This window comes from Streptomyces sp. NPDC000075 (genome assembly GCF_040301925.1).
GTDB lineage: Bacteria > Actinomycetota > Actinomycetes > Streptomycetales > Streptomycetaceae > Streptomyces > Streptomyces polychromogenes.
Genome location: NZ_JBEPFL010000015.1, coordinates 1 through 56732, shown reverse-complemented (window position 1 = coordinate 56732; position 56732 = coordinate 1). Strand labels below are relative to the sequence as shown.

Here is a 56732-nt window from a genome sequence, read left to right as displayed (position 1 = left end):
GGCGGTGTCGACGATGACGATGTCGTACTGCTTGGTGCGCGCGTACTCGATCGAGTCCTTGGCCACCTGGACCGGGTCGCCGACGCCGTTGCCGGGGGCGGGGGCGTAGACGGCCACGCCGGCCCGCTCGGCGACGACGCTGAGCTGGTTGACGGCGTTGGGGCGCTGGAGGTCGCAGGCGACGAGCAGCGGGGAGTGGCCCTGGCCCTTGAGCCAGAGGCCGAGCTTTCCGGCGAGGGTGGTCTTACCGGCACCCTGGAGACCGGCCAGCATGATCACGGTCGGCGCGGTCTTGGCGAAGCGCAGGCGGCGGGTCTCACCGCCGAGGATGGAGACCAGCTCGTCGTTGACGATCTTGAGGACCTGCTGGCCGGGGTTGAGCGCCTTGCTGACCTCCTCGCCGCGGGCCCTTTCCTTGACGTTCGCGATGAAGGAACGGACGACGGGGAGCGCGACGTCGGCCTCGAGGAGGGCGATACGGATTTCCCGCGCCGCAGCGTCGATGTCCTGCTCGGAGAGGCGGCCTTTGCCCCGGAGGGACTTGAAGGTCGCGCTGAGGCGGTCGGAAAGCGTATCGAACACGGTGGTCGCGATTCCTCGGGTCGGGGGCGTGCTGGTCGCCCCCCAGGGTATCCGGCCCCGCCACTCCCCGGGGGCGGGGTCGCCGGGCGGCTACGTCAGGGCGGACTGGACCCGGGCGGCGACGGCGGCGGCCGCCGGGGGCGGGAGGGGTTTGCCGTCCGGGTCGACCACGTAGACCGTGTCCACCGCGTTCGCCCCCAGGGTGGAGACGTGGGCGCTGCGGACCCGGACCCCCGCCGACTCCAGCGCCCGCCCGATCCGGTGCAGCAGCCCCATCGCGTCGGGGGCGCGGACCTCCAGGACCGTGGCCAGGGGCGAGACGTCCGGGACCACCGTGACGCGCGGCGGCGGCGGGACGACCCCGCGCCGGCGCGGGTACGCCGCCTCGCGGGCGGCCAGCTTCGCCGGGACGTCCAGCGAGCCGTCCAGCGCCCGCACCAGATCCGTCCGCAGCCGGGCCGCCTGCGGCAGCGCCCCGAACTCCGCGGCCACCCGCCACCGCAGCACCAGCACCTCGCCCAGGTGCTCCGGCAGCTCCAGGAACCGCAGGTCCGCCGCCCGCACCGTCAGCCGGTGCAGGGCCAGCACCCCGGACACCGCCGGGAGCACCCCCGGCTGGTCGGGGACGGCCACGACCAGCTCGACGCCGACGGCCTCGTCCTCCTCCTGCCGGGCGTGCAGGGTGAGCACCGGCTCCCCGGTGCGCAGCGCCTCCAGCGCCAGGCGCTCCTGTTCGGCGGTGGGGAGGTCCGGCTCGGGGCCGGCCGGCGGGGCCCCGCTCAGCACGGCGGCGACCCGCCGCACGAGGTCGGCCACCAGGGAGCCCCGCCAGGTGCTCCAGGCGGCGGGCCCGGTCGCGAGGGCGTCGGCCTCGGTGAGGGCGTGCAGGACCTCCAGGGTGCCGGTCGACCCGACGGCCCGGGCCACGGCGGTGACGGTCGCCGGGTCGTCGAGGTCACGGCGGGTCGCGGTGTCCACGAGCAGCAGGTGGTGGCGTACGAGGGTGCCCAGGACGGCGGTGTCCTCGGCGTCGAAGCCCACCCGCGCGGCCATGTCGCGCGCGATGGTCTCGCCGACGACGGAGTGGTCGCCGGGCCAGCCCTTGCCGATGTCGTGCAGCAGGGCCGCCATCAGCAGCAGGTCGGGGCGGCCGACCCGGCGGGTCAGCGCCGAGGCGCGTACGGCCGTCTCGATCAGGTGCCGGTCCACCGTCCAGGTGTGGACGGGGTTGTGCTGGGGGCGGCAGCGCACCCGCTCCCAGTCGGGCAGCAGCCGGCTGATCAGCCCCTCGGCCTCCAGCGCCTCCCAGACCCCCACCATCGGCTCGCCCGCGCCCAGCAGGGTCAGCAGCTGTTCCCGCGCCTCGGCCGGCCAGGGCACGGGCAGCGGCCGGGCCTGTGCCGCGAGCCGGCGCACGGCGTGCAGCGAGGCCGGCAGCCCGGCCTGCGCGGCGGCCGCCCCGAACCGCAGGGGCAGGACGGGATCGCGGTCGGGCCGGGCGGCGAGCGCGAGGACGGCCTCCCCCTCGGACTCCACCACCCCTTCGGCCAGCGGCGCCCGCTCGGCGGCGCCCGCCGCACCCCGGGTGCCCAGCAGCCCGCGCAGCCGCGGCCGGGCGGACCGGGCCCGCAGGACCCGTCCGACCTCCCGCCAGGTGACGTCGCCGGCGTAGTCGACCACCCGGGCGGCCTCGTACACCTCGCGCAGCAGCGCGTCCGCGTCGAGCAGCCCCAGCCGGGCGGCGACCTGGGGCTGTTCCTGGAGGGAGAGCCGGTCGGTGGCCCGGCCGGTGACCAGGTGCAGGGCGTCCCGCGCGTCCAGCAGCCGGCGCCGGGCCCCGTCGAGCCCCTCGCGCGGGGCGTCGGCCAGCCAGGACGCGGCGACGGCCCGCAGGGCGGTGGCGTCGCGGATCCCGCCGCGCGCCTCCTTCAGGTCGGGTTCCAGCAGGAACCGCAGCTCCCCGGCCCGTTCGGCGCGCTCGCGGCACAGGGCGTGGAGCTGCGGCAGCCGTCTGGCGGCCTGGTTGCGCCAGTCGGCGAGCACCGAGGTGCGCAGTCCGGCGAGGAGTCCGGCGTCGCCCGCGACGAGCCGGGCGTCCAGCAGCCCGAGGTGGGCCTTGAGGTCCTCGGCGGCGACCTTGCGGGCCTCGCCGGGGGTGCGCACGGAGTGGTCGAGGGCGACCCCGGTGTCCCAGACGGGGTACCAGAGGCGGTCGGCGAGGGCGCCCAGGGCCTGGGGGCGTGCCTTGCCGTCGTGGAGGAGCAGCAGGTCGAGGTCGCTGCGCGGGGAGAGTTCCCCGCGTCCGTAGCCGCCGACGGCGACGAGGGCCGCGCCCCGTACGCCGGCCTCCTGCGCGGCGGTGGCGAACAGCCCGGTCAGCCACCGGTCGGTCAGGGCGGACAGGCCGGAACGCCGGGACGGCCCGGACCGCGACTCCTCCCCGAGGAGTCGCAGCCGGGCCTCGGCGTATCCGCCGGGTCCGGGGCCGGTGGGGTCTTCCGTGGTCTCTTCGACGCTCGTCACCCGTGGCTCCCGTCGTCCGCTAGAGGGCGTCCGCGCCGCGTTCGCCGGTGCGGACCCGGACCACCGAGTCCACGGGGACGCTCCACACCTTGCCGTCGCCGATCTTCTCGGTGCGGGCGGCGCTGACGATGACGTTGATGAGCTCCTCGGCGTCGTCGTCGTCCGCGAGGACCTCGATGCGGATCTTGGGTACGAGGTCCACGGTGTACTCGGCGCCCCGGTAGACCTCGGTGTGGCCGCGCTGGCGGCCGTATCCGCTGGCCTCGGAGACGGTCAGGCCCTGGATGCCGAAGGCGTGGAGGGCTTCCTTGATGTCGTCGAGCTTGTAGGGCTTGACGATGGCGGTGATCAGCTTCATGCGTCGACCTTCTTGTTGGCGGCGGCCGCGGGGGCGTGGGAGGCGGCGGGGCGTGCGGAGACACCGCCGCCGGCGCCGCTGAAGTCGTAGGCGGTCTCGGCGTGCTCGGCCTGGTCGATGCCGGAGACCTCCACGTCCTCGGCGACCCGCATCCCCATGGTCTTGTCGATGAGGAAGGCCATGATCGCCGATACGACGAGGGAGTAGGCCAGAACGGAGAACACGCCGACGGCCTGCTTGCCGAGCTGCTCGAAGCCGCCGCCGTAGAAGAGGCCCTTGGCGTCGGACTGGACGCCGCCGGTGGCGAAGAGGCCGATGAGGAGGGAGCCGGCGACGCCGCCGACGAGGTGGACGCCGACCACGTCGAGGGAGTCGTCGTAGCCGAACCTGTACTTCAGGCCGACGGCCATGGCGCACAGCACACCGGCGATGGCGCCGACGGCGATCGCGCCGAGCGGGCTGACGGAGCCGCCGGCGGGGGTGATGGCGACGAGGCCGGCGACCGCGCCGGAGGCGGCGCCGAGGGTGGTGAAGGAGCCGTGGCGCAGCTTCTCGTAGGCGAGCCAGGCGAGCATGGCGGCGGCGGTGGCGACCTGGGTGTTGACGAACATGACGGCGCCGACGCCGTCGTCGTTGCCGAGCCAGGATCCGGCGTTGAAGCCGAACCAGCCGAACCAGAGCAGGCCGGCGCCGAGCATCACGAGGGGGAGGCTGTGCGGGCGCATCGGGTCCTTCTTGAAGCCGACGCGCTTGCCGATCACGAGGATGACGCCGAGGGCGGCGGCGCCCGCGTTGATGTGGACGGCGGTGCCGCCGGCGAAGTCGATGACGCCGAGCTTGAACAGCCAGCCGCCGGCGCCCCACACCCAGTGGGCGACGGGGAAGTAGACGACGGTGACCCACAGGGCGGTGAAGAGCACCCAGGCGCTGAACTTGACGCGGTCGGCGAGGGCACCGCTGATCAGGGCGGGGGTGATGACCGCGAACATCAGCTGGAAGACGGCGAAGACGTAGACGGGGATGGTGTAGCCGTCCCAGAGCTCGGTGAGGCCGATGCCGCTGAGGCCGACGTAGTCGGAGTTCCAGCCGATGACCGAGCCGGCGTCGGTGCCGAAGGCGAGGCTGAAGCCGTAGAGCACCCACAGGATCGTGACGATCCCCAGGCTGACGAAGCTCATCATCAGCATGTTGAGGCTGCTCTTGACGCGGACCATGCCTCCGTAGAAGAAGGCGAGTCCCGGGGTCATCAGCATGACCAGGGCGGAGCAGATGAGCATGAACCCGGTGTTCGCGGCAGACAGGGTCGGGGTGTCTGCAGCGAGGGTCGTGATGGCTGATGCCATCGGCGTCTCCTCGTCGTCGGTACGTTCGCGTGCGGGCGACCGTGGGGTACCTGAGCGGCGGCGTAAGGGCTGGCCGGTTATTGGCCCTGAGGTTCGCGCAGGCCGGTTTCCGGCGGCGCCGCTCGGTGTTTCGCCCCGATGACGAAGAGGTCGGGCGTGTTACGCCTGAATGAACCGGTGAGGTGCGGGTCCGGTCCGTGTCAGGTGGGGGTCAGGCGGGGGCCGGGTGGACGTCAGGCGTCCGCCGGGGCCCCGGGGCGGCTCAGACGGCCTCGGCGGCCTCGGGGAGGCGGGAGGCGAGGAGGTCGGTCAGCCGGACCACCTCGGCGACGTCGCCGTATTCACGGGCGGCGATGTCGACGGTCTTGCGGAGCCGGGTGTTCACCCGTTCGGAGCGCACCTTTCGCGCCACGCCGAGGGCCTGGTCGACGAGGACGGTCGCCTGCTCGGGTTCGCGCTGGAGCAGGTGGACGGTGGCCATGCCGATGAGGTTGAGGGCGTAGGAGCGCTGGTGGACCTCGTCCTTGGCGAAGAGTTCGACGGCCCGTTCCATGACGGGTTCGGCGAGGGAGGCGTACGTGGGGCTGCGCCCGGCGACGTAGGCCAGGTCGCGGTAGGAGTGGGAGTTCTCGCCGTTGAGTTCGGCCTCGGAGAAGAAGCCGATCCAGTCGGGTTCCGGTTCGCCGCCGAGGCCGACGTCGCCGAAGGTGTCCTCGGCCATGCGGACGGCCCGCTTGCAGCGGCTGGGCTGGCCCATGTTGGCGTAGGCGCGGGCCTCCATGGCGTAGAGCATGGCCTGGGTGCGCGGTCCGGCGCAGTCCCGGCTGCCGTACTGGGCGAGGTGGATGAGTTCCAGGGCGTCCTCGGGGCGGCCGAGGTGGATCATCTGGCGGCTCATGTTGGAGAGGATGTACGAGCCCAGCGGCTTGTCCCCGGCCTCCTTCGCGGCGTGCAGCGCGAGGACGAAGTACTTCTGGGCGGTGGGGTGCAGGCCGATGTCGTAGCTCATCCAGCCGGCGAGTTCGGCGAGTTCGGCCGCCACCTTGAAGAGCCGCTTCATGACGGGGGCCGGGTGGCTCTCCTGGAGCAGGTCGGTGACCTCGTGGAGCTGGCCGACGACGGCCTTGCGGCGCAGTCCGCCGCCGCACTGGGCGTCCCACTGGCGGAACATCACCGTGGTGGCCTCGAGGAGGTCGAGCTCGGGTTCGGAGAGGCGGGGCGGCCGGTAGCCGGAGGGGGCGACGGCCGGCCCGCCCGCGTCGCGCGCCGCCGGGTCGGCGGCCGGGGCCGGGACGAGCCAGCGCTGCATGGGCTCGATGAGGGCGGGGCCGGCGGAGAGGGCGAGGGAGGTCCCGAGGAAGCCGCGGCGGGCCAGCATGAGGTCGCTGCGGGAGAACTCGCTGAGCAGTTCCACGGTCTGCGGACCCGCCCAGGGCAGGTCGACGCCGGAGACGGAGGGGGTCTGGTGGGCGCTGCGCAGGCCGAGCTGTTCGATGGCGACGACGGCGCCGAAGCGTTCGGAGAAGAGCTCCGAGAGGATCCGCGGCACGGGTTCGCGGGGCTGTTCGCCGTCGAGCCAGCGGCGGACGCGGGAGGTGTCGGTGCTGATGTGGTGGGCGCCCATCTGGCGGGCCCGGCGGTTGACCTGGCGGGCGAGCTCGCCCTTGGACCAGCCGCTCCGGACGAACCAGGAGGTCAGCTGTTCGTTGCGGTCGGCTGATTCCCCGCCCGTTCCGCTTGCGCCGCTGCCGCTCACTGGAACGCCCCCATCCGCATCGCCTCTTCACACGAAACCCTGGCCGGGGCGGCCCCTGCCGCCTGGGACCTTCACAGGTCCTCCACACATTGCCTCCGGCATACCCACGGATGGGCCCGCCTCCGGGGTTCGTGCACCGAAAGTAATCCTACGATCACCCCGTCAGCGAGGTCGATTCCAGAAACGCCACCATTCGCCACCCCTTCGAATGAACTCGCCACCGGCCAGGCGCGATTCACTTGACAGGAAGGCGAAACGGAACGGTTGGACGGGAGCACGCCCGGGGCGCGCGCGGCGGGGAGTGCGCCGGGCGGTCTCGGTGGAGGGCGCGCTCCACCCGGCCTCCGAGAGGTCTCGCCGACGTCGTAACCACCGGCGCGTCCGACCCGTTGGAGGGGGCATGGGCATGGGCTTCACGATCGGCGGCAGCCGCGGCACCAAGGAATTCCGTTCCGGCGTCCGGCGCCGCGGCCGCACCTCGGAGTGCACGACGGTGGCGGAGTACACCGGCCTCTGGGGCTGGGACGCGGTCCCCGGCGCCCGTGCCGCGGCTCCGGCCCGCGACTGCTCCTGCGGTCATACGAACTGCCTCACGCCGGGGGCGCATCCGCTGGCCTTCGCTCCCACCGTCCCCGGCGGCGCCACCCTGGACGAGGTCACGGAGCTCTGGGGCGAGTACCCGGGCGCGGCGATCCTGCTCCCGGTCGGCCGCGCCTTCGACGTCATCGAGGTCTCGGCGGAGGCGGGGCGGCGCGCGCTGGTCCGCATGGAGCGGATGGGCCTGCCGCTGGGTCCGGTGACGGCCACCCCGGACGGCCGGGCGCAGTTCTTCGTGGCCCCCGGCGCCGCGGCCGAGCTGCCCGACCTGCTGTACCGGATGGGCTGGGACGACGCGGACCTGGACCTGCGCGCCCTGGGCCACGGCGCCTTCCTGACCGCCCCGCCCTCCGACCACGCGGGCCTCGGCCCGGCCGTCTGGCTGCGCGGGCCCGCGCTGGACTGTGCGGGCGGGCCCCCGCAGGCCCGGCTGCTGCTGGGCACCCTCGCCTACACCTGCCACCGCTTCCGGCGCTGACCTCCCGCCCGCGCCCCCGCACACGGCAGTGCCCCCGCGCCCGGAACACCGGGACGCGGGGGCACTCGTCTGCGGAGCGGGTCCGGCCGCTCAGTCGCCGATCAGGGCGTCCACGAACGCCTCCGGCTCGAAGGGGGCCAGGTCGTCCGCGCCCTCACCGAGGCCGATCAGCTTGACCGGGACGCCCAGCTCGCGCTGGACGGCCACGACGATGCCGCCCTTGGCGGTGCCGTCGAGCTTGGTGAGCACGATGCCGGTGATGTCGACGACCTCGGCGAACACGCGCGCCTGGGTCAGGCCGTTCTGGCCGGTGGTGGCGTCGAGGACCAGCAGGACCTCGTCCAGCGGGCCGTGCTTCTCCACGACGCGCTTGACCTTGCCGAGCTCGTCCATGAGGCCGGTCTTGGTGTGCAGGCGGCCGGCGGTGTCGATGAGCACGACGTCCGCGCCCTCGGCGATGCCCTCCTTGACCGCGTCGTAGGCGATCGACGCCGGGTCGCCGCCCTCGGGGCCGCGCACGGTACGGGCGCCCACGCGCTCGCCCCAGGTCTGGAGCTGGTCGGCGGCGGCGGCGCGGAAGGTGTCGGCCGCGCCGAGGACCACGCTGCGGCCGTCGGCGACGAGCACACGGGCGAGCTTGCCGGTGGTGGTGGTCTTGCCGGTGCCGTTGACGCCGACGACCATCACGACGGCCGGGGTCTCGACGCCGCTCTCGGTCTTCACGGCGCGGTCGAAGTCGGTGCCCACGAGGGCGACCAGCTCCTCCTTCAGCAGGCCGCGCAGCTCGGCGGGGGTGCGGGTGCCGAGCACCTTGACCCGCTCGCGCAGCCGCTCCACGAGCTCCTGGGTGGGCGCGACGCCGACGTCGGCGATGAGGAGGGTCTCCTCGATCTCCTCCCAGGTGTCCTCGTCGAGGTGCTCGCGCGAGAGCAGCGTGAGCAGGCCCTTGCCGAGGGAGTTCTGCGAACGGGCGAGCCGTGCGCGCAGCCGGACCAGGCGGCCGGCCGTGGGCTCGGGCACCTCGATCTCGGGTGCGGCCGGGGCCTCGGGCTCCGCGGCCGGCGCCTCCACCGGAGCCTCGGCCTCCGCCTGCGGGAGTCCGACCTCCTCGATGGTGCGGCGCGGCTCTTCCGCCGTCTCTACGGCGTCCTCCCCCACCTGCGGTTCGGCAGGCGGGGCAGTGATGGTCGGCGTGCTCGGCGGCGCCGTGGGGGGCAGCTGCTTCTTCTTGCGGCTGCTGACCACGAGCCCGCTGATCGCGCCGACCGCGACCAGGGCGATGACTACAGCAAGGATCAGGATTTCCATAACGGACCCAGTATCGGACACGGGTCGCCCCGCAGCCCGGACCTTGGACGTTCCCACCGGGCCCTAAGCCTCTATTTGTGGTCTTAACGTCAAATCTACGATGATGGGCAACTTGTCCCCCGACCAGTCCGCCCGCACGGAGTACGCATGCCTGCCGCAGAGAACGCCGCCGACGGCGCAGTCGAGAGCCGGGGCCTGGAGCCCGTACCGGACGGTGAGCGCGGCGGCCGGGTCCGCGAGCTCGTCCCCACCTGGGTCGCCGCCAACATCAGCGTGCTGCTGCTCACCATGGGCGCCGGGCTGGTGATCTTCAACCGGCTGAACATCTGGCAGGTGCTGGTCGTCGCCGTGGCCGCGCCGGTCGTCTCGTACGGGCTGGTCGGGCTGATCTCGATCGCCGGCAAGCGCGGCGGCGCCCCCGGCATGGCGCTGTCGCGGGCCGTCTTCGGCCAGCGCGGCAACCTCTTCCCCGGGGCGCTGATCTGGGTGGCCCGCTGGGGCTGGGAGACGATCAACGCGGTCAGCGGCGCCTACGCCGTCCTGACCGTCCTCGACCTGCTCTTCGGGGTCAAGAGCAACACCGCCCTGATCGTCGTCACCCTGCTGTTCTTCGTGGGCTGCACCTTCGTGGTGTCGGGGCTCGGGATCAACGCGCTGCGCGTCTGCTCGACCTGGTCGACGTACCTCTTCGGCGCCTTCAGCGTGCTCGTCCTCGGCTACCTGCTCTTCACCACCGACTGGGACGCCGTCCTCGGCAAGCCGGCCGGTTCCACGGCGATGATGATCGCGGGCATCGGCACCATCGCGGCGGGCGGCATCAGCTGGGTGCCGTCCGGCCCGGACTTCACCCGTTACCTGCCCCGGACCGCCTCCGCCAAGGGCGTGGTGGGCGCGACGATCGGCGGCGCCGGGGTGGTCGTGCTGCCCATGGTGCTGATGGGCGCGGTGATGGCGGTCGGCACGCCGGACCTGGCCAGCGCGCAGGACCCGGTCTCCTTCATCGGCGAGCTGCTGCCGACCTGGATCGCGGTCCCGTACCTGCTGATCGCCCTGCTCGGGATGCTGCTGATCAACTCGATGTCGATGTACTCCGCCGGCTTCACCGCGCAGACCCTCGGCATCAAGGTGCCGCGCGCCTGGGCGGTCAGCGTCAACGCGGTCATCAGCCTGGTCTTCGGCTTCCTGCTGATGGTGGTCGCGACCGGGTTCTTCAGCTCGTTCATCTCCTTCCTGACCCTGCTGGCCGTGGCCTTCTCGGCCTGGATCGGGGTCTTCGGCGTGGACATGCTGCGCCGCACCTCCTACGACGGCGCGGCGCTCCTGGACACCACCCGCACCAGCGCCTACTGGTACCGGGGCGGCTTCGCCTGGCAGGCGATGACGGCCTGGGGGCTGGCCCTGGTGGCGGGCACGCTGTTCACGAAGACGGACTGGTTCACCGGCCCGCTCGCCACGACCTGGATCGGCGAGAACGGCCTGGGCTGGGTGGCCGGCATCCTCACCTCCGGCGCGCTGTACGCCGTCCTGCCGCGCGCGGCCCGCCCCGCCCCGGCGGAGCCGTCCGGGGCCGGGGAGCCCGCCGACGGGCGCGAGCCCGCCGGAACCCTGTTCATCTGACGCCTCGTCAGCTAGCCTCCCCCTTCGCCCGACCGACCGCATCCGGCGAAGGGGAACCCCTCCATGCCCATCACCGTGGCCCGCTTCAACCTCGTCGACCCGAACGGCACCCCCGCGAGCCTCGCCGCGCGCTACCAGGCGGCGGTGGAGATGGCCCGCTACGCCGACGAGCACGGGATCGACACGGTCCAGACCGAGGAGCACCACGGCACGGACAACCACTGGCTGCCCTCCCCCTTCGCGTTCGCGGGCGCGGTGCTCGGCGCCACCCGGCGGATCGCGGTCACCGTGTCGGCGATCATCGGCCCGCTGCACGACCCGCTGAAGGTGGCCGAGGACATCGCCGTCCTGGACCTGATCGGCGGCGGGCGGCTGGTGACGGTGGCGGGCATCGGCTACCGGCCCGAGGAGTACGAGCAGCACGGGGTGGAGTGGGGGCGGCGCGGCCGGCTCCAGGACGAGCTGCTGGAGACCCTGCTCAAGGCGTGGACCGGCGAGCCCTTCGAGTTCCGCGGCCGCACGGTGAAGGTGACGCCGGTGCCCTTCACCCAGCCGCACCCGATGCTGCTGGTGGGCGGGAGCTCGAAGGCGGCGGCGCGGCGGGCGGCCCGGCTGGGCCTGCCCTTCTTCCCGAGCGCCCACCTGCCGGAGCTGGAGGAGTACTACCGGGAGCGGCTCGCCGAGTACGGCACCGAGGGCTTCTGCATGATGCCGGCGGAGCGGACGCCTCTGCTGCACGTCGCGGAGGACCCGGACCTGGCGTGGGAGCGGTACGGGGGCCACTTCCTGCACGAGGCGGGGATGTACGCGTCCTGGCAGTCCAAGGACATCCGCTCGGCGGTCCGCTCCGGCGCCCGCACGGTCGAGGAGCTGCGGGCCGAGGGGGTCTACCGGATCCTCTCCCCGCAGGAGGCGGTGGCGTACGGCCGGGAGGCGGGCGAGGCGGGCAACCTGGTGCTGCACCCGCTGTGCGGCGGGATGCCGCTGGAGGAGGGGTGGCGCAGCCTGCGGCTGCTGTGCGAACGGGTGCTGCCCCGGCTCAGGGACTGAGCCGGGGCAGCACCGCGGAGGAGAGGGGGTGGTGGCGGGGGTTGGTTACCCCATCTCCTCCAACGCCTTGCCCTTGGTCTCCGGCACCCACTTGAGGATGAAGGGGATCGAGAGCACGGCGAAGACCGTGTAGATGACGTACGCCCCGGACAGGTTCCAGTCCGACAGGGTCGGGAAGGTGACGGTGATCAGCCAGTTGGCGACCCACTGGGCGGCGGCGGCCACACCGAGCGCGGCGGCGCGGATGCGGTTGGGGAACATCTCGCCGAGCAGCACCCAGACCACCACGCCCCACGACAGGGCGAAGAAGAGCACGAAGGCGTGCGCGGCGATCAGGGCGACGGTGCCCTGGGCCTCCGGCATGGAGATCTCGCCGGCGACGTCGCTCTTGTACGAGAACGCCCAGGCGCACAGGCCCAGCGAGAGCGCCATGCCCGCCGAGCCGATCAGCGCGAGCGGCTTGCGGCCGATGCGGTCGACGAAGATCATCGCGATCACCGTGCCGATGATGTTGATGATCGACGTGGTGAAGGAGTACAGGAACGAGCTGGTCGGGTCGATGCCGACGGACTGCCACAGCGAGGAGCTGTAGTAGAAGATCACGTTGATGCCGACGAGCTGCTGGAAGACCGAGAGGCCGATGCCGATCCAGACGATGGGCAGCAGGCCGAAGCGGCCGCCGAGCAGGTCCTTGAAGGTCGACTTGTGCTCGGAGCGCATCGCCGACTCGATCTCGGCGACGCGGGCGTCGAGGTCCGTGCCCGAGCCCTCGACCTCGGCGAGCACCGAGCGCGCCTCGGCGGTGCGGCCGACGGAGATCAGGAAGCGCGGGGACTCGGGGATGACGAAGGACATCAGCCCGTAGAGGACGGCGGGGACGACCATCACGCCGAGCATCCACTGCCAGGCTTCCAGGCCGCCGACCTTGCCGCGCTGGTCGCCGTCGGCAAGGTTCAGGATGCCCCAGTTGACCAGCTGCGAGATGGCGATGCCGATGACGATGGCGGCCTGCTGGAAGGAGGCGAGCCGGCCGCGGTAGGCGGGCGGGGAGACCTCGGCGATGTAGGCGGGGCCGATGACGGAGGCCATGCCGATGCCGAAGCCGCCGATCACGCGCCAGACGGCGAGGTCCCAGAGGGCGAAGGGCAGGGCCGAGCCGATGGCGCTCGCGGTGAACAGGACGGCCGCGATCTGCATGCAGCGGATCCGGCCGATCCGGTCGGCGATCCGGCCGGCGGTGGCGGCGCCGATGGCGCAGCCGATCAGCGCGGCGGCGATCACCTGGGCGAGCGCGCCGGATCCGATGTCGAAGCGGTCGCGGATGGCCACGACGGCGCCGTTGATCACGGAACTGTCGTAGCCGAAGAGGAAACCGCCCATCGCGGCGGCCGCGGTGATGAAGATGACGTGGCCGAGGTGATCGGGCTGGGACGCGTTTCCGCCGCCGCCCGACGCCGCAGACTGCGCTGTGCTGCTGGTCAAGGTGAGCTCCGTGGGGGTTCTGTCCGTATCTCCTAGTGGCGCACAGGTCAAGATCGGGCACCACCCGGAGCCGGGAGACAGCCCAGAGCTTATGTGTTCATTTCCTGAAGTCAATAGCTGATACGAAGGGAACAGTGTGGTCTAAATCCAGCCACTGTCTTCACTTTTTAAACGATCAACCTTCAGCGGAGGCGCTGGCTGATCACCTTCGACACCCCGTCGCCCTGCATCGAGACCCCGTAGAGGGCGTCCGCGACCTCCATGGTCCGCTTCTGGTGGGTGATGACGATCAGCTGCGAGCTCTCCTGGAGCTCCTCCATGATCCGGATCAGCCGCTGGAGGTTGGTGTCGTCCAGGGCGGCCTCGACCTCGTCCATCACGTAGAACGGGCTGGGCCGCGCCTTGAAGATGGAGACCAGCAGCGCCACGGCCGTCAGCGACCGCTCGCCACCGGACAGCAGGGACAGCCGCTTGACCTTCTTGCCCGGCGGGCGGGCCTCCACGTCCACGCCGGTGGCCAGCATGTTCTCCGGGTCCGTGAGCACCAGACGGCCCTCGCCGCCCGGGAACAGCCGCGAGAACACCCCCTCGAACTCGCGGGCGGTGTCGCGGTAGGCCTCGGTGAACACCTGCTCCACCCGCTGGTCCACCTCCTTCACCACTTGAAGGAGGTCGGCACGCGTCTTCCTCAGGTCCTCCAGCTGCTCGCTGAGGAACTGGTGGCGCTCCTCCAGGGCCGCGAACTCCTCCAGCGCGAGCGGGTTGACCTTGCCGAGCTGCTGGTAGGCGCGCTCGGCGGCCTTGAGCCGCTTCTCCTGGCGGGCCCGGTCGAAGGGGCCGGGCCGGTTGCGGGGGTGGCCGGGGTCCTCCGGGAGCACCTCGCCCTCGGCGGGCGGGGACGGCGGCACCGGCTGGTCGGGCCCGTACTCCGCGACGAGCGCGGCGGGCTCCACGCCGAGCTCCTCCAGGGCACGGGTCTCCAGCTGCTCGATGCGCAGCCGCTTCTCGGCGCCGAGCACCTCGCCCCGGTGCACCGAGTCGGTGAGCTTGTCGAGCTCGCCCTTGAGGTCACGGGCCCGGCCCCGGGCCTCGCCCAGCTCCCGCTCGCGCAGCCCCCTGGCCTCCTCGGCGGCCGCACGCTCCCGCTCCGCCCGGCCGACGGACACCTCCAGGTGCGCCAGCAGCTGGCGGGCCCCGTCCGCGACGGCCCGGGCGACCCCGGCCTCGTACCGCATCCGCTCCCGGCGCCGCTCGGCCCGCGCCCGCGCCTCACGCTCGGCCCGGGCGCCCCGGTCGAGCGCGTCCGCCCTTCCCGCGAGTCCCCGCACGCGCTCCTCGTGGGTGCGCAGCTGGAGCCGCGCCTCCATCTCGGTCTGCCGCGCGTTGGCCCCGTCGGCGGCGAGACGGTCCCGCGCGAAGGTGTCGGGGTCCTCCTCGACGGGCATCTCCTCCACGGCCGCGAGCCGCTCCGCGCACTCCTCGACGTCGACCCGCGCGCGCTCCAGCGACTCCTCGGCGGCGGCCACGGCCAGGGCGGCGCGCTCCGCCTCGCCGAGGGCCGCCTTCGCCTGCCCGGCCAGCCGGCCGAGCTGCTGCGCCGCCCCGGCCCGGGCCTGCTCCCCGGCCCGCCGCAGCTCACCGAGCTCCTCGACCCGGGCGGCGGCGCCGGCCCGCAGCGACCGGGCCTCCTCCTCGGCTCCGGCCAGCTCCCGGCACTCCCGCTCCAGCCGCTCCAGCTCCGCGTCCGCCTCGTCCACGGCGGCCTGCACCTCGATGAGGCTGGGCGCGCCGGCGGACCCGCCGTGCGCGAGGTGCGCTCCGAGCACGTCCCCCTCGGCGGTCACGGCGACGAGCTCGGGCCGCGCGGCGACCACCGCCTCGGCCTCCTTCAGGGTCCCGACGACCACGTGGCCCCGCAGCACCCACGCCACGGCCCGCACGACCTCGGCGTCCCCCCGCACCAGCCCGGCGGCCTCGCGGTACCCCTCCCCGACGACCTGAAGCCCCGCCGGCCCCCGGGGGGCGGGGTCCGCAGCGGAGCCCTCCTCGCGGCGGAGCCGCACCTCGGCGCTGCCGGAAGGGGCGGGCTGGGGGACGTCCCCGGCCCCCCGGACCTGCCCGGGCAGCCCGGCACCGCCCGGGACAACGCCACCGGGGGCAGCCGCCTGCCCCGGAACGCCGGCCGGGACCTGGGCGGAAGCCGGGGCCGAGGCCGATGTCGAGGCCGGGTCCGGCGTCGGGGCCGACGTCGCGGCCGGGGCCGGGGCCGACGTCGGGGCCGAGGCCGGGTCCGGGGCGATCAGGAGCGTGGCCCGGCCCGCGTCGGTCTCGCGCAGGTGCCGGATGGCGGCGGCCGCGGCCCCCGCCGAACCGACGGCCAGGGCGTCCGCCGCGGAGCCGAGTGCCGCGGCCACCGCGACCTCGTACCCCGCCTCCACCGACACCCGCTCCGCCGCAGGTCCCAGCACCCCCGCCAGCCGCTCCCGCGCCGCGAGCAGCGCCCCGGTCCCGTCCTTGCGCCGCAGCCCCAGCGCGAGCGCCTCCCGCCGCGCCGAGACCGCCGCGCGGGACCGTTCCGCCGTGGTCCGCGCCTCCCGGGCCGTCGCCAGCGCGGCCTCCGCCCCGGCCAGCCCGGCCCGCGCCGCCTCGTACTCCCCCTCCTCCGAGGAGGGGTCCTCCGCTTCGCCGACCTCCTCGGCCAGCGCCTCGTACTCCTCCCGCGCCTCCTGCGCCCGGGCCCGCGCCCCGTCCCGGGCCGCCAGCAGCCGGTCGATCTCCGACTGGGCCGCCCCCGCCCGGGAGCGGGCGGCGCCCAGCCGCCCGGTGAGCCGGGCCAGCTCCTCGCGCCGGTCGGCGACGGCCCTCGCGGCGTCCCGCAGCCGCTTCTCCTCCTCGGCGAGGGCCCGCTCCAGCTCGGCCCGGTGCGCGGCGGTGTCCTCCAGGGCCCGTTCGGAGGCTTCGAGGGCGGCCGTCAGCTCCGCCTCCTGCTCGCGGATCCGGGCGGCCTCCCGCTCCATGTCCTCGGGATCACGGCCCCGCCGCTCCTCCTCCACGGGCGCCGACGCGCTCTTGACCCGCGCCTGGGCCAGCGACTCGGTGCCGCGCACCCGCTCGGCCAGCTGGGCGAGCTCGTGCCAGGTCTGCTGGGCCCGCTGGAGCCGGGGCGCGAGCCGCCGTACCGATTCCTCCAGCTCGGCCTCACGGCGCAGCGCCTGCGCGAGGTCCCGTTCGGCGGACTCCTTGCGCTCCTTGAGGGCGGCCTCGTCGGCGATCTCCGCGTCCAGCGCCGCCCGCAGCGCGACCAGGTCGTCGGCGAGCAGGCGCAGCCGCGCGTCGCGCAGGTCGGCCTGGATCACGGCCGCCCGCCGGGCCACCGCCGCCTGCCTGCCCAGGGGCTTGAGCTGCCGGCGCAGCTCGTCGGTGAGGTCCTGCACCCGCGCGAGGTTGGCCTGCATCGCGTCGAGCTTGCGCAGCGCCTTCTCCTTGCGCTTGCGGTGCTTCAGTACGCCGGCGGCCTCCTCGATGAAGGCGCGGCGGCCCATCGGGTCGGCGTGCAGGACGGAGTCGAGCTGGCCCTGTCCGACGATGACGTGCATCTCGCGGCCGATGCCGGAGTCGGAGAGGAGTTCCTGGATGTCGAGGAGCCGGCAGGTGTCCCCGTTGATCTGGTACTCGCTGCTGCCGCCGCGGAACATGATCCGCGTGATGGTGACCTCGGCGTACTCGATCGGCAGGGCGCCGTCGGAGTTGTCGATGGTGAGGGAGACCTCGGCGCGGCCGAGGGGCGGGCGGCCCGTCGTGCCGGCGAAGATGACGTCCTCCATCTTTCCGCCGCGCAGGGACTTGGCCCCCTGCTCTCCCATGACCCAGGACAGCGCGTCCACCACGTTGGACTTGCCGGAACCGTTGGGGCCCACGACACAGGTGATGCCCGGCTCGAAGCGGAGGGTGGTGGCGGAGGCGAAGGATTTGAAGCCGCGCAGGGTCAGGGACTTGAGGTGCACGCCGCCGGACTCTACCTTTCACGTTCCGTTTCGCCCATGAAGGTGCAGGGCACATCAGACGTTAAAGGAACGAGCCCCCCACCTGGCCCAATGCGCTCGTGGCGCACCGGGCCCGGTGGCCGGCACCCTGCGGGGTACCGAGGCGGGAGCCGCAAGAAAGAAGGGACGCCGGAGCGTCCCTTGCAGGATCATGCGGAGCCCTTGCAGATCGTGCTGGGCAGGAGTCGAACGACGGGATGGGTCGCGGATCAGGTGAGCGCAGGCTCCGCCTGGGATACGTCGAGGTCCATGCTGCCGAGCAGCGAGTCCCCGTGCTGAGCGGCGGCCGCGGTCAGAGCGTCGTTCTCGGACTGGATCCGTCCGAGCTCGGACTCGAGGTCCTGGACGCGCTGCTGAAGCCGTCGCATCTCGGCGAGGAGTCGCGGGTCGGAGCCGCCGACGTAACCGAGAAGCGCCTTTGCCATGATGGATGGTCCTCCACACTGAGTGACCGACCGAAGCGGTGTGGGTCGTGAGGGAATCGCACCCGCGGATGTCCGGCAGCGACTGTCAGTCACTGCACTCGTTCTCTTGCTTACGCTGCCTACTGCCAGCACTGCCAAACAGCTCAGGTGCGCGGGGCTTCCAGCGTCTCACCAAAAAGTTTGACGGTCAACACGATCACGCCCCGTATCGGCGGGCATCCCGGCCCTCGTGGGGGGCGTGGAGATCATCCTCATCTCCGAGCCTTCCACGGTTCGCCGGCGACGGCAACGGGTCGACGGCGAATGCGCAGTTCCGACCGGGTGCGGACCGTCCACGGATCTGATCAGTTCATGATCGGTCGATAGATCACCGGATCTCGAACCCGTCGTAGCCACCGCGCGGTGTGCCCCAGATCTCCGTCACCCCGTCCACCCGTCCGGGCGTGTCGCCCTCGCGGAGCCAGGCGAGCAGCCGGTGGCAATTCTCACGTTGACCTTCGGCCACCACCTGCACCCGGCCGTCGTCGAGGTTGAGCGCGAAGCCGGCCAGCCCGCCGATCTCCAGGGCATTGGCCCTGGTGAACCAACGGAAGCCCACTCCCTGTACACGGCCGCGCACCCAGGCGGTCATGCGGACATCTTCATTCATGCAAGAACGCTAACCGGGCCGGGGCTCCTTGATCCCCTCGCCCCTGTGCGGCATGGGCTACAGTCCCCCACCAATGACTCACCCGTTCGGGTGAGCAAAGTTAGATCTTGCAAAGAAGGGGCCGCGACCGATGGGCCGTCACCGACTCCACGCCGCGCCGCGCCGCGGTGTCAGGCGCACCGCCGTGCGTACCGGCCTGCTCGGCGTCTCCGTGGCCGTGGTCCTCGGCACGGCGGCCGTCACGACCGGTTTCGTGCCGGTCGGCGGCTCCTTCCCGTACGTCGGCACGGGCTCCGCCGACAGGACCGAGGCGCGGGCGAAGCCCTCCCCGGGCCCGGACCGCAAGCTGGAGCAGGGCGGTCTGGCGAACCTGTCGGGCCGCTCCGCGGACGGCGCCGGCGCGGGCACCCCGTCGGGCACCCCCTCGGCCTCCCCGAGCCCTTCGGCCTCGCCGTCCCCCTCGGCCTCGCCGACGCCCACGCCCTCCCCCTCGGCGTCCACCAGGGCGCCGGAGAAGACCGCCGCCCCGCAGCCCCCGAAGGCGGCCGCCCCCAAGCCGGCGGCGCCCAGGCCCCCGGCCGCCGGGGACGCGAACCCGTCCGCCGAGGCCCAGGTCCTCGCCCTGGTCAACCAGGAGCGCGCCCAGGCCGGCTGCGTGCCGGTCCGGGCGAACCCGCCGCTGGCCTCGCTGGCGGCCGCCTTCAGCAAGGACATGGCCGTACGGAGCTTCTTCGACCACACCGACCCGGACGGGAACACCCCCTGGCAGCGGGCGCAGAACGCCGGCATCTCCGGGATGGGCGGCGAGAACATCGCGCGCGGCCAGGGTGACGCCAAGACGGTGATGGAGTCCTGGATGAACAGCCCGGGCCACCGGGCGAACATCCTCAACTGCGAATTCCGCACCCTCGGCGTGGGCGTCTACTTCGGGGCCGGCGGTCCCTGGTGGACCCAGGACTTCGGCTTCTAGAGCCGGACCGCCCGCCCCGGAGCCGGGATCAGACCGCGGCCGCGGCCAGCGCCGCCCGGCCCGCCACCACGACGCGGGTGTGCTCGGCGACCCGGCGGCCGAGGTGCTCGGCGGTGGCGATGTCGGCCTTGTGCACGGCCTCCGGGCCCTCGTCGGCGTTGCTCTGGGCGGCCGCGCCGGAGGAGAAGCCCAGGCGGTTGAGGTCGAACTCGCTGCCGGTGGAGGAGTTCCAGCCCGGCTTCAGACCGAGGTTCACCCAGCTCATGCCGTGCTGCGAGGCCAGCATCTGGAAGTACTGCAGGGTGTTCAGCTTGTCGCCGGACTTGGACGCGGAGTTGGTGAAGCCCGCCGCCACCTTGTCCTGCCAGGCGTCGCCGAACCAGCGCTTCGAGGTGGCCTCGGCGAAGACGTGGAAGGCGCCGGAGGCGGTGCCCATGTAGGTCGGGGAGCCGAAGACGATCGCGTCGGAGGCGTCGAGGAGTTCCCACTCGGCGTCGGTGATCTCGTCGACCTTGACGACGTGCACGGTCGCCCCGGCCGCGGCGGCGCCGGCCCGGACGGCCTCGGCGACGACGGCGGTGTGCCCGTAGCCGGAGTGGTAGGCGATCGAGACGACGGGGGCGGGGAGGGTGGCAGACATGGTTGTGCTCCTAGAGGGCTGTTCCGGTGCACCGCGGTACGGCGCGGCGCGACGAGAACAGAAAAGCACTAACTTTTAGAAAGCGCAAGCAGACAGTTAGCGCTACCCGGAGGTACGCTTGGCGTATGGAGACCCCTGCCTGTACCGACGTCTGTGCCGAGGGCGCCGCGGCCGACCTGGACTTCGACGTCTTCGCGCGCGCCTGCCCCTCGCGGGAGACCCTGGAGCACGTCACCGGCCGCTGGGGCAGCCTCACCGTGGGCGCCCTGCGCGACGGACCCCGCCGCTTCAACGAGCTGCGCCGCCGGGTCGAGGGCGTGAGCGAGAAGATGCTCTCCCAGACCCTGCACGCCCTGGAGCGCGACGGCATCGTCACGCGCGAGGCGCAGCCCACCAACCCGCCCCGGGTCGACTACGAGCTGACCCCGCTGGGCCGGGAGGTCGCCGACCGCCTGCTCGCCCTGATCCACTTCCTGGAGGGCAGCATGGACGAGGTCCTGGCCTCGCGGGAGTCCTACGACACCGCGCGCGGCGGCCTCTGACAGCGCGGGCAGAAGTAGCTGGACCGGTTCATCCAGGCCCGCCGCCGCATCGGCGTTCCGCAGCGGCGGCAGGGCTCGCCCTCCCGCCCGTAGGCGTCCAGGGACCGGTCGAAGTAGCCCGACTCGCCGTTCACGTTGACGTAGAGGCTGTCGAAGCTGGTCCCGCCGACGGAGAGCGCGGCGTTCATGACCTCCCGCACATGGGTGAGGAGTTCCGTGCTCCGGGGGCGGGTGAGGGTGGCGGTGGGGCGCTCGTAGTGCAGCCTCGCGCGCCACAGGGCCTCGTCGGCGTAGATGTTGCCCACGCCGCTGATCAGCGACTGGTCCAGCAGCGCCCGCTTGAGGGTGGTCCGCTTCGCGCGCAGCGCCCGGTGGTAGGCGGCCTCGTCGAAGAGCGGGTCGAGGGGGTCGCGGGCGATGTGCGCGATGACGTCCGGCAGCCCCTCCTCGCTGCCGGGGGCGACCTCGTGCAGCGAGAGCCCGCCGAAGGTGCGCTGGTCGACGAAGCGCAGCTCGGTCCCCGCGTCGTCGGCGAAGCGGATCCGGATGCGCAGGTGCTTCTCGTCGGGGGCGCCGGCCGGCTGCACCAGCAGCTGCCCGCTCATCCCGAGGTGCCCGAGGACGGACAGGTCCCGGCCCTCCAGCGGGAGCCACAGGTACTTCCCGCGCCGCCGGGGCACCCCGATGGTCCCGCCGGCCAGGCGGGCGGCGAAATCGGCCCCGCCCGCCGGGTGGCGGCGTACGGCCCTCGGGTGGAGCACCTCCACGGCGGCGACGGTCCGCCCGGCCACCCAGCGCTCCAGACCCCGCCGCACCACTTCGACTTCGGGCAGCTCGGGCACGGTGTTCCTCCGGGGGCGGCGGGCGTGGCGGGACGCGGACCGGGGGCGTCCGGCTCTGCCGCGAGCCTACCCGGCGGCCGGCCGGGCGAGGGACCCGTCCCCGGAAGCCGGCGGCCGCACGCCCGGGGGGGGACGGGAGGGCCCGGAAACGGGACCGCCCGCCCCTGCCGGTGGCAGGGGCGGGCGGGAGGTACCCGAAGGAAGCCCGGGTCAGGCCTTGGGCGCCGGGTCGGCGGCGTCCGCCGCCCCGGAGGCCTCGGCCGGCGCACCTGCGGACGCCGCTTCCGCGGCCTTCCGCTCGTCCGCCGCGGCGCGGATACCGCGCCACGCGGACTCGGCAGCCTGCTGTTCCGCTTCCTTCTTGCTGCGGCCGGTGCCGGTGCCGTACGAGACACCACCGACGCGGGCGGCAGCGGTGAAGGTCTTCTCGTGGTCCGGACCGGTCTCGGTGACCAGGTACTCGGGCACCCCGAGCCCTTCGGCCGCCGTGAGCTCCTGGAGGCTGGTCTTCCAGTCCAGGCCGGCGCCGAGGTTCGAGGACTTCTCGATGAGCGGGTCGAAGAGCCGGTGGACCAGCTCCGAGGCCGCGTCGAGGCCCTTGTCGAGATAGACCGCGCCGATCACCGCTTCAAGGGTGTCGGCGAGGATGGAGGCCTTGTCCCGGCCACCCGTGCCCTCTTCGCCCCGGCCGAGCCGGATGAAGGAGCCGAGGTCGAGGCCGCGGCCGACCTCCGCCAGTGCACGCGAGTTGACCACCGCGGCCCGCAGTTTGGCCAGCTGGCCTTCCGGCAGGTCGGGGTGGGTGGTGTACAGCGTGTCGGTGACCACCAGGCCCAGGACGGAGTCCCCGAGGAACTCCAGCCGCTCGTTGGTGGGCAGACCGCCGTTCTCGTACGCGTACGAGCGGTGGGTCAGCGCACGCACCAGAAGGGCGGACTCGAGTTGATACCCGAGCCGCCCTTCCAGAAGCGTGTGGGACGAGGCCGCGTTGTTACTGTCTGCCTGCTTCTCAGCGTTGGACAGCTCAGACATTGCGCCTCTCACCAGCCGCTCAGACCTCGAGGACCTGGCGCTTGTTGTAGGTGCCGCAGCTCGGGCACGCGATGTGCTGGAGCTTCGGCTCCTGGCAACGCTCGCACGAAACCAGGGTGGGGACCGCAGCCTTCCACTGCGACCGGCGGTGGCGCGTGTTGCTGCGCGACATCTTCCGCTTCGGAACAGCCACGGCTACTTCTCCTGCTTCTCGGCGGCGCTCTGAACTCCGTCAGATGCAGTGCCGCTCATGTTGTCCTTCTCGCCGTCCTGATCGGTCACGACGAGTTCCTGCAATGCCGCCCAACGGATGTCGACGGCGTCGTGGTGGTGCTCCGGGTCGTCGTTCAGGCTGACCCCGCAATCGGGGCACAGTCCGAGACAGTCCTCCCGGCACACCGGCTGCATGGGCAGTGCGAGCACCACCGCATCGCGCAGCACGGGTTCGAGGTCGAACAATCCGTCCTCGAGGAAGAGCATGTCCTCGTCGTCCTCGGCGTCGTCGGCCGGCTCCGCCTTGGGGCGGCCCCGGTCGTCGGCGTCAGGGTACGAGAACATCTCCTGGAAGTCCGTCTTGAGCTCGCGCTCGACGGCCTCCAGACACCTTACGCACTCCCCCACGGCCTTTGCACGGACGGTGCCTGTGACAAGCACCCCTTCCATGACCGACTCCAGGCGGAGCTCGATCTTCACCGGGGCGCCTTCCGGCACTCCGATGACGTCGACGAGACCGAAGTCCGCCGGCGCCGCGATCTCGCGGGACAGCCGCTGCATGGCACCAGGACGCCGGCCCAGCTCGTGCGTGTCGAACACGAGGGGGTTGCGGTGGTCGAGGCGGGTGTTCAGGGCCGTTCCTGCTTTCACAGATCGCTGAAGATCAAAGATTTCGCCGCACTAGGGCAGCATGGACCGCGACGCATATGCGCGACCGAACAGCCAGGATACCCGCCGCTTCGCTCAGAGCCCAATCCGGGCTAACGGCCCTGTTCGTACTGGCGCAGCTGATCGAGGTTGATCATGCTCGTGTCGAAGAAGCTGGTCTCGTCGAGCGCGGGCTGCTGCGACTGGTGCGGCTGCGGGGACTGCTGGTAGGCGGAGTACGGGTCGGGCTGCTGCGGGTAACCGGCGTAGGGGTCGGGCTGCTGCGGGTAGCCCGCATAGGGGTCCTGGTAGCCGTAGCCGTCCTGCGCCTGCTGCTGCGGGTAGGGCGTGACGTAGGCCGCCGCCGCGTAGTCGTCGTAGACCGGAGCCGCCTGGGCGGGGATCGCCGGCGGCTCGGGCTCGGCGAGCCCGGCCAGGAAGTCCGCGTCGCTCGACGGGCGGACCTGCTGGTTCCCGGCCGCGTCCTGGGCCGCCATGTGCGCGCCGAGGTCGTCGGTGGGCACCCGGCCCAGCAGCTTCTGGCGGCCCCGGCCGACGGCCTCCAGGGTCTTGGCCAGTACGGCCTCGACGGTGGCGAGCTTGGCGTCCACATACGCGTCCGCCTGCTCGCGCCGGGCCAGCGGGTCGGGGCTGGGCTCGGGGGCGCCGCTGTCGTCGTAACCCTGCGGGTCCAGGCCCGGCCCCCGGCCCAGGAGCTTCTCGCGGCCGCGGTCCACGGCGCCGATGGTCTTGCTGAGGACGACCTCGAAGTTGGCGAGCTTGCCGTCCACGTAGTCGTCGGCCTCGGCGCGGATCTCGGCGGCCTCCCGGCGGGCGTCCGCGAGAATCCGGTCCGCCTCGCCCTGCGAGCGGCGGGCGATCTCGGTGTCGGAGATCAGGGAGCCCCGCTGGGCGTGCGCGGACTCGATGATCCGGTCCGCCTCCCGGCGGGCCTCCTCGACCATCTGGTCGCGCCCGCCGATCAGCTCGCGGGCCTGGGCGAGCGAGCCCGGCAGGGCCTGGCGTACCTCTTCGAGCTGGGCGAGCAGCTCCGCGCGGTTGACCACGCAGGAGGCCGACATGGGCATCGACCGGGCGCCGCTGACGGCCGCGACGATCTCGTCCAGCTTCTTCTGTACGTCCATGGGGGCTCGCGCTCTCTTCGCCTCGGACTGACGGGACGACTGTAGGGCCACCGGGGGGACGCGCGGGACGGACCGGGGAACCTCAGTGCCGCCGCGGCCGGGTCACTTGGCGCGCAGCCGTTCGATCAGCGCCGCGTGGACGTGTGCGGGGAGCAGGTGGGCCACGTCGCCGCCCCAGGAAGCGACCTCCTTGACCAGCGAGGAGGACAGGAAGCTGTAGGTGGGGATGGTCGGGACGAACAGCGTCTCGACGCCCGACAGGCCCATGTTCATCTGGGCCATCTGGAGCTCGTAGTCGAAGTCGCTGACCGCGCGCAGGCCCTTGACGATGGCCGGGATGTCCCGCTGCTTGCAGAAGTCGACCAGCAGGCCGTGGAAGGACTCGACCTCGACGTTGCCGTAGTCGGCGGTCGCCTCGCGGATCAGTTCGATCCGCTCCTCGACCGTGAACAGGCCCTGCTTCGAAGGGTTGATCATCACGGCGACGTGCACGACGTCGTACAGCCTGGAGGCCCGTCCGATGACGTCGAGGTGTCCGTTGTGGATGGGATCGAAGGACCCCGGACAGACCGCGCGGCGCAACTGAACTCCCTCGTTCATGAGTCTTCGCTGGTGGAGGCGGCGCGACCGTACCAAAGGGTGCCTTCGCCGTACTTGCGCGAGCGCAGCGGCTCGAACCCCTCGGGCCACGGGAACGGGCCGCTCCTGGTGCTGCGCTCCACGGTGACGAGGGCGTCGTCGGTGAGCCAGCCATTGGCGCGGAGTGTGAGGAGGATCTCGCCGAGGTCGCCGTGCTCGACGGCGTACGGGGGGTCCAGGAAGACGATGTCGTACGGCTCGCCGGAGGCGGCTCCCGCGACGATCTGTTCGGCCTTGCCGGCCCGGAACTCGGCGCCGGGCAGGCCCAGGGTCCGGATGTTGTCGCGGATGGCCTTGGCGGCCTTGGCGTCGGCCTCGACGAGCAGGGTGTGGGCGGCCCCCCGGGAGAGGGCCTCCAGGCCGACGGCGCCGGAGCCGCCGTAGAGGTCGAGGACCCGGGAGTCCTCGATCCCGTGCAGCGACTCCCAGGTGGAGAAGAGCCCTTCGCGCATCCGGTCGGAGGTCGGGCGGGTGCCGGTGCCGGGCGGCACGGCCAGCCGCCGCCCGCCGGCGGTGCCGGCGATCACGCGGGTCATCTGGGGTCCTTCTCTGCGGCGGTCTCCGGGGGCCGGGCCCCCGCTCTGGCCTCCCACGATAGGTCGTCATGGCCGGCGGCCGCGCTCAGCCCTTGTCCAGGTACCGCTCCCGCTCGGTGTCCAGCAGGGCGTCGAGGGCGGTGCGCAGGCCGGGGAGCGCCTCCAGTTCGGGGTCGGCGGCGACCACGCGGGTGGCCTCCTCGCGGGCCTCGGCGATGACCTCCTCGTCCTCGATGACGGCGAGCATGCGCAGCGAGGAGCGGACGCCGGACTGGGCCTGGCCGAGGACGTCGCCCTCGCGGCGCTGTTCCAGGTCGATCCGGGAGAGTTCGAAGCCGTCGAGGGTGGCGGCGACGGCGGCGAGCCGGGCGCGGGCGGGACTGGCCTCGTGCATCTCGCTGACGAGCAGGCACAGTCCGGGTGCGGAGCCGCGGCCGACGCGGCCGCGGAGCTGGTGGAGCTGGGAGACGCCGAAGCGGTCCGCGTCCATGATCACCATGACGGTGGAGTTGGGGACGTTCACGCCGACCTCGATGACGGTGGTGGCGACGAGCACCTTGACCTCGCCGGCGGCGAACCGGCGCATCACGTCGTCCTTGTCGGCGGGGTCCATCCGGCCGTGCAGCACCTCGACGGAGAGTCCGGCCAGGGGCCCGCGGCCGAGCTGTTCGGCGATCTCCAGGACGGCCAGCGGGGGCCGCTTCTCGGCCTCGTCCTCGGCGGAGGCCTTCTTCCTGCCCTTGGGGTCGTCCTCGCCGTCGCCGATGCGCGGGCAGACCACGTACGCCTGGTGGCCGTTCTCGACCTCTTCGCGGACGCGCTCCCAGGCCCGGGCGAGGAAGTGGGGCTTGTCCTGGGAGGGGACCACGTGGGTGGCGATCGGGGAGCGGCCGGCGGGGAGTTGGTCGAGGACGGAGGTCTCCAGGTCGCCGAAGACGGTCATGGCGACGGTGCGCGGGATGGGGGTGGCGGTCATGACCAGCAGGTGCGGCGGCTGCTTGCCTTTGGAGCGGAGGGCGTCGCGCTGTTCGACGCCGAAGCGGTGCTGTTCGTCCACGACGACCAGGCCGAGGTCGTGGAACCGGACCTTGTCCTCGATCAGGGCGTGGGTGCCGATGACGATCCCGGCCTCGCCGGTGACCAGGTCGAGCAGGGCCTGGCGGCGGGCGGCGGTGCCCATGGAGCCGGTGAGCAGGACGACCTTGGTGCCCTGGTCGGAGCCGCCGAGCAGGCCTCCCTCGGCGAGCTCGCCCATCATCTCGGTGATGGAGCGGTGGTGCTGCTGGGCGAGCACCTCGGTGGGCGCGAGCATCGCGGCCTGCCCGCCGGAGTCGACGACGGCGAGCATGGCCCGCAGGGCCACCATGGTCTTACCGCTTCCGACTTCGCCCTGGAGGAGGCGGTGCATGGGGTGGCTGGTGGCCAGGTCGTCGAAGATCTCCTGGGAGACCTTCTGCTGGCCGTCGGTGAGGGTGAAGGGGAGCTTCGCGTCGAAGGCGTCGAGGAGGCCGCCGGGGGTCGCGCGGCGGGCGACGGCGGGGAGCTGGGAGTCGGCGTGCCGGCGGCGGGCGAGGGCGACCTGGAGGACGAAGGCCTCGTCCCACTTCAGGCGGCGGCGGGCGTCCTCGATGTCGGCCTTGGTCGCCGGGCGGTGGATCTTGAGGAGGGCCTCGGTGAGCGGGATCAGTCCGCGGCCGTCGCGCAGGGCGGGCGGGAGCGGGTCGAGGGCCTCCTGCGCCCGGGGCAGGACGGCGTCCACGCACTTGGCGATCTTCCAGGACTCCAGCTTGGCGCAGGCGGGGTAGATCGGGATCAGCTGGTTGGCGAAGGCGGTGGCGGCGTCCCGGTCGGAGGCGTCCCCGCCGAGGGGCTCGTACGCGGGGTGCGCGAGCTGGAGCTTGTGGTTGAACCTGGAGACCTTGCCCGCGAACATCGCGCGGCTGCCCGGCAGCAGCTCCTTGTGCGGCTTGTGGACGCCCGCGCCGAAGAAGACCAGCTGGAGGCGGCCGCTGCCGTCGGTGATGGTGACCTCCAGCCGCTTGCCGCGGCCCCCGTTGAAGGTCAGGATCCGGGCGTCGGCGACCTGGGCGACGACCGTGACGTGCTCGTCGAGCTGGTCGGCGAGGTCCGCGAGCGAGGTCAGCTCACCGCGCTCCGCGTACCGCCGGGGGTAGTGGTGGAGCAGGTCCAGGGCCGTGTGCAGGCCGAGCTGCTCCGCGAGCACCTTGGCGGTGGCGGGGCCGAGGGTCTTCTTGAGGTCTTCGTCGAGCGCGGGCACGTGTTCCATTGCACACCATGGCGCTGACAAGCCCGCTATTCCACCCCGATGAGGAGGGGCGCCGAGTGCCTGCCACCGCTGTAGGTGACGGTGTCCACGGCCAGGTGCCGCTGCTGGACGTAGCTCTCCAGGCGCGCGGCGAGGGTCCCGGGGACCTCGGGGCCCAGGACGAGGGTGACGAGTTCGCCGCCGGAGCCGAGCATGCGCTCCAGGACCGCCTCGGCCGTCTCGGGCAGGCCGGCGCCGATGAGGGCCACGTCGCCGTCGATGAGCCCGAGGACGTCCCCGGCCTGGCAGATCCCGGCGGAGGTGAAGGACTGCCGCTCGGCGACGGCCAGTTCCCCGTAGCGGGTGGCGCCGGCGGCGGCGGTCATGGTGACGACGTCCTCGTCGAAGCTGGCCTCCGGGTCGTGCACGGCGAGGGCGGCCAGGCCCTGGACGGCGGACCGGGTCGGGATCACGGCCACCCGTACGCCGTCGGCACGGGCCTGCTCGGCGGCGGCCGCGGCGGCGGCGCGCAGCTCGGCGCCGCCGGGCAGCAGGACCACCTCGCGGGCGTGGGCGCGGCGCACGGCGTCGAGCAGTTCGGCGACGGCGGGCGGCTCGCCGGGGCGGGCCGGGACGGTGGTCGCGCCCGCCTCCGCGCAGAGCGCGGCCAGCCCCTCGCCCTGGACCACCGCCACCACGGCCCGCTGGGCGCGCGGGGCGCTCGCGCGGCGCCGTTCGTCACCGAAGTGGGTGATGCGGATCCGGTACGGCCGGCCGGCCTCCACTCCGGCCTCGACGGCGGCGCCGGGGTCGTCGACGTGCACGTGGACGTTCCACAGCCGGTCGCCGCCGACCACCACCAGGGAGTCACCGAGCCCGTCGAGGGTGGTGCGCAGCCGGTCGACGGCCTCCTCGGGGCCCTCCAGCAGGTAGATCACCTCGTAGCCGGGCCCGCCCTCCTCCTGGGCGCAGGGCTCGGGGATCCGCTCCACGGGCACGGCGGGCGCGCGGACGGGTTCGGGTTCGGGCGCCTGGCCGGAGAGCGCCTGCCAGAGCGCCCCGAGTACGGCGACCAGCCCGCAGCCCCCCGCGTCGACCACCCCGGCCCGGCCGAGGGCGGCCAGCTGCCCGGGGGTCCCGGCGAGGGCCTCGCGGGCCCCCTCGTAGGCGGCGCGGGCCACGTCGGCGGGGCTGCCGGTGACGGCCCGCGCGGCGCGGGCGGCGGCTCCGGCGACGGTGAGCATGGTCCCTTCGACGGGGTGCGCGACGGCCTGGTAGGCCTCCTCGGCGGCCCGGGTCAGGGCCTCGGCCAGGAGCGGGCCGCCGTCGCGGCCCGCGGGGTCGGCGCCGAGGACGTCGGCGACCCCGCGCAGCAGCTGGGCGAGGATGGTCCCGGAGTTGCCCCGGGCGCCTATGAGCGCGCCGTGGGCGTAGGCCCGTACGGCCTCGGGCAGGGTGGCCGGGGCTGTGCCTTCGGTCACCGCGGGTGCGGTCCGGTCGAGGGCCCCGGTCAGGGCGCGGTGGGCGGATTCGGCCGTCAGGTAGAGGTTGGTGCCGGTGTCGGCGTCGGCGACGGGGTAGACGTTGATGGCGTCGATGTCCGTGCGGGCCCGGCCCAGTGCGGACAGGGCCAGGGAGCTCCAGGTGCGCACCGCTTCGGCGTCGAACTCGTCGGCGGGCTGCGGCTCGGGATCGTGCGCCACCGGGCGTTCCTCCTTGTGCGGGCCAGGGTTCACCGCAGGGTAACGAAGGACGGCCGCCGGCCCGGGACCCCGGGGCGGAGCCCGGCCCCGTCATGGTAGTTTTCTCGGACCCAAGCAGTCGTTGTATGCTGCTCAGGTTGCCCGTCGAGAGTCGGGTCATTCGTCCGGCAAGCCACTTCAGATCTCTGATTCCGGTGTGCCGGATTCCACCGTAATTGCATCTGAAGTCTTGGAGTGACCTGTGGCTGCCAACTGCGACGTTTGCGCCAAGGGGCCGAGCTTCGGCAACAACATCTCCCACTCGCACCGCCGCACCTCGCGTCGCTGGAACCCGAACATCCAGCGCGTCCGTGCCGTGGTCAATGGGACGCCGAAGCGCCTCAACGCCTGCACCTCGTGCATCAAGGCCGGCAAGGTCTCGCGCTGACGCCTCCCGTCGTCGTAGCGCAGCCCTTTCCGGTTGCCAAGAAGGCCGGTCCACCTCTGGTGGGCCGGCCTTTTGCCTTGTCCGGGGGTTTTGCCTTGTCCGGGGGCGCCACAGGGCCGGCCCTCGACGGTTGAGGGCCGGCCCTGACGGTTTCAGCGCCACTGCCAGGCGTGGTCCACCGGGCCGATGCCGCCGCCGAGCGCGAAGCCGGCGGCGATGGCGCCGGTGACGTACTCCTTGGCCGCCGTGACGGCCTCGGGGACGGGCAGGCCCTTGGCCAGGCCCGCCGCGATCGCGCTGGCGAGGGTGCAGCCGGTGCCGTGGGTGTGCCGGTTGTCGTGGCGGGGCGCCCGCAGCCACAGCTCCTCGGAGCCGTCGGTCAGCAGGTCCACGGCCTCGCCGCCGTGGGCGGCGAGGTGGCCGCCCTTGATCAGCGCCCAGCGGGGTCCGAAGCCGAGGACCGCGCCGGCGGCCCGCCGCATGCCGTCCTCGTCCTCAACGGCTATCCCGGTCAGCTGCGCCACCTCGTCGAGGTTGGGCGTCGCCACCGTGGCCCGGGGCAGCAGCTCGCCCCGTACGGCGTCCAGCGCGGAGGCCGCGAGCAGCGGGTCCCCGTGCTTGGAGACCCCTACGGGATCCACCACCACCGGGGCGTCGGTGCCGGCCAGCAGCTCCGCGACGGTCTCCACGAGGACGGCGGAGGAGAGCATGCCGGTCTTGACGGCCTGGACCCCGATGTCGTCCACGACGGCCCGGTACTGGGCCCTGACGGCCTCGGCGGGCAGCTCCCAGGCCCCCTTGACCCCGAGGGAGTTCTGCGCGGTCACGGCGGTGATCACGCTCATCCCGTGCACGCCGAGCGCCAGCATGGTCTTGAGGTCGGCCTGGACGCCCGCACCGCCGCCGGAGTCGGATCCGGCGACGGTCAGGCACAGCGGGGGGTGCCCGCCGTTCACGGGGCGTCCTCGGTGGCCGGGTCGGCCCCGAAGTGGTCCCAGCCACCGGTGCTGGTCCAGGGGGCGCCGTCCACGGTCACCTGCGGCAGGGCGGAGCGGTGCTGGACCTCGCCGATGACCTTCCACCGGGCCGGGAGCTTCACGTCGGGCGGGAAGGTCGCCACGATGGCGTGGTCCTCTCCCCCGGTGAGCACCCACTGGAGCGGGTCGACGCCGACGGCCTGGCCGATGTCGTGCATCTGGGTCGGGATGTCCACGGCCCCCGAGCGCAGGTCGATCCGTACGTGGCTGGCCTCGGCGATGTGCCCGAGGTCGGCGATCAGGCCGTCGCTGACGTCGGTCATGGCGGTGGCGCCGAGCCCGGCGGCCGCCGGGCCCGCGTGGTACGGGGGCTCCGGGCGCCGGTGCGCCTCGACGAAGGCGCGCGGGGAGCGGAAGCCGCGCGAGAGCACCGCGTAGCCGGCGGCGGACCAGCCGAGCCAGCCCGTGACGGCCACGACGTCACCGGGCTGGGCGCCGGAGCGCAGCACGGGCTCGTGGTTGCGCAGGTCGCCGAGGGCGGTGATGGAGACGGTGATGGTCTCCCCGCGGACGACGTCGCCGCCGACCACGGCCGCGCCGGCGACCTGGCACTCGTCGCGGATGCCGTCCATCAGCTCCGTGGGCCAGGTGACAGGCAGCTCCGCCGGGACCACGAGGCCGAGGAGGATGGCGGTCGGCACCGCGCCCATGGCGGCGATGTCGGCCAGGTTCTGCGCGGCGGCCTTGCGGCCGACGTCGTAGGCGGTGGACCAGTCGCGCCGGAAGTGCCTGCCCTCCAGCAGGATGTCCGTGCTGGCCACGACCCGCCGGTCGGGGGCCGACACGACCGCGGCGTCGTCGCCCGGCCCGAGCCGGACCGCCGGGGTGGTGGTGAGCCGTGAGGTGAGCTCCCTGATGAGCCCGAATTCCCCCAGCTCGCCCACAGTGCCCTTCATCGCTGTGCCCCTTCTTGGCAAGTCCGCTTGCGGTCGCGAGCCGTCACAGCTCTGGGTACCGTCAACAGATACGTCAACTTCTGGTCTGCGTACGCCCCGCTGTGCGTGGCGCCTGGTCTGCGGGTCTCCCCGTGGCACCCGGCGACGCGGTACCGTGGCGTCCCTTCTTCCCCCGGCCCTTCCGATTCTGTCGGGCCCACCCGAAGGTTAGGGGAAATGATCCTCGTGGCCGCCCTGGAGGTTCCGTGGTACAGGCGTACATCCTCATCCAGACCGAGGTGGGCAAGGCGTCGGTCGTCGCCGAGTCCATCGGGAACATCGCGGGGGTGATCCAGGCCGAGGACGTGACGGGGCCGTACGACGTCATCGTGCGGGCCCAGGCCGACACCGTCGACGATCTCGGCCGCATGGTGGTCGCCAAGGTGCAGCAGGTGGAGGGGATCACCCGCACCCTGACCTGCCCCGTGGTCCATCTGTAGCCCCCGTCTACTCTTGGCCGGTGATGTCTTCGCACCGTCGGCCCCTGCCTCTGCTGGCCCTGCCCGTCCTGTCGGCGGCCCTGGCCCTGGCGGGCTGTGCCCCCGGGGCCTCGAAGGTCCGGGTGACTCCGCCGCCCGCGCCGCCCGCCGACGTCGCGGGGCTCTGTGCCGCGCTGCACGAGGAGCTCCCGGGGAAGGTGTCCGGGCTGGACCGGACCACCACCGATCCGGAGTCGGACCTGACCGCCGCGTGGGGCGGCTCGGCGATCGTACTGCGGTGCGGGATCCCCAAGCCCGCGAAGATGGCCGATCCGAAGGCGGACGGAGTGGAGGTGAACGGCGTCGGCTGGCTGGTGGAGCGGCCGGCCGACGGCGGTCTGAAGTTCACCACCGGCTCGCGGCTCGCCTACACGGAGGTCTGGATCGACAAGGAGCATGCCACGGACGCGGGCATGCTCGTCGACCTGTCCGCCGCCGTGGCCAAGACCGTGCCGGCCGGGATCTCCTCGTACTGACCGTCCCCTCCCCCGCGCACACCGCCGCCCGCCAGGGTTCCTCCTGGCGGGCGGTCGGCTGTACCGGGGTCCCCCCCGGACGGAGTCCGGGGGATCCTGCTAGCGCAGGCCGGTGGAGCGGCGCAGGGCGGCCTGGATCAGGCGGTCCACCAGCTCCGGGTACTCGATGCCCGACTCCTGCCACATGCGCGGGTACATCGAGATCGGCGTGAACCCCGGCATCGTGTTGATCTCGTTGATGACGAAGTCGCCGTCCTCGGTGAGGAAGAAGTCGGCGCGGACCAGGCCCTCGCAGGACGCGGCCTCGAAGGCCTCGATCGCGAGCCGCTGGACCTCGGCGGTCTGCTCCGGGGTGAGCGGGGCGGGCACGAGTCCGGCGGCGGAGTCGATGTACTTCGCCTCGAAGTCGTAGAAGTCGTGGCTGGAGACCGGCGGGATCTCCGCGGGCGCGCTGGCGCGCGGCCCGTCCTCGAACTCCAGGACGCCGCACTCGATCTCGCGGCCGCGCAGCAGCGCCTCCACGATGACCTTCGGGTCGTGGCGGCGGGCCTCGGCGATCGCCGCGTCGAGGCCGGAGGCGTCGTCGACCTTGGTGATGCCGATGGAGGAGCCGGCGCGGGCGGGCTTCACGAACAGCGGCCAGCCGTGCTCGGCGGCGAAGTCCAGGACCTTGGCCGTGGCGGCGTCCCGGTCGGCGTCCCACTCACGGGGGCGGATGGTCACGTACGGGCCGACGTTCAGCCCGTAGGAGGTGAACACCCGCTTCATGTAGTCCTTGTCCTGGCCGACGGCCGAGGCGAGGACGCCGCAGCCGACGTAGGGGATCCCGGAGAGCTCCAGGAGGCCCTGGAGGGTGCCGTCCTCGCCGTAGGGGCCGTGCAGCACGGGGAAGACGACGTCGACCTCACCCAGTGCCTTGGGGACGGAGCCCGGCTCGGTGTAGACGACCTCGCGGCTGGCGGGGTCCACGGGCAGCACGACGGTGCCGTCCGGGGACTCCGCCAGCGACTCCACGTCGGGGAGCCGGCGGTCGGCGATGGCCATGCGCTCGGGCGCGTCGGCGGTCAGGGCCCACCGGCCGTCCGTGGTGATGCCGATGGGCAGCACCTCGTACTTGGACCGGTCGATGGAGCGCAGCACGGCGCCCGCGGTGACGACCGAGATGGCGTGTTCCGAGCTGCGGCCGCCGAAGACGACGGCGACGCGGGGCTTGCGGCCCTGCTGCTCAGGGGTCTGGGGGAGGTTCTCGCTGCTCATATCGGCACGAGGGTACCCGCTCAAACGTCCGGAAAGGTGTCAGTGACGTTCCGGTTTGGCACTGCGTCCCATGAGTTCCTTCAGCGCGACCAGGGTGGGCTTGCCGTGGTGGACGATGTCGACGACCGTCTCCGTGATCGGCATGTCCACCCCGTGCCGGCGGGCCAGATCGGCCACGGACTGGCAGGACTTGACCCCCTCGGCGGTCTGCTTGGTGACCGCGATGGTCTCCTCCAGGGTCATCCCGCGGCCCAGGTTGGTGCCGAAGGTGTGGTTCCGGGAGAGCGGCGAGGAGCAGGTGGCGACGAGGTCGCCGAGGCCCGCGAGGCCGGAGAAGGTGAGCGGGTCGGCGCCCATCGCCAGGCCCAGGCGGGTGGCTTCGGCGAGGCCGCGGGTGATGAGCGAGCCCTTGGTGTTGTCGCCCAGTCCCATGCCGTCGGCGATGCCGACGGCGAGGCCGATGACGTTCTTGACGGCGCCGCCGAGCTCGCAGCCGATGACGTCGGTGCTGGTGTACGGGCGGAAGTACGGGGTGTGGCAGGCGGCCTGGAGGCGCCGGGCCACGGCCTCGTCCACGCAGGCGACGACGGACGCGGCGGGCTGGCGGGCGACGATCTCCCGGGCCAGGTTGGGGCCGGTGACCACGGCGACGCGCTCGGCGGGGACCTTGGCCACCTCCTCGATGACCTCGCTCATGCGCTTGGCGCTGCCGAGCTCGATGCCCTTCATCAGGGAGACGAGCACGGTGTCGGGGGCCAGCAGCGGCGCCCATTCGGCCAGGTTGCCGCGCAGGGTCTGGGAGGGGATGGACAGGACGGTGAAGTCGGCGCCGCGCGCGGCCTCGGCCGGGTCCGTGGTGGCGCGCAGGTTCGCCGGGAGCTCCGCGCCGGGGAAGTAGTCCGGGTTGGTGCGGCCGGTGTTGATGGCGTCGGCGACCTCCGGGCGGCGGGCCCACAGGGTGACCTCGCAGCCGGCGTCGGCGAGGACCATACCGAAGGCGGTGCCCCAGGAGCCCGCCGAGAAGACCGCCGCCTTGACGGGACGCGTCACTTGGTGCCCTCCCCCGCGGCCTTGCGCCGCTGTTCCGCCCTGGCCTTGCGGTGGTCGTACGGCTCGTCGGGAGCCTTCTCGCCGCGCAGCTCCTCCAGGAGCTTGGTGATGTCGGCCATGATGGCCTCGGTGGCCCCCTTGAGGACGTCCGGCGTGGGGTCCTTGCCGTAGAAGGCCGAGAGGTCCACGGGGGGCCCGGCGAGCACCTGGAGGGTCTTGCGCGGGAACAGGCGGACCTTGTTCTCCTTGGCGTACGGCGGCATCGCGAGGTTGGCGCCCCACTGGGCCACCGGAATGACGGGGGCCTCGGTGATCAGCGCCACCCGGGCCACCCCGGTCTTGCCGGCCATCGGCCACATCTCCGGGTCCCGGGTGAGGGTGCCCTCCGGGTAAAAGGCGACGCATTCGCCGCGTTCGACGGCGTCCACGGCGGCCCGGAATGCGTCCAGGGCGTTGGTGGTCTCGCGGTAGACGGGGATCTGGCCCGATCCGCGCAGGATGGCGCCGACGAAAGGCACCTTGAAGAGCCCGGCCTTGGCGAGCAGGCGGGGCACCCGGCCGGTGTTGTACTGGAAGTGCGCGTAGGACAGCGGGTCCAGATACGAGTTGTGATTGACGGCGGTGATAAAGCCTCCGTCGGCCGGAATGTGCTCCATTCCCCGCCAGTCCCGCTTGAAGAGCACTACCAGCGGCGGTTTTGCGATGACCGCCGCCAGGCGGTACCAGAAGCCGATTCTGCGGCGGGACACTCGGAGCACCTTCCTCTAGGACCGGGGCATGGGCCGCCTCGCAGCGGTGGCTGGGGCGGCTCGCGACCTCTTGGGCCGGACAAGTGTCGCCCCGGGTCCGGTCTCTGTCGAGAACACCGTACGCCCCGCCCGGACCGGCGGGCCCCCCTCCGGCCGGTCCGGGGCGACAATGGGCCGACTGATGACCGGGCCGTGACCCGCCCATGGCCGGGGCGGGTACGGCCGCGCACCGCAGCGAAGGAGTCCGCCACGAACGCCGTATGGAGCCTGGTGGTCCCCCTGAAGCCCCTCGCCGTGGCCAAGAGCCGGCTGGCGGGGGCCGTCGGCGCCTCGCGGCCGGGGCTGGCCCTGGCCTTCGCGCAGGACACGGTGGCGGGGGCGCTGGCCTGCGCCTCGGTCGCGGATGTGGTGGTCGTCACGGACGACGTCGTCGCCGGGGCGGAACTCGCCCGGCTCGGGGCGCGGATCCTGCCGGACGCCCCGGGGGCGGGGCTCAACGCGGCCCTGGACCACGGCGCGCGGGCGGTGCGCGCCGGGCGGCCGGGGGCGCGGCTGGCCGCGATGAACGCGGATCTTCCGGCACTGCGCCCGCCGGAATTGCTACGTGTGCTCGATATCGCCTCCGCATTTCCCCGGGCATTTCTGGCGGATGCGGCGGGAATCGGGACGACTCTTCTTTCCGCCGGTCCGGACGTGGAATTGGCACCGGCGTTCGGCGGCCGCTCCCGGGCCCGGCATTCCGCCTCCGGTGCGATGGAAATAGCCCTGGCGGACGTCGAGAGCGTGCGCAGGGACGTGGACACGGGTCCGGACCTGCGCAGGGCCCTCTCCCTCGGCGTGGGCCGGCACACGGCCCGATACAGTGCGCTCATGCAGGCGACCGCGTACACGTACGACTCCCAGACCCGCAGCGGCAGCGTGCTGCTGGACGACGGCACCCCGGTGCCCTTCGGGGCCGAGGCCTTCGACGCGGGGGGCCTGCTGATGCTGCGCCCCGGGCAGCGGGTGCGCATCGAGACGGACGGCGAGGGCGCGGCCCTGCGGATCACCCTGGTCACCCTGCAGACGTTCTAGCCCGCCGCCCCACCGCTTCCGACCTGCGCGGGAACGCACCGCGGGCCGGCTTCCCCACGGGGGAAGCCGGCCCGGCGTGTGTGACTCGTGCCCTTACTTCTTGCGGGCGGTGGTCTTCTTCGCGGTGGCCTTGCGCGTCGCCGTCTTCTTGGCGGGCGCCTTCGTCGCGGTGGCCTTCTTGGCCGCCGGGGCGGTCTTCTTCGCGGTGGCGGTGGTCTTCTTGGCCGCCGCCGTGGCCTTCTTCGCCGGGGCCGCCTTCTTCGCGGCGGCCGTGGTCTTCTTGGCGACCGTGGTCTTCGCGGCCGTCTTCTTGACGGTCGCGGTGGCCTTCTTCGCCGTCGTCTTCTTCGCCGCGGTCTTGGTGGCCGTGGTCTTGGCGGCGGCCTTCTTGGCCGTGGTGGCCTTCTTCGCGGCGGCCTTCTTGACCGTGGCCGAGGCACCGCCGGTCAGGCTGCCCTTCGGGGCCTTCTTCACGGCCACCTCGTCGCCCTTGGGGAGCTTCTTGGTGCCGCTGACCAGGTCCTTGAAGCCCTGACCCGCACGGAAGCGGGGGACGGAGGTCTTCTTGACCCGGACGCGCTCACCCGTCTGCGGGTTGCGGGCGTAGCGGGCCGGGCGGTCCACCTTCTCGAACGAGCCGAAGCCCGTGACCGAGACCCGGTCGCCCGCGACGACCGCGCGGACCATCGCGTCCAGTACCGCGTCGACGGCGTCCGCGGCCTGCTGGCGGCCGCCCAGCTTGTCGGCAATCGCTTCTACGAGCTGCGCCTTGTTCACGTCTTCCCCTTCGGAGACCTCGCCAGAACGAATGTGTTCAAGCTTATTTCGCACGTTAGGCGGATATATACCGCAAATCAAACACGAAACGGGCTAATCACCCTAGTGCCGCAACGATGAGAGCCGTTACGGAGTTCCTTCGCATCAGTCGCCTTCAGGGAATCGACCCTCGTCGAGGTCCTTCATCAACCTGTCCAGGCGCCTTGCCGCATCGGCGAGATCATGCTTCGCCGCGGCAGTGGCGACCAACAGCTTCCGGGACAGCGCCATCCTTACGCCCTCCGGGACTTGCAGTGCGCGCACCCTTGCGTGTGCTTCTTTCAACCGGTCCGCGACGAGTTCGTAGAGCTCGAGTTGACTGTCGCGTTCCATGCACAGATTGTGCCATCTGGGGCGAGTTGTCGCCTCACGGGGCCTCAACATACGGCTGCGCCCCCCGCCGGAAGGCGGGGGGCACAGTGTTGCCGATGTGATCACCCGAGGGTGAATAAGCGCTGATCAGGCAGGAATCAGACGCGAATCGTACGCGGCTTGAAGGCCGGGCGGGTGCTTTCGTACGCGTCGATGTCGGCTTCGTTCTGAAGGGTGAGCGAGATGTCGTCCAGTCCTTCCAGCAGACGCCAGCGCGCGTTGTCGTCGAGTTCGAACTCCGCCTCGACACCCTCGGCTCGGACCTTCCGGTCGACCAGGTCGACGGTGATCTCGGCGGTCGGGTCGGCCTCGGTGAGTTCCCACAGCCGGTCGACGGTCTCCTGCGGCAGGACGACGGTCAGCAGACCGTTCTTCAGCGAGTTGCCGCGGAAGATGTCGGCGAAGCGGGAGGAGATGACGGTCTTGAACCCGAAGTTCTGCAGGGCCCAGACGGCGTGCTCGCGCGAGGAGCCGGTGCCGAAGTCGGGGCCGGCGACCAGCACGGTCGCACCGGCGCGCTCGGGGCGGTTGGTGACGAACTCCGGGTCCTTGCGCCAGGCCTCGAAGAGCCCGTCCTCGAACCCGTCACGGGTGATCTTCTTCAGCCAGTGGGCGGGGATGATCTGGTCGGTGTCGACGTTGCTGCGGCGCAGCGGGACGGCACGGCCGGTGTGGGTGGTGAAGGCTTCCATGGCTCAGACTCCGGCGGTGGCGTTGGCGTCGGACAGGTCGGCGGGCGAGGCCAGATGGCCCAGCACGGCGGTGGCGGCGGCCACCTGCGGGGAGACCAGGTGGGTCCGCCCGCCCTTGCCCTGCCGGCCCTCGAAGTTGCGGTTGGAGGTGGACGCGGAACGCTCACCGGGGGCCAGTTGGTCGGGGTTCATGCCCAGGCACATGGAGCAGCCCGCGTGCCGCCATTCGGCTCCGGCGTCCTTGAAGACCTTGTCCAGGCCCTCCTCGACGGCCTGGAGGGCGACCCGGACGGAGCCCGGGACGACCAGCATCCGTACGCCGTCGGCGACTTTGCGGCCCCCGATGATCCCCGCGACGGCGCGCAGGTCCTCGATGCGGCCGTTGGTGCAGGAACCTACGAAGACGGTGTCGACCTTGATCTCGCGCAGCGGCTGGCCCGCGGTCAACCCCATGTACTCCAGGGCCTTTTCGGCGGCCAGGCGCTCCGAAGCGTCCTCGTACGAAGCCGGGTCGGGGACGTTGGCGGACAGCGGCGCGCCCTGGCCCGGGTTGGTGCCCCAGGTGACGAACGGGGAGAGCGCGGAGCCGTCGATGACGACCTCGGCGTCGAAGACGGCGTCCTCGTCGGTGCGCAGGGTCTTCCAGTACGCGACCGCCGCGTCCCAGTCCTCGCCCGTCGGGGCGTGGTCGCGTCCCTCCAGGTAGTCGAAGGTGGTCTGGTCGGGGGCGATCATGCCCGCGCGGGCGCCGGCCTCGATCGACATGTTGCAGATGGTCATGCGGGCTTCCATCGAGAGCTTCTCGACGGCCTCGCCGCGGTACTCCAGGATGTAGCCCTGGCCGCCGCCGGTGCCGATCTTGGCGATGATCGCCAGGATCAGGTCCTTGGCGGTGACGCCCTCGGCCAGCTCGCCGGTGACGGTGATGGCCATCGTCTTCGGGCGGGCCAGCGGCAGCGTCTGGGTGGCCAGCACGTGCTCGACCTGGCTGGTGCCGATGCCGAAGGCCAGCGCGCCGAAGGCGCCGTGCGTGGAGGTGTGGGAGTCACCGCAGACCACGGTGGTGCCCGGCTGCGTCAGACCCAGCTGCGGGCCGACGACGTGCACGACACCCTGCTCCACGTCACCCAGCGAGTGCAGGCGGACACCGAACTCGGCGCAGTTCTTGCGCAGCGTCTCCAGCTGGGCGCGGGAGACCGGGTCGGCGATCGGCTTGTCGATGTCGAGGGTGGGGGTGTTGTGGTCCTCGGTCGCGATGGTGAGGTCCAGGCGCCGGACCTTGCGGCCGGCCTGCCGCAGCCCGTCGAAGGCCTGCGGGCTGGTCACCTCGTGCAGCAGGTGGAGATCAATGAAGAGGAGATCGGGCTCGCCCTCGGCGCGCCGGACGACATGGTCGTCCCAGACCTTCTCCGCGAGTGTCCTACCCATCGCTCTTTCCCTCCGGCTCACCGTCCCGGATCCAGTGGTTCGTGGACCCGTACATACAGACTCGCTGGTTCTTGGAAAATTTGAACTTGCGTTTCACAGTGTGAGACGTGAATATCGTTTCATGGACAACTCTAGCGGCGTCGGCGTTCTCGACAAGGCAGCTCTGGTATTGAGCGCACTGGAGTCCGGTCCGGCCACCCTCGCCGGGCTGGTCGCGGCGACAGGGCTCGCACGACCCACGGCACATCGCCTGGCCGTGGCACTGGAACACCACCGGATGGTGGCGAGGGACATGCAGGGCCGGTTCATCCTCGGACCGCGGCTGGCGGAGCTCGCCGCCGCGGCCGGCGAGGACCGCCTGCTGGCTACGGCGGGACCGGTACTCACGCACCTCCGTGACGTGACGGGTGAGAGCGCGCAGCTCTACCGGCGTCAGGGCGACATGCGCATCTGCGTGGCGGCCGCCGAGCGGCTGTCGGGCCTGCGGGACACCGTCCCGGTTGGCTCCACGCTCCCGATGAAGGCGGGCTCGGCGGCGCAGATCCTGATGGCCTGGGAGGAGCCCGAACGGCTCCACCGCGGCCTCCAGGGCGCGCGCTTCACGGCGACGGCCCTGTCCGGCGTACGACGCCGCGGCTGGGCCCAGTCGATCGGCGAGCGGGAGCCCGGCGTGGCCTCCGTCTCGGCGCCGGTGCGCGGCCCCTCGAACCGCGTGGTGGCCTCCGTGTCGGTCTCCGGCCCGATCGAGCGCCTGACCCGCCACCCGGGGCGCATGCACGCCCAGGCCGTGATCGACGCGGCCGCCCGCCTGACGGAGGCCCTGCGCCGCTCCGGCTGACCCTGCCCTGCTCCACCCCACCCCCGGGCCCGGGGGCGCGTACGACGCCGCACACGTCCGAACTCGCGCCTCCGGGCCCGTACTTGTACCCGGGCCCGGCACCCGTCCGGGAACGGCGAAGAGGCCCTCCGCGATGATCGCGGAGGGCCTCTCCTGATGTACCCCCGACCGGATTCGAACCGGCGCTACCGCCTTGAGAGGGCGGCGTGCTAGGCCGCTACACAACGGGGGCTAGCTTTACTGCGGTACTGCGCTGGGCTACCAGGACTCGAACCTAGAATAAGGGAACCAGAAACCCTCGTGTTGCCAATTACACTATAGCCCAATGGTCTAGACCAGCCAGACCTTGGTACCCCCGACCGGATTCGAACCGGCGCTACCGCCTTGAGAGGGCGGCGTGCTAGGCCGCTACACAACGGGGGCCCTAGCGATCCTGCATCAAAACCTCCGGGAGCGACCCTGGAGATCCTGCGGGAAGGATCTGTACCCCCGACCGGATTCGAACCGGCGCTACCGCCTTGAGAGGGCGGCGTGCTAGGCCGCTACACAACGGGGGCAAAGCACTGCGTTACTACTGCACTGCGCTGGGCTACCAGGACTCGAACCTAGAATAAGGGAACCAGAAACCCTCGTGTTGCCAATTACACTATAGCCCACCGAACTTCAAGACCCTGGGGCCCTTTCGTTTGGTTAGCGCCTCCGGTTCCCGGCCTCTCGGCCCGTCTCCCCGGCGCAGAAAGAACATTACCGGATGCCTGACCGTGCTCCAAAACGGGTATCAGCGGCCAGCAGCCCGGGGAGGCTCTCCAGCCCTTCGATCCGGTGTACGCCCTCCGGTCCGGGGCCCCTGCCCCCGTCCCGGTCGAGCCAGACGGCGGTCAGCCCCGCGTCGCGCGCGCCCCGCGCGTCGATCTCCGGCTGGTCCCCGACGTACGCCACCTCGCCCGGGAGGAGTCCGAGCGCCCCGCAGGCGGCCAGGAAGGCGGCGGCGTCGGGCTTGCTGACCCCCAGCTCGGCCGCGCACACCAGCACCTCGAAGCGGTCGCGCAGCCCGAGGTGGCGCAGCTTGGGGTCCTGGTTGGCCTCGGAGGAGTTGGAGAGCACCCCGTGGCGGTAGCGGCCGGCGAGGGCGTCCAGGGCGGGCAGGACGTCCGGGAAGACGGTCCAGGCGGCCTGGTAGTGCGCGACGTAGCGCTCGAACCAGGCGTCGGTCTCGTCGGCGGGCAGGGCGGGCCGGCCGAGGAAGTCCCGCACCCGGTCCTGGCGCTGGCCCTGGAAGGTGACCTCTCCGGCGGAGAAGCGCCCCCAGTGCAGTTCCGTGAGCCGCCGCCACAGGGCCAGGGCCTCAGCGGGGGTGCCGTAGCGTTCGGCGATCCCCTCGTCCCGCAGGTGCCGCGCCAGCCCGGCGGAATCGGCCCCCGTGTAGTCGAAGAGGGTGTCGTCGATGTCCCACAGCACGGCGCGGATCGGCATACCGGCGAGCCTACGCCCGGGCGGACGCGCGCGGGGGCGGTCCGGGAAACCCGGGCGCGGGGTGGGCCGCGTCACACGGACGGCCGGGTACGGTCCGCCCCCGGGCGGCCCGGGTGTGAGCGGTCTCACCGCCGGCCCCCGCGGAACGCCGAAGGGGCGGCAGCCGGATCGGCTGCCGCCCCTTCGCGAGGGCGCGGGTCAGGCGGCGAGCTTCGCCAGGGCCGCGTCGATGCGCGCGATCGAGCGCTCCTTGCCCAGGATCTCCAGGGACTCGAAGAGCGGCAGGCCGACGGTGCGGCCCGTGACGGCCACGCGGACGGGCGCCTGGGCCTTGCCGAGCTTGAGGCCGTGGGCCTCGCCGGCGGTCAGGACGGCCTGCTTGAGGGACTCCGGGTCCGACCAGTCGGCGCCGAGGAGGTTCTCGCGCGCCGTGGTCAGCAGGGCCGCCGGCTCGCCCTTCATGGCCTTGTCCCAGGACGCCTGGTCCTCGACGGGCTCCTTGAGGAAGAGGAAGTCCACGTTGGCGGTGATGTCCGAGAGGACGGTCACACGGGTCTGGGCGTGCGGGGCGATCCGCTCCCAGGCGTCGGCGTCGAAGTCCTCGGGGGCCCAGTTGGCGTGCGGGGCGCGCAGCCACGGCTGGCAGGCGTCCGCGAAGGCCTTGGGGTCCATCCGGCGGATGTGGTCGGCGTTGATCGCCTCGGCCTTCTTCAGGTCGAAGCGGGCCGGGTTGGCGTTGACGCCGTCGATGTCGAACTTCGCCACCATCTCCTCGATCGAGAAGACGTCCTGGTCCTTGGAGAAGGACCAGCCGAGGAGCGAGAGGTAGTTCAGCAGGCCCTCGGGGAGGAAGCCGCGCTCGCGGTAGAGGTTGAGCGAGGACTCGGGGTCGCGCTTGGAGAGCTTCTTGTTGCCCTCGCCCATCACGTACGGCAGGTGGCCGAACTGCGGGACGCCCGTGGCGACGCCGAGCTCCATCAGCGCCTTGTAGAGCGCGATCTGGCGGGGGGTGGAGGAGAGCAGGTCCTCGCCGCGCAGGACGTGCGTGATCTGCATCAGCGCGTCGTCGACCGGGTTGACCAGGGTGTACAGCGGGGCGCCGTTCGCCCGGACGATGCCGAAGTCCGGCACGTTCTCCGGGGTGAAGGAGAGCTCTCCGCGGACCAGGTCCGTGAAGGTGATGGTCTCGTCGGGCATCCGGAAGCGGACGATCGAGGTGCGGCCCTCGGCCTCGTACGCGGCGACCTGCTCGGCGGTCAGCTCGCGGCAGTGGCCGTCGTAGCCGGAGGGCTTGCCGGCGGCGCGGGCGGCGTCGCGGCGGGTGTCGAGCTCCTCGGTGGTGCAGTAGCAGTGGTAGGCGTAGCCGCCGTCCTGGAGCCGCTGCGCGACGTCCTTGTAGACGTCCATGCGCTCGGACTGCCGGTACGGGGCGTGCGGGCCGCCGACCTCGGGGCCCTCGTCCCAGGTGAAGCCGAGCCAGCGCAGGGAGTCGAGCAGCTGGACGTACGACTCCTCGGAGTCGCGGGCCGCGTCGGTGTCCTCGATGCGGAAGACGAACGTACCGCCGTGGTGGCGGGCGAACGCCCAGTTGAAGAGGGCGGTCCGGACCAGGCCCACGTGGGGGTTGCCGGTCGGGGAGGGACAGAAACGTACGCGGACGTTCGCGTTAGCCACGCTTGATCACCTTGTTGGTGAGAGTGCCGATGCCTTCGATGGTGACGGCGACCTCGTCGCCGACGTTCAGGGGGCCGACTCCGGCCGGGGTCCCCGTGAGGATGACGTCACCCGGGAGCAGCGTCATGGCCTCGCTGATGTGCACGACCAGGTCCTCGACGGAGCGGACCATGTCGCCGGTGCGGCCGAGCTGGCGCTGTTCGCCGTTGACGGTGCACTGGATCGCCAGGTCGGACGGGTCCAGGTCGGTCTCGATCCAGGGGCCGAGGGGGCAGGCGCTGTCGAAGCCCTTGGCGCGGGCCCACTGCTTCTCGCGCTGCTGGACGTCGCGGGCGGTGACGTCGTTGGCGCAGGTGTAACCGAGGATGACGTCCTTGACGCGCTCCTTCGGGACCTCCCGGCACATGCGGCCGATGACCACGGCGAGCTCCGCCTCGTGGTGCAGGTCCTGGGAGAAGGAGGGGTAGACGATCGGGTCTCCGGAGCCGACCACCGAGGTGGAGGGCTTGAAGAAGGTGATGGGCGCTTCCGGGAGCTCGTTGCCGAGCTCCGCCGCGTGCTCCGCGTAGTTGCGGCCCACGGCCACGACCTTGTTGGGGAGCACGGGCGGCAGCAGCCGAACCTTGCTCAGCGGGACCTTCGTGCCGGAGAGCTCGAAGTCCGCGAACGGGATGCCCTTGATGATGTCGAGGACGAGCTCGCCTTCGGACGCCGCGAGGGCAGTGCTGCCCTCGACCGCGCCGAACGCGACGTTGCCGTCGATCGAGAACCTGGCGATGCGCACCTGCTGCGTCTGCCCCTCTTGTGTTTCCGCTGGCTGGAGTCTGCGGACTCCAGGCTAACGCGGTGGGGGCCGGCGCTTCGCGCTCCTTTTAGCGCGCGGCGGCGGCCGGCGCGTCCATCAGGACGGTGCGGCGCGGGTTCGCGGTCTGGGTGGGCAGCTCGACGCGGTGCTCCGGGGTGGCCGGTGCCGCCTGCAGCTCCTCGGCGTCCTTGAGGTGCGCGAGGGTGGTCCGGCGGGGGTTGGCTATGTTGCGGATCATCGACGTCGTCTTCATCGGAGTTTCGGGCCCTCGGCTCGCTGGTGGGGTGTGGGTCGACTGCTGCGCCGGATGTGGCGCCAACCCTTTAACAGGCAAGGCTAAACATCCGAATCCCCGACTGAACCGGTTGGTAATAGCCACACTGGTGTGAGTTTCCTCACCAGTCAGCGGGCAATGCGGACATAACCGACAGTCAACTGGGGCCCCCGAAACGGACATTGCGCCACTGAATGCGCCATTCCGCTCCTGATCATCTCGACTGGGACACCTTGCCAGGCGCGAGCTTTGATTGACGTAAGTCCGATTCATCCCCATAGGACTTCCACGTCGCGTAGCCCGCCCGTCACAAGCCGTGAGCGGCTCGCCGGGGCGACACGCGCACCTTGTTGGAGATCCCCCACTGTGCTGGAATTCGCGAGACCGCCGCGGGTATCAGCCGGCGCGCAGGTGGCGCAAGAGAGCGCCGAGCGCGGTGGCATCGACAGGGAGACGCGCCGGTCACCGACGACCACCATGGGGCCGTCAGTGCCCCACGACTCGACACCGTTCCGCCGCTCATCCGGCGGGGCGCCTGGTCCAGAGGTTGCGACGCTAGTGCAGGGACGATTCAAGAGGGATGGCAAGGGGTCTCCCCAGGCCCTTCAGGGCCGAGGGGAAGCTGCGGCGGAGCAGGAGCCGCTCGGCGGGACCGACCGTGGCGCCTCGCCCCAGCACGCCCCGGGCCGCGGCCCGGCACTCGAAGGGGCGGGGCCCGACTCCACCCCCTCGGGGAAGGCCAAGGGCCGCGGGAAGTCCGGCAAGGCCCCCAAGGCCCCGAAGGCCGGCCGCTCCAAGGGCAAGGCCAAGACCGAGGCCGTCGAGCAGGACGAGGCGATACCCAAGGCCCCCAGCTCGGGTTCCCGTCTCGCGATGCAGAACTGGCGCATCAGCACGCGACTGGTGTCGCTGCTGACCCTGCCCGTCGTCGCGGCCACCACCCTCGGTGGCTTCCGCATCAACGACTCGCTCAACGACATCGCCCAGCTCGAGCACATGCAGCTGCTCACGACGATGACCCGGCAGGCCACCAACCTGGCCGCCATGCTCCAGGAGGAGCGGGACAAGTCGGCCGGTCCGATGTCGATCACCAAGGACGGCAAGGCCAACAGCCTCGTCCAGGGTGTCCGCGACCAGACCGACGCCGCCGCCAAGGCCTTCGCCGCCGCGACCGACAAGGTCGACAACGCGGAGGACAAGGACGAGACCCTCAAGTCGATCCGCAACAACATCCTGCAGATCGGCCGCCAGCTCACCGGCATCGAGGACATCCGCAAAAAGGCGTACATGAACGGCGCCCAGCAGACGGTCACCGAGTACAACGCCCTGATCGTCTCGCTGCTCTCGCTGTCGCAGGACATGGCCCAGGCCACCTCCAACCCGGAGATGATCAAGCGCACCCGCGCCCTGGCCGCCTTCTCCTCCGCCAAGGAGTACGCCTCCATCCAGCGCGCCGTCATCGCCGCCTCCCTCCTGGAGAGCAGCGACAAGCCCGGCAAGCTCGATGAGAACGACCGCCTCTACGGCCTCTCCGCGCTCCGCGGTGAGAGCCAGGCGAAGAAGACCTTCGAACTCGTCTACCAGGGCAAGCCCGAGGAACTCCTCGCGGCGCTCGGCGACGGCAACACCGAGATCGGCAGCGCCGACCACTACGCCCGCCGCGTCCTGAGCACCCAGGGGCAGTTCCTCAAGGAGAAGAACCGGTCCTGGATGGACTGGTACGACGCCGACGACACCAAGCTCCAGGCCATGAAGGTCATCGAGCTGACCCTGCTCGAGGACATGGAGCAGAAGGCCCGCGAGCTCAAGAACGAGTCGCAGCAGGACGCCATCATCAACGGTGCCCTGATCCTCCTCGTCCTCGGTGTCTCCCTCGTCGGCGCCTTCGTCATGGCCCGGTCCATGATCCGCTCGCTGCGCCGCCTCCAGGACACCGCGACGCGCGTCGCCCAGGACCGCCTGCCCGAGCTCGTCAAGCAGCTCTCGGAGTCGGACCCGCAGGACGTCGACACCTCCGTGGAGTCCGTCGGCCTGCACACCCGCGACGAGATCGGCCAGGTGGCCGCGGCCTTCGACGACGTGCACCGCGAGGCCGTCCGCCTCGCCGCCGAGCAGGCCCTCCTCCGGGGCAACGTCAACGCGATGTTCACCAACCTCTCGCGCCGCTCCCAGGGCCTCATCCAGCGTCAGCTGTCGCTCATCTCCGAACTGGAGTCGCGCGAGGCCGACCCGGACCAGCTCTCCTCGCTCTTCAAGCTCGACCACCTCGCCACCCGAATGCGGCGTAACGGTGAGAACCTCCTCGTCCTCGCGGGTGAGGAGCCGGGCCGCCGGTGGACCCGCCCCGTCCCGCTCGTCGACGTGCTCCGCGCCGCGGCGTCCGAGGTGGAGCAGTACGAGCGCATCGAACTGGCGGCGGTGCCCGGCACCGACGTCGCCGGCCGCGTCGTCAACGACCTCGTGCACCTCCTCGCCGAGCTGCTGGAGAACGCCACGTCGTTCTCCTCCCCGCAGACGAAGGTCAAGGTCACCGGTCACGCGCTGCCCGACGGCCGCGTGCTCGTCGAGATCCACGACACCGGTATCGGCCTGTCCCCCGAGGACCTCGCCGCGATCAACGAGCGGCTCGCGTCGCCGCCCACCGTGGACGTCTCGGTGTCCCGTCGAATGGGTCTGTTCGTGGTCGGCCGCCTGTCCCTGCGACACGGCATCCGCATCCAGCTGCGCCCCTCCGACTCGGGCGGTACGACCGCCCTCGTCATGCTCCCGGTGGACGTCGCCCAGGGCGGCAAGAAGCCGGGTCCGGCGGCGGGCCAGGGCGGCCAGGCCGGCGGCCAGGGCGCTCCCGGCGCCCAGGGTTCCGTCCCCGGCGGCGCGCGTCCCCCCGTGGGCGCGGGCCAGCAGCGCGGCCAGGTCGGCGGCGGCCAGCGTCCGGCGCTGCCCGGCCAGGGCGGTCCCGGCGGTGCGCAGCAGCGTCCGCAGGGCCAGGGGCCGCGTCCGCAGCAGGGCGGCCCCGCCGCCCCGACGGGCCAGGGCCAGGGCGGCTTCGGCGCCGGTGCCCCGCTGCCCGCCCGCGGTCAGGGCGGCCCCGCCGGCGCCCCGGGCGTCCCGGACAACAACCTCTTCAGCGGTCCGCAGGCCCGCCCCGCGGGTGTGCCCCACGCCTCCGGCCCCGGCGTCTTCCCGCCCCAGGGCGGCAACGGCACCGGCTTCGAGCGCCCGCAGCAGCCGCAGGGCGGCCAGGGCTTCGGCCAGCAGCAGCCCGGGCAGGCCCCGCAGCAGCAGCCGGCCCCGGGGGCCCCGGTCAAGCGCCGGCGCCCGCAGCTGCCGCCGCAGGGCGGCGCCGCCGGACGTCCGGAGCTTCCGGGCGCGGGCGGCCCGTCCGCCGGGATGCCGCAGGCCACCAGCTGGGGTGCCGGGCAGGCCGGGCAGGAGGCCCCGCGCGGGCACGACGAGCTGTCGGGCCCCGGCTCCACGGCGGAGTTCGCCCGCCCCGACTTCAACGCCCCGTACCCGCCGGCCGGCAACTCCACGACCGGCCAGTTCGAGCGGCCCGACGTACGCGGTCCCCAGGACCCGTCGGCGACCGGCCAGTTCGAGCGCCCCGACATACGCGGCGCCCAGGACCCGTCCACCACCGGGCAGTTCGAGCGCCCGCAGCCGGGCGGCCCCCTCGACCCGTCCACGACGGGCCAGTTCGCCCGCCCGGCGGGCCCCGGTGTGGGCGGGTACGCGGACCAGCAGCCGCAGGGCCGTCAGCCCGGCGGCTACGCCCCCGCGGCTCGCCCCGAGGCCCCGCAGCTGCCGCAGGCGTACCAGCCCGAGGCGCTGCCGCCGGCCCAGGCGCAGCCCGGTGGTGAGGTGCGCAGTCCGATCTTCGATACGCTGGAGTCGAACTGGTCCGGCCAGAACGGCGGACAGCCCGCCGGACAGGCGCCGGCCGTTCCGCAGCAGCCCCAGCAGTCGCCGGCCCCTCAGCAGCAGCAGCCGCTGCCGCAGCGGGGGCAGGAGCTCGCGGCCGAGCCCGCCACGGCGGTGACCGGCAGCACGCCGACGGTCAGCTGGCGGTCCTCCCCGAACGACGAGCTGATGCGTCAGGCCGAGCGCGTGCGCCAGCCCGCCGCGGGCGGGATCACCACCTCGGGGCTCCCCCGGCGGGTGCCGCGGGCCAACCTCGTCGCCGGTACCGCCCAGCAGCAGGACGAGGCACCGGCCGGGCCGCAGGTGTCGCGCGCCCCGGACGACGTGCGCGGCCGTCTCACCAACCTCCGACGCGGTATCCAGCAGGGACGGCAGGCCGGCGGTTCCGGCCCGGCGACCGGCAGTTACCAGATCGACCCCACTTACCAGCAGGAGCGATAGTTGAGCTCGATGAGCCAGGCGGCACAGAACCTGAACTGGTTGATCACCAACTTCGTGGACAACACCCCCGGGGTGTCCCACACCGTGGTGGTCTCCGCCGACGGACTCCTTCTGGCGATGTCCGAAGGGTTCCCGCGTGACCGCGCCGACCAGCTGGCGGCCGTGGCCTCCGGTCTGACCTCGCTGACCGCCGGGGCCTCCCGGATCTTCGAGGGCGGCGCCGTCAACCAGACCGTGGTGGAGATGGACCGGGGATTCCTCTTCCTCATGTCCGTCTCCGACGGGTCCTCGCTGGCCGTCCTGGCGCACCCCGAGTGCGACATCGGCCTCGTGGGCTACGAGATGGCCCTCCTCGTGGACCGCGCCGGCAACGTCCTCACCCCGGACCTGCGCGCGGAGCTCCAGGGAAGCCTGCTCACCTGACACCCCCTCCCCCGGCCGGACGGTACTTCCGGCCGGGGGGACCGGGACCGCGTCCCGGAACCCCAGTACCCCCGAAGGCCGTCATCAAGTCCCCCCACCGGCCGCCCCGTCAGACGGCACGCTGACCACTGCTGTCCAGCCCGGAGGATCAATGACCCCGCCCCCCGCCTACTCCGATGCGTACGAGGATTCGTACTCGGAGGGCGACCAGCCGCTGGTGCGTCCGTACGCCATGACCGGCGGCCGGACCCGGCCGCGCTACCAGCTCGCCATCGAGGCGCTGGTCAGCACGACGGCAGACCCGATGCACCTGTCCGGCCTGCTGCCGGAGCACCAGCGCATCTGCACCCTGTGCCGCGAGGTGAAGTCGGTCGCGGAGGTCTCCGCCCTGCTGTCGATGCCGCTCGGTGTGGCCCGCATCCTCGTAGCCGACCTGGCGGAAGCCGGCATGGTGGCCATCCACCAGCCGGGCAATGGAGAGGCCGGCGGAACGCCGGACGTAACGCTGCTCGAAAGGGTGCTCAGTGGACTTCGCAAGCTCTAACGGCGGTGCCGCTCGCTCCACCACCTCCGCGAAGATCGTGGTGGCGGGCGGCTTCGGCGTGGGCAAGACCACGTTCGTCGGCGCGGTCTCCGAGATCAACCCGCTGCGCACCGAAGCCGTCATGACCAGCGCCTCGGCCGGCATCGACGACCTCACCCACACCGGTGACAAGACGACCACCACGGTCGCCATGGACTTCGGCCGCATCACCCTCGACCAGGACCTGATCCTCTACCTCTTCGGCACCCCCGGACAGGACCGCTTCTGGTTCATGTGGGACGACCTCGTCCGCGGCGCCATCGGCGCCGTCGTCCTCGTCGACACCCGACGCCTCGCCGACTGCTTCCCCGCCGTCGACTACTTCGAGAACAGCGGCCTCCCCTTCGTCATCGCCCTCAACGGCTTCGACGGACACCAGCCCTACACCCCCGAAGAAGTACGCGAGGCCCTCCAGATCGGCCCCGACGCCCCCATCATCACCACCGACGCCCGCCACCGCGGCGACGCCAAGAGCGCACTCATCACCCTCGTCGAACACGCCCTCATGGCACGGCTGAAGTAACACCCGTTACCGGGCGATACGCGGAGGCGGGCTGTGTCATAGGACACGGCCCGCCTCTGGTGTTCATAACGTTTCGACAGAGAATTGCCCACGGGCGGACACGGCGTGCGTTCGCCCGGTGCCGCTGTGCGCACAACTGGCCCTGTTTTTGCCGCAGCTCGCTCTTTATGTCCGTTTTATGTGGGACGTAAGGCTCTGGGAACGGCTGATTCCAACTGTTTGGAACACGGCGCTTCATCGTGCTGGAATTCAACGAACTAGCTAGTAGCACCGCCGAGAGGTTGTTGGTCGAGTGAGGCGAAGCAACTCGAGCCCCGCGGATGAACCCGCGCGCGGCAACTTCACCCCGCCGCCCCGCGCGGCCACGTCGTCCGTCGACGTGCCCGTGGAACCACCCTCGGGCGGCGGCAGCACCAGCAAGCTCTCCCCGCGCAACTGGCGGGTGCCGACGCGTCTGAACGCCATCCTCCTCGTGCCCGTCCTCGTCGGACTGGTCATGGGCGGCTTCCAGGTGAAGGGCTCCATCGACACCTGGAACGAGGCCAAGGACGCCGAGAAGACCGTCCGCATCGTCCAGGCGGCGGCCGAGTACGGCCAGGCCCTCCTCAACGAGCGCGACCTCAGCGCCGAGCCGCTCCTCAAGGGCGACCGCGCCAACGAGGCCGTGGCGAAGGCCTACGCGGCCACCGACGCGGCCAAGGCCAAGTTCGCCGCGGCCGTGAAGGACATGCCGAAGAAGCAGGGCCTGGAGCGCCGCCTGGAGCTCTTCCGCCAGGAGGAGCCGAAGCTGGAGCAGGTCCGCAAGACGGCCTACGCCGTCCCGGAGACCGCGAAGAAGAACCTCCCCTCCGCCGCCGGCCCCGTGCCGACCGAAGAGGGCTACGTGCTGGTCCAGCACTACCTGATGCAGTTCTCCAACGAACTGGGCCTGGGCACCGGCAACGTCACCAGCTACGGCCGCATGGTCTACGCGGTCGAGCTGGCCAAGGCGGCCAACTCGCTCCAGCGCTCCATCGGTACGCACCTGCTGGTCCGCCCGAACGAAGACGAGAACGTCCGCAAGGCCCAGCTCGTCGCCTTCTCCTCCTACGCCTACCTCGAAGAGATCGCCGCCGGCGAGTACGTCGCCGCCGGTACCGAAGAGGACACCAACCGGCTCAAGGAGGTCATGGGCAAGAAGTCCCAGGAGGGCGCCGCCAAGCTCGCCCAGGCCAAGCAGGCCGCCGAGCAGGCCGGCACGCCCTTCAAGACCCCGCCCGTGGTCAACGGCTCCGCCCTCACCGGTATGACCGAGGCGATAGCCGGCGGCGACAAGCCCGCCAAGCTCGCCCTGATCGGTGTCACCCCGCAGGCCTGGCAGGCCGCCGCCACCGCCAAGTTCGACGGCTACGCCGAGGTCGAGCAGGAACTCCTGGACAAGGCCGTCAAGGACACCGTCACCGTCTCCGACAAGGCCCAGCAGGACGCCATCCTGACCGGCGCCATCGTGGTCGTGGCCCTCCTCGCCGCCTTCATCCTGGCCGCGATGATGGCCCGCCAGATGAGCCGCTCGATGCTGCGCCTGCGCACCTCCGCCTTCGACGTCGCCGAGCAGCGCCTGCCGATGCTCGTCGACCAGCTCTCGCGCACCGACCCGGGCAAGGTCGACACCCGTGTCGAGCCGATCCCGATCAACTCCCGCGACGAGATCGGCGAGGTCGCCCGCGCCTTCGACCAGGTCCACCGGGAAGCGGTCCGCCTCGCCGCCGAGCAGGCGCTCCTGCGGGGCAACGTCAACGCGATCTTCACGAACCTCTCCATGCGCAACCAGTCGCTGATCGAGGGCCAGCTGACCCTCATCACCGACCTGGAGAACAACGAGGCCGACCCGGACCAGCTGGAGAACCTCTTCCGCCTGGACCACCTGGCCACCCGTATGCGCCGCAACGGCGAGAACCTCCTCATCCTCGCGGGTGAGAACCCGGGCCGCCGCTGGGACCAGCCGGTGCCCCTCGTGGACGTCCTGCGCGCCGCCTCCTCCGAGGTGGAGCAGTACGAGCGCATCGAGCTCTCGGGCGTCTCCGAGGCCGAGATCCACGGCCAGGCCGTGACCGACCTCGTGCACCTGCTCGCCGAGCTCCTGGAGAACGCCACCACGTTCTCCTCCCCCCAGACCAAGGTCCGGGTCAACGCCACGCGTCTGCCCGACGGCCGCGTGATGATCGAGATCCACGACAAGGGCATCGGCCTCACCGCCGAGGACTTCGCGGACATCAACCACAAGCTGGCCAACCCGCCGACCGTGGACGCCGCGATCTCGCAGCGCATGGGTCTGTTCGTGGTCGGCCGGCTGGCGGACCGCCACAGCATCCGCGTCCAGCTGCGCCCCTCGGGCGAGCAGGCCGGCACCACGTCGCTGGTCATGCTCCCCGACGCCATCACGCACGGTGGCGGTGGCGAGGGCATCCCGGACGACGACTTCACCGTCTCCTCGATCATCCCCGAGCAGCAGACCCAGCAGGCCGCCCCGCTGCGCACGGCCGCCGAGCTCGGCTTCGACGACTCGCGCTACGACGGCTCCGGCGGCCAGGAGAAGGCGGCCGACCCGGTCGTGCGCTCCCTGGGCCGTGAGGAGCGCCGGGCCGCCCTGGAGGCCCAGCTCAACTTCGGTCCGGAGCAGGGCCGGCAGGCGGAGCAGCAGTACTCCCCCGAGGGCTATCCGGAACCTCAGCCGGAGCACGCTTACCAGCCGTACCAGGAGTACGAGCAGCCGTCCCCGCAGGGCTTCGAAGCCCCGTACGAGGAGCAGGCCCAGCAGCAGTCCTACGAGGCGTTCCCGGATCAGGGCTATGCCTATCCGGAGGCCGGCTACCAGGACCAGCAGCAGCCCGCGCAGGCGTACGACGGCGGCTACGCTGAGCAGTCCCCGCAGGCCGTATGGCCTGAGCAGAACACCTACTCGGAGCCCTACCAGCCGGACTACGGGAGCGAATCGGAACCCCCGGCCGCTCCCGAACCGGCCGTGGACCGCGTAGGCTTCGACCGTCCGGGCGCCGCTGCCGACGCCGGTCACGAGTTGACCGGAGCGGGCCTGCCGCGACGCGGCAGCCAGCAGCAGTGGGGTTCGGGCCAGAAGGAAGCGGAGCCCACCGGTTCCCTTTTCGAGGCGAGGCCGCAGCGACAGCAGCAGCCCGCCGAACCGACGAGGGCCCCGGAGGACGAGACGGCCGGCGCGGGCTGGCGTTCGACGAACGACGAGCGCTGGCAGCAGGCCGGCAAGCTCCGTGAGCCGAAGGCGGGCGGGGTCACCTCGTCCGGTCTCCCTCGGCGGGTGCCCAAGGCCAACCTGGTCGAGGGCGCTGCGGAGACGACCCCGCAGGGCGGCCCCCAGGTCTCCCGCGCCCCGGAGGACGTGCGCGGCAGGTTGAGCAACCTGCGCCGTGGTGTCCAGCAGGGACGCAGCGCGGGTTCCGAGCAGTCAAGTAACAGCTATGACCAGGAGCGTTAGTGTGAGCGCGATGAGCCAGGCGGCGCAGAACCTGAACTGGTTGATCACCAACTTCGTGGACAACACCCCCGGGGTGTCCCACACGGTGGTGGTCTCCGCCGACGGCCTTCTGCTGGCGATGTCCGACGGATTCCCGCGCGACCGCGCCGATCAGCTGGCGGCCGTGGCCTCCGGTCTGACCTCGCTGACCGCCGGAGCCTCCCGCATCTTCGAAGGCGGAGCCGTCAACCAGACCGTGGTGGAGATGGACCGGGGATTCCTCTTCCTCATGTCCGTCTCCGACGGGTCGTCTCTGGCGGTGCTCGCGCACCCCGAGTGCGACATCGGCCTCGTGGGCTACGAGATGGCCCTCCTGGTGGACCGCGCGGGCAGCGTCCTCACCCCGGACCTGCGCGCGGAGCTGCAGGGAAGCCTTCTCAACTAGCAAACAGGCAGTGCGTTTCGCGTCATCGCACCGTAGGGTGCGGTGGCGCGGTTCCACAGGGAGTACTGCGTTCTTGGAGTCGGAGGAGGAAACGTGACAACACCCGGAGGACATCCTTATGGCGGCCAGCAGCCGCAGGGTGGGCACGACCAGAACCGCTTCAACTTCCCCTCCGCTCCCAGCCGGCCCATGCCGGAGCAGAACCCCTACGCGCAGCAACCGTACGGCCAGCCCCAGCAGCCCCAGGCGCCTCACCGGCTTCCGCAGCAGCCCCCCCGGGCCTCGCAGCCGCAGGCTCCCAAGGCGCACAACCCGCTGGTGCGTCCGTACGCGATGACCGGCGGCCGTACCCGGCCGCGCTACCAGCTCGCCATCGAGGCGCTGGTCAGTACCACGGCGGATCCCGCCCGGCTGCAAGGGCAGTTGCCCGAGCACCAGCGCATCTGCCGCCTGTGCCAGGAGATCAAATCCGTAGCGGAGATCTCGGCACTTCTCTCCATTCCTCTTGGTGTCGCCCGCATCCTCGTAGCCGACCTGGCGGAGGCGGGCCTTGTCGCCATTCACCAGCCCGGCGGCGACGAGTCTGCCGGCGGTCAGCCAGATGTGACACTGCTCGAAAGGGTGCTCAGTGGACTTCGCAAGCTCTAACGGCGGAGCGGCTCGCTCCACCACCTCCGCGAAGATCGTGGTGGCGGGCGGCTTCGGCGTGGGCAAGACCACGTTCGTCGGCGCGGTCTCCGAGATCAACCCGCTGCGCACCGAAGCCGTCATGACCAGCGCCTCGGCCGGCATCGACGACCTCACCCACACCGGTGACAAGACGACCACCACGGTCGCCATGGACTTCGGCCGCATCACCCTCGACCAGGACCTGATCCTCTACCTCTTCGGCACCCCCGGACAGGACCGCTTCTGGTTCATGTGGGACGACCTCGTCCGCGGCGCCATCGGCGCCGTCGTCCTCGTCGACACCCGACGCCTCGCCGACTGCTTCCCCGCCGTCGACTACTTCGAGAACAGCGGCCTCCCCTTCGTCATCGCCCTCAACGGCTTCGACGGACACCAGCCCTACACCCCCGAAGAAGTACGCGAGGCCCTCCAGATCGGCCCCGACGCCCCCATCATCACCACCGACGCCCGCCACCGCGGCGACGCCAAGAGCGCACTCATCACCCTCGTCGAACACGCCCTCATGGCACGGCTCCGGTAACCGGGACGCAGCTGCGGAAGGCCCCCGTGCCCTGGCACGGGGGCCTTCGCCGTACCCGCGGTCACGGGGCGGCCTCATCCGTCCGCGCGACGGCGCCCACGGCACGACGAAGGCCCCGCACCGTGAACGGTGCGGGGCCTTCGGACGTGCGGTGCTGCTCAGCCCTGCCAGCTGTGCGGGGCCTGGAAGCCCCGGCTGCGCTCCAGCCGGCGCCAGCCGGCGGTGGAACGGCGGGTCGGGGCGGCCTCCTCGGGGGTGGCGGCGGCGCGGGCGAGCAGGATCGCGGTGATCGCGGCCAGCTCCTCGGGGGCGGCGTTGCCCTTCTCGACCTTCAGCAGGGTGTCGGTGGCGGTGCTCATCGTCGGCAGGTCTCCTCGACTCTTTACTGCGGCGGGTTGCCGTGCTTGCGGGACGGCAGGTCGGCGTGCTTGGTGCGGAGCATCGCGAGGGCGCTGACGAGCACCGCGCGGGTTTCGG

51 protein-coding genes, 5 tRNA genes and 1 pseudogene (1 of these 57 running past the window's edge) are annotated in these 56732 nt (G+C 72.0%); 18 read left to right on the top strand and 39 right to left on the bottom strand.

Going from position 1 to position 56732, the window contains the following annotated elements:
• From ffh to nsdA, 5 genes are all read right to left on the bottom strand, one after another.
• Positions 1 to 582, bottom strand: partial view of a signal recognition particle protein gene (gene ffh, locus ABT403_RS19095; protein ID WP_344170485.1) — the 5' end (the start) only. It extends 993 nt beyond the left edge of the window; 582 of the gene's 1575 nt are visible here — the first part of the coding sequence; its start codon is at positions 580 to 582; the stop codon falls past the left edge of the window.
• A 90-nt stretch (positions 583 to 672) separates the two neighbouring features.
• Entirely contained in the window at positions 673 to 3105 is a 2433-nt protein-coding gene (locus ABT403_RS19090) for a [protein-PII] uridylyltransferase (RefSeq protein WP_344170482.1), read from the bottom strand.
• Positions 3106 to 3124: 19 nt separating this feature from the next.
• Entirely contained in the window at positions 3125 to 3463 is a 339-nt protein-coding gene (locus tag ABT403_RS19085) for a P-II family nitrogen regulator (protein WP_344170479.1), read from the bottom strand.
• On the bottom strand, positions 3460 to 4806 hold the full coding sequence (locus tag ABT403_RS19080; RefSeq protein WP_344170476.1) for an ammonium transporter: 1347 nt from the start codon (positions 4804 to 4806) through the stop codon (positions 3460 to 3462). Before ABT403_RS19080 ends, ABT403_RS19085 begins: the two co-directional genes overlap by 4 nt.
• 262 nt (positions 4807 to 5068) lie before the next feature.
• Entirely contained in the window at positions 5069 to 6562 is a 1494-nt protein-coding gene (nsdA, locus tag ABT403_RS19075; protein ID WP_344170473.1) for a transcriptional repressor NsdA, read from the bottom strand.
• 406 nt (positions 6563 to 6968) lie between these two features.
• Here nsdA and ABT403_RS19070 point away from each other — a divergent pair, with 406 nt between their 5' ends.
• Positions 6969 to 7637: a bifunctional DNA primase/polymerase gene (locus ABT403_RS19070; RefSeq protein WP_344170470.1), complete on the top strand. Its 669-nt coding sequence runs from the start codon at positions 6969 to 6971 to the stop codon at positions 7635 to 7637.
• Positions 7638 to 7727: 90 nt separating this feature from the next.
• Here the strand turns inward: ABT403_RS19070 and ftsY are convergent, their stop codons facing one another.
• Positions 7728 to 8945: a signal recognition particle-docking protein FtsY gene (ftsY, locus tag ABT403_RS19065; RefSeq protein ID WP_344170467.1), complete on the bottom strand. Its 1218-nt coding sequence runs from the start codon at positions 8943 to 8945 to the stop codon at positions 7728 to 7730.
• Between the two features lie 147 nt (positions 8946 to 9092).
• Between ftsY and ABT403_RS19060 the strand changes: the two genes are divergently transcribed.
• Positions 9093 to 10562, top strand: a complete 1470-nt coding sequence (locus ABT403_RS19060) for a purine-cytosine permease family protein (protein WP_344170464.1) — start codon at positions 9093 to 9095, stop codon at positions 10560 to 10562.
• A 63-nt stretch (positions 10563 to 10625) separates the two neighbouring features.
• The gene (locus ABT403_RS19055; protein WP_344170461.1) at positions 10626 to 11612 is read left to right on the top strand and encodes an LLM class flavin-dependent oxidoreductase; all 987 of its coding nucleotides are present in this window, start codon (positions 10626 to 10628) and stop codon (positions 11610 to 11612) included.
• Between the two features lie 45 nt (positions 11613 to 11657).
• On the opposite strand, the gene ABT403_RS19050 is transcribed toward ABT403_RS19055, so the two are convergent.
• The 4 genes from ABT403_RS19050 to ABT403_RS19035 form a co-directional block, all read right to left on the bottom strand.
• On the bottom strand, positions 11658 to 13094 hold the full coding sequence (locus ABT403_RS19050) for a sugar porter family MFS transporter (protein WP_344170458.1): 1437 nt from the start codon (positions 13092 to 13094) through the stop codon (positions 11658 to 11660).
• 182 nt (positions 13095 to 13276) lie between these two features.
• Complete coding sequence (locus ABT403_RS19045; protein WP_344170455.1) at positions 13277 to 17098, bottom strand: AAA family ATPase; 3822 nt, start codon at positions 17096 to 17098, stop codon at positions 13277 to 13279.
• 248 nt (positions 17099 to 17346) lie between these two features.
• Entirely contained in the window at positions 17347 to 17562 is a 216-nt protein-coding gene (locus ABT403_RS19040) for a hypothetical protein (RefSeq protein ID WP_042810367.1), read from the bottom strand.
• 367 nt (positions 17563 to 17929) lie between these two features.
• Positions 17930 to 18211, bottom strand: a complete 282-nt coding sequence (locus ABT403_RS19035; RefSeq protein ID WP_344170451.1) for an acylphosphatase — start codon at positions 18209 to 18211, stop codon at positions 17930 to 17932.
• A gap of 130 nt (positions 18212 to 18341) precedes the next feature.
• On the opposite strand from ABT403_RS19035, the gene ABT403_RS19030 reads away from it, so the two are divergent.
• Positions 18342 to 19181: a CAP domain-containing protein gene (locus ABT403_RS19030; protein WP_344170448.1), complete on the top strand. Its 840-nt coding sequence runs from the start codon at positions 18342 to 18344 to the stop codon at positions 19179 to 19181.
• 28 nt (positions 19182 to 19209) lie between these two features.
• On the opposite strand, the gene ABT403_RS19025 is transcribed toward ABT403_RS19030, so the two are convergent.
• Entirely contained in the window at positions 19210 to 19821 is a 612-nt protein-coding gene (locus tag ABT403_RS19025) for a flavodoxin family protein (RefSeq protein ID WP_344170445.1), read from the bottom strand.
• A gap of 125 nt (positions 19822 to 19946) precedes the next feature.
• On the opposite strand from ABT403_RS19025, the gene ABT403_RS19020 reads away from it, so the two are divergent.
• Entirely contained in the window at positions 19947 to 20363 is a 417-nt protein-coding gene (locus tag ABT403_RS19020) for a winged helix-turn-helix transcriptional regulator (protein WP_344170442.1), read from the top strand.
• Here the strand turns inward: ABT403_RS19020 and mutM are convergent.
• The 9 genes from mutM to ABT403_RS18975 form a co-directional block, all read right to left on the bottom strand.
• On the bottom strand, positions 20336 to 21205 hold the full coding sequence (mutM, locus tag ABT403_RS19015; protein ID WP_344170438.1) for a bifunctional DNA-formamidopyrimidine glycosylase/DNA-(apurinic or apyrimidinic site) lyase: 870 nt from the start codon (positions 21203 to 21205) through the stop codon (positions 20336 to 20338). The genes ABT403_RS19020 and mutM overlap by 28 nt on opposite strands.
• A gap of 210 nt (positions 21206 to 21415) precedes the next feature.
• The gene (gene rnc / locus ABT403_RS19010) at positions 21416 to 22237 is read right to left on the bottom strand and encodes a ribonuclease III (RefSeq protein ID WP_344170435.1); all 822 of its coding nucleotides are present in this window, start codon (positions 22235 to 22237) and stop codon (positions 21416 to 21418) included.
• Positions 22238 to 22256: 19 nt separating this feature from the next.
• Positions 22257 to 22430, bottom strand: coding sequence for a 50S ribosomal protein L32 (gene rpmF, locus ABT403_RS19005; RefSeq protein ID WP_003965982.1), 174 nt, complete (start codon positions 22428 to 22430; stop codon positions 22257 to 22259).
• Positions 22431 to 22432: 2 nt separating this feature from the next.
• Positions 22433 to 23083 (bottom strand): YceD family protein, encoded by a 651-nt coding sequence (locus ABT403_RS19000; RefSeq protein WP_344170768.1) that lies wholly within the window; start codon positions 23081 to 23083, stop codon positions 22433 to 22435.
• Positions 23084 to 23211: 128 nt separating this feature from the next.
• Positions 23212 to 24243, bottom strand: coding sequence for a DivIVA domain-containing protein (locus ABT403_RS18995; protein WP_344170432.1), 1032 nt, complete (start codon positions 24241 to 24243; stop codon positions 23212 to 23214).
• A gap of 102 nt (positions 24244 to 24345) precedes the next feature.
• Positions 24346 to 24825 (bottom strand): pantetheine-phosphate adenylyltransferase, encoded by a 480-nt coding sequence (gene coaD, locus ABT403_RS18990; protein ID WP_344170765.1) that lies wholly within the window; start codon positions 24823 to 24825, stop codon positions 24346 to 24348.
• 14 nt (positions 24826 to 24839) lie between these two features.
• The gene (gene rsmD / locus ABT403_RS18985) at positions 24840 to 25418 is read right to left on the bottom strand and encodes a 16S rRNA (guanine(966)-N(2))-methyltransferase RsmD (protein WP_344170429.1); all 579 of its coding nucleotides are present in this window, start codon (positions 25416 to 25418) and stop codon (positions 24840 to 24842) included.
• An 85-nt stretch (positions 25419 to 25503) separates the two neighbouring features.
• Positions 25504 to 27705 (bottom strand): ATP-dependent DNA helicase RecG, encoded by a 2202-nt coding sequence (gene recG, locus ABT403_RS18980; protein ID WP_344170427.1) that lies wholly within the window; start codon positions 27703 to 27705, stop codon positions 25504 to 25506.
• A gap of 26 nt (positions 27706 to 27731) precedes the next feature.
• Positions 27732 to 29387 (bottom strand): DAK2 domain-containing protein, encoded by a 1656-nt coding sequence (locus tag ABT403_RS18975; protein ID WP_344170425.1) that lies wholly within the window; start codon positions 29385 to 29387, stop codon positions 27732 to 27734.
• A 241-nt stretch (positions 29388 to 29628) separates the two neighbouring features.
• Between ABT403_RS18975 and rpmB the strand changes: the two genes are divergently transcribed.
• Positions 29629 to 29814, top strand: a complete 186-nt coding sequence (gene rpmB / locus ABT403_RS18970) for a 50S ribosomal protein L28 (protein WP_007266795.1) — start codon at positions 29629 to 29631, stop codon at positions 29812 to 29814.
• Between the two features lie 152 nt (positions 29815 to 29966).
• On the opposite strand, the gene thiD is transcribed toward rpmB, so the two are convergent.
• Together thiD and ABT403_RS18960 are read right to left on the bottom strand one after the other, a co-directional pair.
• The gene (gene thiD, locus ABT403_RS18965) at positions 29967 to 30770 is read right to left on the bottom strand and encodes a bifunctional hydroxymethylpyrimidine kinase/phosphomethylpyrimidine kinase (RefSeq protein WP_344170421.1); all 804 of its coding nucleotides are present in this window, start codon (positions 30768 to 30770) and stop codon (positions 29967 to 29969) included.
• Positions 30767 to 31747, bottom strand: a complete 981-nt coding sequence (locus tag ABT403_RS18960) for a thiamine-phosphate kinase (RefSeq protein WP_344170418.1) — start codon at positions 31745 to 31747, stop codon at positions 30767 to 30769. The genes thiD and ABT403_RS18960 overlap by 4 nt, the downstream gene beginning before the upstream one ends.
• Positions 31748 to 31992: 245 nt before the next feature.
• Here ABT403_RS18960 and ABT403_RS18955 point away from each other — a divergent pair, with 245 nt between their 5' ends.
• Together ABT403_RS18955 and ABT403_RS18950 are read left to right on the top strand one after the other, a co-directional pair.
• Complete coding sequence (locus tag ABT403_RS18955) at positions 31993 to 32226, top strand: Lrp/AsnC ligand binding domain-containing protein (protein WP_042816780.1); 234 nt, start codon at positions 31993 to 31995, stop codon at positions 32224 to 32226.
• A gap of 23 nt (positions 32227 to 32249) precedes the next feature.
• Positions 32250 to 32741: a DUF3515 domain-containing protein gene (locus ABT403_RS18950; RefSeq protein ID WP_344170413.1), complete on the top strand. Its 492-nt coding sequence runs from the start codon at positions 32250 to 32252 to the stop codon at positions 32739 to 32741.
• A 99-nt stretch (positions 32742 to 32840) separates the two neighbouring features.
• Here ABT403_RS18950 and ABT403_RS18945 read toward each other — a convergent pair whose 3' ends face one another.
• Genes ABT403_RS18945 through ABT403_RS18935 form a run of 3 tightly spaced genes read right to left on the bottom strand, consistent with a single transcriptional unit; the run spans position 32841 to position 35797 of the window.
• Positions 32841 to 33998: a D-alanine--D-alanine ligase family protein gene (locus ABT403_RS18945; RefSeq protein ID WP_344170410.1), complete on the bottom strand. Its 1158-nt coding sequence runs from the start codon at positions 33996 to 33998 to the stop codon at positions 32841 to 32843.
• 39 nt (positions 33999 to 34037) lie between these two features.
• On the bottom strand, positions 34038 to 35048 hold the full coding sequence (locus ABT403_RS18940) for an NAD(P)H-dependent glycerol-3-phosphate dehydrogenase (RefSeq protein WP_344170407.1): 1011 nt from the start codon (positions 35046 to 35048) through the stop codon (positions 34038 to 34040).
• A complete protein-coding gene (locus ABT403_RS18935) occupies positions 35045 to 35797 on the bottom strand; it encodes a lysophospholipid acyltransferase family protein (protein ID WP_344170404.1) in 753 nt (250 codons plus the stop codon). The genes ABT403_RS18940 and ABT403_RS18935 overlap by 4 nt, the downstream gene beginning before the upstream one ends.
• A gap of 267 nt (positions 35798 to 36064) precedes the next feature.
• Here ABT403_RS18935 and cofC point away from each other — a divergent pair.
• A pseudogene (gene cofC / locus ABT403_RS18930) lies at positions 36065 to 36664 on the top strand (2-phospho-L-lactate guanylyltransferase); the annotation flags it as partial.
• A 300-nt stretch (positions 36665 to 36964) separates the two neighbouring features.
• Here the strand turns inward: cofC and ABT403_RS18925 are convergent.
• From ABT403_RS18925 to leuC, 4 genes are all read right to left on the bottom strand, one after another.
• Positions 36965 to 37648, bottom strand: a complete 684-nt coding sequence (locus ABT403_RS18925; protein ID WP_344170401.1) for an HU family DNA-binding protein — start codon at positions 37646 to 37648, stop codon at positions 36965 to 36967.
• A 144-nt stretch (positions 37649 to 37792) separates the two neighbouring features.
• Complete coding sequence (locus ABT403_RS18920) at positions 37793 to 38020, bottom strand: SCO5555 family protein (RefSeq protein WP_344170398.1); 228 nt, start codon at positions 38018 to 38020, stop codon at positions 37793 to 37795.
• Between the two features lie 137 nt (positions 38021 to 38157).
• Positions 38158 to 38751, bottom strand: coding sequence for a 3-isopropylmalate dehydratase small subunit (gene leuD / locus ABT403_RS18915; RefSeq protein ID WP_344170395.1), 594 nt, complete (start codon positions 38749 to 38751; stop codon positions 38158 to 38160).
• 3 nt (positions 38752 to 38754) lie between these two features.
• Positions 38755 to 40179 carry a 3-isopropylmalate dehydratase large subunit gene (gene leuC / locus ABT403_RS18910; RefSeq protein WP_344170392.1) on the bottom strand — a complete coding sequence of 475 codons (1425 nt, stop codon included), beginning with the start codon at positions 40177 to 40179 and terminating at the stop codon, positions 38755 to 38757.
• A 121-nt stretch (positions 40180 to 40300) separates the two neighbouring features.
• Between leuC and ndgR the strand changes: the two genes are divergently transcribed.
• A complete protein-coding gene (gene ndgR, locus ABT403_RS18905) occupies positions 40301 to 41017 on the top strand; it encodes an IclR family transcriptional regulator NdgR (protein ID WP_007266782.1) in 717 nt (238 codons plus the stop codon).
• 159 nt (positions 41018 to 41176) lie between these two features.
• On the opposite strand, the gene ABT403_RS18900 is transcribed toward ndgR, so the two are convergent.
• From ABT403_RS18900 to ABT403_RS18860, 9 genes are all read right to left on the bottom strand, one after another.
• Positions 41177 to 41249, bottom strand: a tRNA-Glu gene (locus tag ABT403_RS18900).
• A 21-nt stretch (positions 41250 to 41270) separates the two neighbouring features.
• Positions 41271 to 41342 (bottom strand) — tRNA-Gln (locus tag ABT403_RS18895).
• Positions 41343 to 41364: 22 nt separating this feature from the next.
• Positions 41365 to 41440: transfer RNA gene (locus tag ABT403_RS18890), tRNA-Glu, on the bottom strand.
• 61 nt (positions 41441 to 41501) lie between these two features.
• Positions 41502 to 41574 (bottom strand) — tRNA-Glu (locus tag ABT403_RS18885).
• Positions 41575 to 41601: 27 nt separating this feature from the next.
• A tRNA-Gln gene (locus ABT403_RS18880) sits at positions 41602 to 41673 on the bottom strand.
• Between the two features lie 88 nt (positions 41674 to 41761).
• Positions 41762 to 42490: an HAD family hydrolase gene (locus ABT403_RS18875; protein WP_344170387.1), complete on the bottom strand. Its 729-nt coding sequence runs from the start codon at positions 42488 to 42490 to the stop codon at positions 41762 to 41764.
• Between the two features lie 198 nt (positions 42491 to 42688).
• Complete coding sequence (gene gltX / locus ABT403_RS18870; protein ID WP_344170384.1) at positions 42689 to 44164, bottom strand: glutamate--tRNA ligase; 1476 nt, start codon at positions 44162 to 44164, stop codon at positions 42689 to 42691.
• A complete protein-coding gene (locus tag ABT403_RS18865) occupies positions 44157 to 44948 on the bottom strand; it encodes a fumarylacetoacetate hydrolase family protein (protein ID WP_344170381.1) in 792 nt (263 codons plus the stop codon). The genes gltX and ABT403_RS18865 overlap by 8 nt, the downstream gene beginning before the upstream one ends.
• Before the next feature lie 88 nt (positions 44949 to 45036).
• Entirely contained in the window at positions 45037 to 45222 is a 186-nt protein-coding gene (locus ABT403_RS18860; protein WP_344170379.1) for a hypothetical protein, read from the bottom strand.
• A 579-nt stretch (positions 45223 to 45801) separates the two neighbouring features.
• On the opposite strand from ABT403_RS18860, the gene ABT403_RS18855 reads away from it, so the two are divergent.
• The 8 genes from ABT403_RS18855 (at position 45802) to ABT403_RS18820 (ending at position 56255) form a co-directional block, all read left to right on the top strand.
• A complete protein-coding gene (locus ABT403_RS18855) occupies positions 45802 to 49605 on the top strand; it encodes a sensor histidine kinase (protein WP_344170376.1) in 3804 nt (1267 codons plus the stop codon).
• Between the two features lie 9 nt (positions 49606 to 49614).
• Positions 49615 to 50028: a roadblock/LC7 domain-containing protein gene (locus tag ABT403_RS18850; RefSeq protein ID WP_042820501.1), complete on the top strand. Its 414-nt coding sequence runs from the start codon at positions 49615 to 49617 to the stop codon at positions 50026 to 50028.
• 151 nt (positions 50029 to 50179) lie between these two features.
• Positions 50180 to 50572, top strand: a complete 393-nt coding sequence (locus ABT403_RS18845) for a DUF742 domain-containing protein (protein ID WP_344170373.1) — start codon at positions 50180 to 50182, stop codon at positions 50570 to 50572.
• Positions 50553 to 51134 carry a GTP-binding protein gene (locus ABT403_RS18840; protein ID WP_079429943.1) on the top strand — a complete coding sequence of 194 codons (582 nt, stop codon included), beginning with the start codon at positions 50553 to 50555 and terminating at the stop codon, positions 51132 to 51134. Before ABT403_RS18845 ends, ABT403_RS18840 begins: the two co-directional genes overlap by 20 nt.
• A 292-nt stretch (positions 51135 to 51426) precedes the next feature.
• Positions 51427 to 54621: a sensor histidine kinase gene (locus tag ABT403_RS18835; protein ID WP_344170361.1), complete on the top strand. Its 3195-nt coding sequence runs from the start codon at positions 51427 to 51429 to the stop codon at positions 54619 to 54621.
• Positions 54622 to 54631: 10 nt separating this feature from the next.
• Positions 54632 to 55045 carry a roadblock/LC7 domain-containing protein gene (locus ABT403_RS18830; RefSeq protein WP_030037347.1) on the top strand — a complete coding sequence of 138 codons (414 nt, stop codon included), beginning with the start codon at positions 54632 to 54634 and terminating at the stop codon, positions 55043 to 55045.
• 93 nt (positions 55046 to 55138) lie between these two features.
• Positions 55139 to 55693: a DUF742 domain-containing protein gene (locus tag ABT403_RS18825; RefSeq protein ID WP_344170358.1), complete on the top strand. Its 555-nt coding sequence runs from the start codon at positions 55139 to 55141 to the stop codon at positions 55691 to 55693.
• Positions 55674 to 56255 carry a GTP-binding protein gene (locus tag ABT403_RS18820; protein WP_079429940.1) on the top strand — a complete coding sequence of 194 codons (582 nt, stop codon included), beginning with the start codon at positions 55674 to 55676 and terminating at the stop codon, positions 56253 to 56255. Before ABT403_RS18825 ends, ABT403_RS18820 begins: the two co-directional genes overlap by 20 nt.
• Before the next feature lie 158 nt (positions 56256 to 56413).
• On the opposite strand, the gene ABT403_RS18815 is transcribed toward ABT403_RS18820, so the two are convergent.
• On the bottom strand, positions 56414 to 56614 hold the full coding sequence (locus ABT403_RS18815; protein WP_045951512.1) for an acyl-CoA carboxylase subunit epsilon: 201 nt from the start codon (positions 56612 to 56614) through the stop codon (positions 56414 to 56416).
• Positions 56615 to 56732 lie beyond the last annotated feature (118 nt).

Coding starts and splice junctions, on each gene's coding strand:
- ABT403_RS19085 (WP_344170479.1), bottom strand. CDS start 3,463: ATGAAGCTGATCACCGCCATCGTCAAGCCCTACAAGCTCGACGACATC.
- ABT403_RS19080 (WP_344170476.1), bottom strand. CDS start 4,806: ATGGCATCAGCCATCACGACCCTCGCTGCAGACACCCCGACCCTGTCT.
- ABT403_RS19070 (WP_344170470.1), top strand. CDS start 6,969: ATGGGCTTCACGATCGGCGGCAGCCGCGGCACCAAGGAATTCCGTTCC.
- ftsY (WP_344170467.1), bottom strand. CDS start 8,945: ATGGAAATCCTGATCCTTGCTGTAGTCATCGCCCTGGTCGCGGTCGGC.
- ABT403_RS19060 (WP_344170464.1), top strand. CDS start 9,093: ATGCCTGCCGCAGAGAACGCCGCCGACGGCGCAGTCGAGAGCCGGGGC.
- ABT403_RS19055 (WP_344170461.1), top strand. CDS start 10,626: ATGCCCATCACCGTGGCCCGCTTCAACCTCGTCGACCCGAACGGCACC.
- ABT403_RS19040 (WP_042810367.1), bottom strand. CDS start 17,562: ATGGCAAAGGCGCTTCTCGGTTACGTCGGCGGCTCCGACCCGCGACTC.
- ABT403_RS19035 (WP_344170451.1), bottom strand. CDS start 18,211: ATGAATGAAGATGTCCGCATGACCGCCTGGGTGCGCGGCCGTGTACAG.
- ABT403_RS19030 (WP_344170448.1), top strand. CDS start 18,342: ATGGGCCGTCACCGACTCCACGCCGCGCCGCGCCGCGGTGTCAGGCGC.
- ABT403_RS19025 (WP_344170445.1), bottom strand. CDS start 19,821: ATGTCTGCCACCCTCCCCGCCCCCGTCGTCTCGATCGCCTACCACTCC.
- ABT403_RS19020 (WP_344170442.1), top strand. CDS start 19,947: ATGGAGACCCCTGCCTGTACCGACGTCTGTGCCGAGGGCGCCGCGGCC.
- rnc (WP_344170435.1), bottom strand. CDS start 22,237: ATGTCTGAGCTGTCCAACGCTGAGAAGCAGGCAGACAGTAACAACGCG.
- ABT403_RS18995 (WP_344170432.1), bottom strand. CDS start 24,243: ATGGACGTACAGAAGAAGCTGGACGAGATCGTCGCGGCCGTCAGCGGC.
- rsmD (WP_344170429.1), bottom strand. CDS start 25,418: ATGACCCGCGTGATCGCCGGCACCGCCGGCGGGCGGCGGCTGGCCGTG.
- recG (WP_344170427.1), bottom strand. CDS start 27,705: ATGGAACACGTGCCCGCGCTCGACGAAGACCTCAAGAAGACCCTCGGC.
- ABT403_RS18960 (WP_344170418.1), bottom strand. CDS start 31,747: ATGAAGGGCACTGTGGGCGAGCTGGGGGAATTCGGGCTCATCAGGGAG.
- ABT403_RS18950 (WP_344170413.1), top strand. CDS start 32,250: ATGTCTTCGCACCGTCGGCCCCTGCCTCTGCTGGCCCTGCCCGTCCTG.
- ABT403_RS18945 (WP_344170410.1), bottom strand. CDS start 33,998: ATGAGCAGCGAGAACCTCCCCCAGACCCCTGAGCAGCAGGGCCGCAAG.
- ABT403_RS18920 (WP_344170398.1), bottom strand. CDS start 38,020: ATGGAACGCGACAGTCAACTCGAGCTCTACGAACTCGTCGCGGACCGG.
- leuD (WP_344170395.1), bottom strand. CDS start 38,751: ATGGAAGCCTTCACCACCCACACCGGCCGTGCCGTCCCGCTGCGCCGC.
- leuC (WP_344170392.1), bottom strand. CDS start 40,179: ATGGGTAGGACACTCGCGGAGAAGGTCTGGGACGACCATGTCGTCCGG.
- ndgR (WP_007266782.1), top strand. CDS start 40,301: ATGGACAACTCTAGCGGCGTCGGCGTTCTCGACAAGGCAGCTCTGGTA.
- ABT403_RS18875 (WP_344170387.1), bottom strand. CDS start 42,490: ATGCCGATCCGCGCCGTGCTGTGGGACATCGACGACACCCTCTTCGAC.
- ABT403_RS18860 (WP_344170379.1), bottom strand. CDS start 45,222: ATGAAGACGACGTCGATGATCCGCAACATAGCCAACCCCCGCCGGACC.
- ABT403_RS18850 (WP_042820501.1), top strand. CDS start 49,615: ATGAGCCAGGCGGCACAGAACCTGAACTGGTTGATCACCAACTTCGTG.
- ABT403_RS18845 (WP_344170373.1), top strand. CDS start 50,180: ATGACCCCGCCCCCCGCCTACTCCGATGCGTACGAGGATTCGTACTCG.
- ABT403_RS18830 (WP_030037347.1), top strand. CDS start 54,632: ATGAGCCAGGCGGCGCAGAACCTGAACTGGTTGATCACCAACTTCGTG.
- ABT403_RS18815 (WP_045951512.1), bottom strand. CDS start 56,614: ATGAGCACCGCCACCGACACCCTGCTGAAGGTCGAGAAGGGCAACGCC.